The organism is Brevibacillus sp. RS1.1 (genome assembly GCF_013284365.1).
In the GTDB taxonomy this organism is placed as follows: Bacteria; Bacillota; Bacilli; order Brevibacillales; family Brevibacillaceae; genus Brevibacillus; species Brevibacillus brevis_D.
The window spans coordinates 1-57,671 of record NZ_JABSVA010000016.1; the positions used below are offsets into that span (position 1 = coordinate 1).

Annotated in this window: 59 protein-coding genes (1 of these 59 running past the window's edge); 10 read left to right on the forward strand and 49 right to left on the reverse strand. The window is 45.8% G+C overall.

The window, feature by feature from the left end; genetic code table 11:
• Positions 1-106: 106 nt before the first annotated feature.
• From HP570_RS27300 to HP570_RS27355, 12 genes are all read right to left on the reverse strand, one after another.
• On the reverse strand, positions 107-529 hold the full coding sequence (locus tag HP570_RS27300) for a tetratricopeptide repeat protein (RefSeq protein WP_173627755.1): 423 nt from the start codon (positions 527-529) through the stop codon (positions 107-109).
• 54 nt (positions 530-583) lie between these two features.
• The gene (locus HP570_RS27305; RefSeq protein ID WP_254495499.1) at positions 584-1,000 is read right to left on the reverse strand and encodes a hypothetical protein; all 417 of its coding nucleotides are present in this window, start codon (positions 998-1,000) and stop codon (positions 584-586) included.
• Between the two features lie 28 nt (positions 1,001-1,028).
• Complete coding sequence (locus HP570_RS27310; RefSeq protein ID WP_173627757.1) at positions 1,029-1,547, reverse strand: DUF4303 domain-containing protein; 519 nt, start codon at positions 1,545-1,547, stop codon at positions 1,029-1,031.
• A 124-nt stretch (positions 1,548-1,671) separates the two neighbouring features.
• On the reverse strand, positions 1,672-2,169 hold the full coding sequence (locus HP570_RS27315) for an imm68 putative immunity domain-containing protein (protein ID WP_173627758.1): 498 nt from the start codon (positions 2,167-2,169) through the stop codon (positions 1,672-1,674).
• A 96-nt stretch (positions 2,170-2,265) separates the two neighbouring features.
• Positions 2,266-3,945 carry a DUF6138 family protein gene (locus tag HP570_RS27320; RefSeq protein WP_173627759.1) on the reverse strand — a complete coding sequence of 560 codons (1,680 nt, stop codon included), beginning with the start codon at positions 3,943-3,945 and terminating at the stop codon, positions 2,266-2,268.
• A gap of 249 nt (positions 3,946-4,194) precedes the next feature.
• Positions 4,195-5,313: a TIR domain-containing protein gene (locus tag HP570_RS27325; protein WP_173627760.1), complete on the reverse strand. Its 1,119-nt coding sequence runs from the start codon at positions 5,311-5,313 to the stop codon at positions 4,195-4,197.
• A gap of 255 nt (positions 5,314-5,568) precedes the next feature.
• Positions 5,569-5,976 carry a (deoxy)nucleoside triphosphate pyrophosphohydrolase gene (locus tag HP570_RS27330; RefSeq protein ID WP_173627761.1) on the reverse strand — a complete coding sequence of 136 codons (408 nt, stop codon included), beginning with the start codon at positions 5,974-5,976 and terminating at the stop codon, positions 5,569-5,571.
• 16 nt (positions 5,977-5,992) lie between these two features.
• Positions 5,993-9,205: a DUF3427 domain-containing protein gene (locus HP570_RS27335; RefSeq protein WP_173627762.1), complete on the reverse strand. Its 3,213-nt coding sequence runs from the start codon at positions 9,203-9,205 to the stop codon at positions 5,993-5,995.
• A 672-nt stretch (positions 9,206-9,877) separates the two neighbouring features.
• Positions 9,878-10,711, reverse strand: a complete 834-nt coding sequence (locus HP570_RS27340) for an HNH endonuclease (RefSeq protein WP_173627763.1) — start codon at positions 10,709-10,711, stop codon at positions 9,878-9,880.
• 157 nt (positions 10,712-10,868) lie between these two features.
• Positions 10,869-11,348 carry a 23S rRNA (pseudouridine(1915)-N(3))-methyltransferase RlmH gene (gene rlmH / locus HP570_RS27345; protein WP_015894066.1) on the reverse strand — a complete coding sequence of 160 codons (480 nt, stop codon included), beginning with the start codon at positions 11,346-11,348 and terminating at the stop codon, positions 10,869-10,871.
• Between the two features lie 4 nt (positions 11,349-11,352).
• Positions 11,353-11,619: a CxxH/CxxC protein gene (locus HP570_RS27350; RefSeq protein ID WP_254495501.1), complete on the reverse strand. Its 267-nt coding sequence runs from the start codon at positions 11,617-11,619 to the stop codon at positions 11,353-11,355.
• A 550-nt stretch (positions 11,620-12,169) separates the two neighbouring features.
• Positions 12,170-13,405 (reverse strand): S1C family serine protease, encoded by a 1,236-nt coding sequence (locus tag HP570_RS27355; protein WP_173606407.1) that lies wholly within the window; start codon positions 13,403-13,405, stop codon positions 12,170-12,172.
• A 265-nt stretch (positions 13,406-13,670) separates the two neighbouring features.
• On the opposite strand from HP570_RS27355, the gene HP570_RS27360 reads away from it, so the two are divergent.
• Positions 13,671-13,907, forward strand: a complete 237-nt coding sequence (locus tag HP570_RS27360) for a hypothetical protein (protein WP_015894069.1) — start codon at positions 13,671-13,673, stop codon at positions 13,905-13,907.
• Here HP570_RS27360 and HP570_RS27365 read toward each other — a convergent pair.
• From HP570_RS27365 to HP570_RS27390, 6 genes are all read right to left on the reverse strand, one after another.
• Positions 13,902-14,690 (reverse strand): MBL fold metallo-hydrolase, encoded by a 789-nt coding sequence (locus HP570_RS27365; RefSeq protein WP_015894070.1) that lies wholly within the window; start codon positions 14,688-14,690, stop codon positions 13,902-13,904. The two genes, HP570_RS27360 and HP570_RS27365, sit on opposite strands and share 6 nt — an antisense overlap.
• A 43-nt stretch (positions 14,691-14,733) precedes the next feature.
• Entirely contained in the window at positions 14,734-15,507 is a 774-nt protein-coding gene (locus tag HP570_RS27370; protein WP_173627764.1) for a two-component system regulatory protein YycI, read from the reverse strand.
• Positions 15,494-16,876: a YycH family regulatory protein gene (locus HP570_RS27375; RefSeq protein WP_064202766.1), complete on the reverse strand. Its 1,383-nt coding sequence runs from the start codon at positions 16,874-16,876 to the stop codon at positions 15,494-15,496. The genes HP570_RS27370 and HP570_RS27375 overlap by 14 nt, the downstream gene beginning before the upstream one ends.
• Positions 16,873-18,696 carry a cell wall metabolism sensor histidine kinase WalK gene (walK, locus tag HP570_RS27380; protein ID WP_173627765.1) on the reverse strand — a complete coding sequence of 608 codons (1,824 nt, stop codon included), beginning with the start codon at positions 18,694-18,696 and terminating at the stop codon, positions 16,873-16,875. The genes HP570_RS27375 and walK overlap by 4 nt, the downstream gene beginning before the upstream one ends.
• Positions 18,693-19,403: a response regulator YycF gene (gene yycF, locus HP570_RS27385; RefSeq protein WP_007720203.1), complete on the reverse strand. Its 711-nt coding sequence runs from the start codon at positions 19,401-19,403 to the stop codon at positions 18,693-18,695. Before yycF ends, walK begins: the two co-directional genes overlap by 4 nt.
• A gap of 206 nt (positions 19,404-19,609) precedes the next feature.
• Positions 19,610-21,106: a LysM peptidoglycan-binding domain-containing M23 family metallopeptidase gene (locus tag HP570_RS27390; protein ID WP_173627766.1), complete on the reverse strand. Its 1,497-nt coding sequence runs from the start codon at positions 21,104-21,106 to the stop codon at positions 19,610-19,612.
• A gap of 173 nt (positions 21,107-21,279) precedes the next feature.
• Between HP570_RS27390 and HP570_RS27395 the strand changes: the two genes are divergently transcribed.
• Complete coding sequence (locus HP570_RS27395) at positions 21,280-21,735, forward strand: hypothetical protein (protein ID WP_173627767.1); 456 nt, start codon at positions 21,280-21,282, stop codon at positions 21,733-21,735.
• Positions 21,736-21,803: 68 nt separating this feature from the next.
• Here HP570_RS27395 and HP570_RS27400 read toward each other — a convergent pair whose 3' ends face one another.
• The 10 genes from HP570_RS27400 to ychF form a co-directional block, all read right to left on the reverse strand.
• Positions 21,804-22,019 carry a hypothetical protein gene (locus tag HP570_RS27400; RefSeq protein WP_007720197.1) on the reverse strand — a complete coding sequence of 72 codons (216 nt, stop codon included), beginning with the start codon at positions 22,017-22,019 and terminating at the stop codon, positions 21,804-21,806.
• Positions 22,020-22,150: 131 nt separating this feature from the next.
• The gene (locus HP570_RS27405) at positions 22,151-23,437 is read right to left on the reverse strand and encodes an adenylosuccinate synthase (protein ID WP_015894077.1); all 1,287 of its coding nucleotides are present in this window, start codon (positions 23,435-23,437) and stop codon (positions 22,151-22,153) included.
• 181 nt (positions 23,438-23,618) lie between these two features.
• Positions 23,619-24,968, reverse strand: a complete 1,350-nt coding sequence (gene dnaB / locus HP570_RS27410) for a replicative DNA helicase (RefSeq protein WP_015894078.1) — start codon at positions 24,966-24,968, stop codon at positions 23,619-23,621.
• Positions 24,969-24,992: 24 nt separating this feature from the next.
• Complete coding sequence (gene rplI, locus HP570_RS27415; protein WP_015894079.1) at positions 24,993-25,436, reverse strand: 50S ribosomal protein L9; 444 nt, start codon at positions 25,434-25,436, stop codon at positions 24,993-24,995.
• Between the two features lie 26 nt (positions 25,437-25,462).
• Entirely contained in the window at positions 25,463-27,400 is a 1,938-nt protein-coding gene (locus HP570_RS27420) for a DHH family phosphoesterase (protein ID WP_015894080.1), read from the reverse strand.
• 4 nt (positions 27,401-27,404) lie between these two features.
• On the reverse strand, positions 27,405-28,313 hold the full coding sequence (locus tag HP570_RS27425; protein WP_015894081.1) for a DUF2232 domain-containing protein: 909 nt from the start codon (positions 28,311-28,313) through the stop codon (positions 27,405-27,407).
• 101 nt (positions 28,314-28,414) lie between these two features.
• Positions 28,415-28,645 (reverse strand): 30S ribosomal protein S18, encoded by a 231-nt coding sequence (rpsR, locus tag HP570_RS27430; protein WP_007720187.1) that lies wholly within the window; start codon positions 28,643-28,645, stop codon positions 28,415-28,417.
• A 40-nt stretch (positions 28,646-28,685) separates the two neighbouring features.
• Positions 28,686-29,165 carry a single-stranded DNA-binding protein gene (locus HP570_RS27435; protein ID WP_015894082.1) on the reverse strand — a complete coding sequence of 160 codons (480 nt, stop codon included), beginning with the start codon at positions 29,163-29,165 and terminating at the stop codon, positions 28,686-28,688.
• A gap of 29 nt (positions 29,166-29,194) precedes the next feature.
• Positions 29,195-29,482: a 30S ribosomal protein S6 gene (gene rpsF, locus HP570_RS27440; protein ID WP_007720183.1), complete on the reverse strand. Its 288-nt coding sequence runs from the start codon at positions 29,480-29,482 to the stop codon at positions 29,195-29,197.
• Positions 29,483-29,625: 143 nt separating this feature from the next.
• Positions 29,626-30,726 carry a redox-regulated ATPase YchF gene (gene ychF, locus HP570_RS27445; RefSeq protein WP_015894083.1) on the reverse strand — a complete coding sequence of 367 codons (1,101 nt, stop codon included), beginning with the start codon at positions 30,724-30,726 and terminating at the stop codon, positions 29,626-29,628.
• Positions 30,727-30,942: 216 nt separating this feature from the next.
• On the opposite strand from ychF, the gene HP570_RS27450 reads away from it, so the two are divergent.
• A complete protein-coding gene (locus HP570_RS27450; RefSeq protein WP_173627768.1) occupies positions 30,943-31,566 on the forward strand; it encodes an NAD(P)-dependent oxidoreductase in 624 nt (207 codons plus the stop codon).
• A 64-nt stretch (positions 31,567-31,630) separates the two neighbouring features.
• Here the strand turns inward: HP570_RS27450 and pepF are convergent, their stop codons facing one another.
• Positions 31,631-33,541, reverse strand: coding sequence for an oligoendopeptidase F (gene pepF, locus HP570_RS27455; RefSeq protein WP_173627769.1), 1,911 nt, complete (start codon positions 33,539-33,541; stop codon positions 31,631-31,633).
• Between the two features lie 356 nt (positions 33,542-33,897).
• On the opposite strand from pepF, the gene HP570_RS29975 reads away from it, so the two are divergent.
• Positions 33,898-33,984, forward strand: a complete 87-nt coding sequence (locus tag HP570_RS29975) for a YjcZ family sporulation protein (protein ID WP_017246824.1) — start codon at positions 33,898-33,900, stop codon at positions 33,982-33,984.
• A gap of 221 nt (positions 33,985-34,205) precedes the next feature.
• Here the strand turns inward: HP570_RS29975 and HP570_RS27465 are convergent, their stop codons facing one another.
• The 4 genes from HP570_RS27465 to HP570_RS27480 form a co-directional block, all read right to left on the reverse strand.
• Positions 34,206-34,985: an Ig-like domain-containing domain gene (locus tag HP570_RS27465; protein WP_173627770.1), complete on the reverse strand. Its 780-nt coding sequence runs from the start codon at positions 34,983-34,985 to the stop codon at positions 34,206-34,208.
• 114 nt (positions 34,986-35,099) lie between these two features.
• Positions 35,100-35,309, reverse strand: coding sequence for a DUF951 domain-containing protein (locus HP570_RS27470; RefSeq protein ID WP_007720174.1), 210 nt, complete (start codon positions 35,307-35,309; stop codon positions 35,100-35,102).
• Between the two features lie 15 nt (positions 35,310-35,324).
• The gene (locus HP570_RS27475) at positions 35,325-36,200 is read right to left on the reverse strand and encodes a mechanosensitive ion channel family protein (RefSeq protein WP_015894087.1); all 876 of its coding nucleotides are present in this window, start codon (positions 36,198-36,200) and stop codon (positions 35,325-35,327) included.
• On the reverse strand, positions 36,197-36,478 hold the full coding sequence (locus HP570_RS27480; RefSeq protein WP_026133914.1) for a putative Se/S carrier protein: 282 nt from the start codon (positions 36,476-36,478) through the stop codon (positions 36,197-36,199). The genes HP570_RS27475 and HP570_RS27480 overlap by 4 nt, the downstream gene beginning before the upstream one ends.
• Before the next feature lie 214 nt (positions 36,479-36,692).
• On the opposite strand from HP570_RS27480, the gene yyaC reads away from it, so the two are divergent.
• A complete protein-coding gene (yyaC, locus tag HP570_RS27485) occupies positions 36,693-37,298 on the forward strand; it encodes a spore protease YyaC (RefSeq protein ID WP_173627771.1) in 606 nt (201 codons plus the stop codon).
• A gap of 254 nt (positions 37,299-37,552) precedes the next feature.
• On the opposite strand, the gene HP570_RS27490 is transcribed toward yyaC, so the two are convergent.
• The 16 genes from HP570_RS27490 to rpmH form a co-directional block, all read right to left on the reverse strand.
• On the reverse strand, positions 37,553-38,452 hold the full coding sequence (locus HP570_RS27490) for a diacylglycerol/lipid kinase family protein (protein WP_173627772.1): 900 nt from the start codon (positions 38,450-38,452) through the stop codon (positions 37,553-37,555).
• Positions 38,453-38,618: 166 nt separating this feature from the next.
• On the reverse strand, positions 38,619-39,332 hold the full coding sequence (locus HP570_RS27495) for a DUF554 domain-containing protein (RefSeq protein WP_015894091.1): 714 nt from the start codon (positions 39,330-39,332) through the stop codon (positions 38,619-38,621).
• A 30-nt stretch (positions 39,333-39,362) separates the two neighbouring features.
• On the reverse strand, positions 39,363-40,517 hold the full coding sequence (locus tag HP570_RS27500; protein ID WP_173627773.1) for an aminotransferase class V-fold PLP-dependent enzyme: 1,155 nt from the start codon (positions 40,515-40,517) through the stop codon (positions 39,363-39,365).
• 15 nt (positions 40,518-40,532) lie between these two features.
• Positions 40,533-41,378 (reverse strand): ParB/RepB/Spo0J family partition protein, encoded by an 846-nt coding sequence (locus HP570_RS27505; protein ID WP_015894093.1) that lies wholly within the window; start codon positions 41,376-41,378, stop codon positions 40,533-40,535.
• The gene (locus HP570_RS27510) at positions 41,375-42,133 is read right to left on the reverse strand and encodes a ParA family protein (protein WP_015894094.1); all 759 of its coding nucleotides are present in this window, start codon (positions 42,131-42,133) and stop codon (positions 41,375-41,377) included. Before HP570_RS27510 ends, HP570_RS27505 begins: the two co-directional genes overlap by 4 nt.
• A gap of 502 nt (positions 42,134-42,635) precedes the next feature.
• Positions 42,636-43,493 (reverse strand): nucleoid occlusion protein, encoded by an 858-nt coding sequence (noc, locus tag HP570_RS27515; RefSeq protein ID WP_015894095.1) that lies wholly within the window; start codon positions 43,491-43,493, stop codon positions 42,636-42,638.
• 1,126 nt (positions 43,494-44,619) lie between these two features.
• A complete protein-coding gene (locus HP570_RS27520; RefSeq protein ID WP_256436282.1) occupies positions 44,620-44,775 on the reverse strand; it encodes an MgtC/SapB family protein in 156 nt (51 codons plus the stop codon).
• Positions 44,776-44,986: 211 nt separating this feature from the next.
• The gene (gene rsmG / locus HP570_RS27525; RefSeq protein WP_015894097.1) at positions 44,987-45,703 is read right to left on the reverse strand and encodes a 16S rRNA (guanine(527)-N(7))-methyltransferase RsmG; all 717 of its coding nucleotides are present in this window, start codon (positions 45,701-45,703) and stop codon (positions 44,987-44,989) included.
• 11 nt (positions 45,704-45,714) lie between these two features.
• On the reverse strand, positions 45,715-47,613 hold the full coding sequence (mnmG, locus tag HP570_RS27530; RefSeq protein WP_015894098.1) for a tRNA uridine-5-carboxymethylaminomethyl(34) synthesis enzyme MnmG: 1,899 nt from the start codon (positions 47,611-47,613) through the stop codon (positions 45,715-45,717).
• A gap of 15 nt (positions 47,614-47,628) precedes the next feature.
• A complete protein-coding gene (mnmE, locus tag HP570_RS27535) occupies positions 47,629-49,005 on the reverse strand; it encodes a tRNA uridine-5-carboxymethylaminomethyl(34) synthesis GTPase MnmE (RefSeq protein ID WP_015894099.1) in 1,377 nt (458 codons plus the stop codon).
• A gap of 286 nt (positions 49,006-49,291) precedes the next feature.
• Entirely contained in the window at positions 49,292-49,921 is a 630-nt protein-coding gene (gene jag, locus HP570_RS27540) for an RNA-binding cell elongation regulator Jag/EloR (RefSeq protein WP_015894101.1), read from the reverse strand.
• Positions 49,918-50,676, reverse strand: coding sequence for a membrane protein insertase YidC (gene yidC / locus HP570_RS27545; RefSeq protein ID WP_173627774.1), 759 nt, complete (start codon positions 50,674-50,676; stop codon positions 49,918-49,920). The genes jag and yidC overlap by 4 nt, the downstream gene beginning before the upstream one ends.
• A 39-nt stretch (positions 50,677-50,715) precedes the next feature.
• Positions 50,716-50,940 (reverse strand): membrane protein insertion efficiency factor YidD, encoded by a 225-nt coding sequence (yidD, locus tag HP570_RS27550; RefSeq protein WP_205669431.1) that lies wholly within the window; start codon positions 50,938-50,940, stop codon positions 50,716-50,718.
• A gap of 4 nt (positions 50,941-50,944) precedes the next feature.
• Positions 50,945-51,337, reverse strand: a complete 393-nt coding sequence (gene rnpA / locus HP570_RS27555; protein WP_064202750.1) for a ribonuclease P protein component — start codon at positions 51,335-51,337, stop codon at positions 50,945-50,947.
• Positions 51,338-51,477: 140 nt separating this feature from the next.
• Positions 51,478-52,443: a nucleotidyltransferase family protein gene (locus HP570_RS27560; protein ID WP_173627775.1), complete on the reverse strand. Its 966-nt coding sequence runs from the start codon at positions 52,441-52,443 to the stop codon at positions 51,478-51,480.
• A 161-nt stretch (positions 52,444-52,604) separates the two neighbouring features.
• Entirely contained in the window at positions 52,605-52,739 is a 135-nt protein-coding gene (rpmH, locus tag HP570_RS27565) for a 50S ribosomal protein L34 (protein WP_007720125.1), read from the reverse strand.
• A 559-nt stretch (positions 52,740-53,298) separates the two neighbouring features.
• On the opposite strand from rpmH, the gene dnaA reads away from it, so the two are divergent.
• From dnaA to remB, 5 genes are all read left to right on the forward strand, one after another.
• Positions 53,299-54,684 carry a chromosomal replication initiator protein DnaA gene (gene dnaA / locus HP570_RS27570; RefSeq protein ID WP_173627776.1) on the forward strand — a complete coding sequence of 462 codons (1,386 nt, stop codon included), beginning with the start codon at positions 53,299-53,301 and terminating at the stop codon, positions 54,682-54,684.
• Positions 54,685-54,891: 207 nt separating this feature from the next.
• The gene (gene dnaN / locus HP570_RS27575; protein ID WP_012683785.1) at positions 54,892-56,031 is read left to right on the forward strand and encodes a DNA polymerase III subunit beta; all 1,140 of its coding nucleotides are present in this window, start codon (positions 54,892-54,894) and stop codon (positions 56,029-56,031) included.
• A gap of 32 nt (positions 56,032-56,063) precedes the next feature.
• A complete protein-coding gene (gene yaaA, locus HP570_RS27580) occupies positions 56,064-56,279 on the forward strand; it encodes a S4 domain-containing protein YaaA (protein ID WP_012683786.1) in 216 nt (71 codons plus the stop codon).
• 16 nt (positions 56,280-56,295) lie between these two features.
• The gene (recF, locus tag HP570_RS27585; RefSeq protein ID WP_012683787.1) at positions 56,296-57,414 is read left to right on the forward strand and encodes a DNA replication/repair protein RecF; all 1,119 of its coding nucleotides are present in this window, start codon (positions 56,296-56,298) and stop codon (positions 57,412-57,414) included.
• 11 nt (positions 57,415-57,425) lie between these two features.
• Positions 57,426-57,671, forward strand: the 5' portion of a protein-coding gene (gene remB, locus HP570_RS27590; protein WP_007720118.1) for an extracellular matrix regulator RemB. 42 nt of this gene lie beyond the right edge of the window; the window shows 246 of its 288 coding nt (coding positions 1-246); its start codon is at positions 57,426-57,428; the stop codon falls past the right edge of the window.

Consider the following 57,671-nt stretch of genomic DNA (forward strand, 5'->3'; position numbering starts at 1 on the left):
TATAAGTGCCAGCTTTTTCATATCTAGGAGTCCCCTCCAGCTTGGACTTCTGCCTGGTAATTGGTGCTCTTTCCTGTACCAATAGTGTTTTTCTAATCCTGAAACTTCAAATCTCTATTTTTGTCTCCAAAAACTCAAGGTATTTTGGGTCATCTTCCATAAAGATCGCAATCCCGGCACCCATGTAAGCCCGGGTCAGCTCGTCTGCCGCTTTTTCAAGGTTTTCCTGTTCGTAATACACTTGCCCTAACCGAAGATGGATGTAAGGATTCCCCAGCCCCTCCGGACACTGTACAGCATTAAAGAAACACTTGAATGCCTTATCGTAATTCTTCATTTGAAAATGGACATCCCCAATAGCCACATATATCCACGTTGCGGCCTCCCATTCTCGATGATTTTCCGGCAATAATCGGAGAGCCGCGACGTACTTATTCTTGCCCTCCTCAAGATTGCCTGCTCTCACCAAATCATCGCCTTGTTTACACAGCACGGTAATTTCGGCATGGGTGGAATCTGAAAGTTGCATTGTCGATCTCTCCTATCCTTCTGCGATTTGACGCCGCCGTAGGTATTCGCCTCTTTACCAGCCACGCACTATTGTTTTTTGACTTTCATCAAAAATGATTGCGCTTGGTATTTCCGCCAAATAGTCTATCGCCCAAATGATATGATTCGTGAATTCCCGTCCTTCATCAGGCGAGAATACGAAACGAATGCGTTCGGCACAGTCTTTGATTTCAGGCGGACAATCCTTGGTGACGCTCGCAATGTAATTTACATCTTCAGCTACACTACGGCCAGTTTCAAAATGAGCTGTAAAATTCCATCCCGGCCAACGGAGAATCAAGTATTTCTCTTTCGTAAACGGATTTGCTGATGCTCCCATTTCCAGTCCATTCTTTGTTTCAAAATCAAAGTAGGCGCTTAACTCAGAAGCAAGACGCTCATGGGAGTAAGGATTGGACGACTTCGCAAGGTAGGCATGTATTACGAACATAATATCTCCCCAATCGTACTGGATTTTCTCAACCGCCAATCCAATTCTGAAATTCTTGAGCAAGTTCATTTCGGTTCAATCGGGCAATCCAATCACATTCCAGTGCATTTGTGTCATCCGATACAGTAAAGACCAATACTCCCGATTCGCTCATATCGGAGAAAAAACCTTCCTTTTTCAGTACTTCAAGTGCAGCCACGCAACACTCATAAACCTTCTCTTTATAGTCCCTGTGTCTTTCCGCCGACTGCATACTCATCACTTCGTTATACAATAGATTGGATATATCTTTAAAACATTCAGCACCTTCAAATTCATGATCCCATTCCCCTGGACTCCAGCGATAATAAATCGCATCATCAGGGTCTTCAGCAATCATTTTATTCAAGTGATCGGTCGAGTTTACCGCCGGACATACGGTGATTGCATCCAAGTCGGAATACAAGGCGTAACCGCAAAAGCTTTGTCCTGCATATTTGTTTCTTACTTGCTCGAATGCAGCCCTCGCAGCCGCCTCGATTTTTAATTGCAGCACTTGAAAATCCATGTTCTCTCCTTTGTCCTACTTTAGTCGAGCCTGTAACGACAGGATTGGAGGAGACTTCCCCCCTCCGGCTTCGAGGCAATTCTCGCGGTTAAAGCCAAAAATTTCGCCGTTACTGTGGTATGGTTTAGCCTAACGGTGCCAGCTCATCTGCGATCATTTTTGCCTTTTCCGCAAGCTCTCTCATATCATCGGCCGGAACAAGCTCGGCTAATTCGTAAGCCAGCGGATCACGGGAAAACTTGTACAACTCATCCCGAAGCAGGTTTCTTTTTTCTTCGGAGGCATCTATATAAAGTTTGCGCGACTCCTTATCCTCATCCAAATCATGCAAATCGACATAGCCTGATTTTTGAGATTCCAACACAATAGCTGAAAGATCGATAAGAGCTGAGCAGGCAATATCAAGTTCTGCTCGAAACGTACCGTTAGCATTTTTGATATCAAATCCAATACTTCCGCCGCTTTTCAAGTCTCCCTCGGAAAGCAGAACATCCAGACCCAAGTCCTTTAAAATCTGATCTAGCGTCACATTCGTTGAGCCCAATTGTTCCAAATAGTCGACTAATGCCAGCGAATCATCGGAACCGCCAATTAAATCTCCCCACCATTTGCTTATGTACATGTTCTTCTCCCACTTTCTTTTCAGCATGGTAATTATGCAAATAAGATCGTTTCACTCAAAACCGTACTTATCATTGCCGCTTTCACCGAACCACCGTCAGGCTATCCCCGCCCCCGCCGCCTTTAGCAGACGAATGATCAGCTCCTTGTGCGGTCCCTGCGCCTTGCGAGCCAATACAGCCAGCTTCTCCACCTTGCCCCAGATCGGGTACAGTACCCGATCGGCCTCGTCATCTGACAGAGTCTCGATTTGCTGTACGAATAACGACAGCTTGTCTTCGCTTTCCAGCTCCGGCTGAATCTTCAGCTTTAGCGAATCGTGGGAGCGCAGTAGGCAGGCGATCAAGGTGGGAGTCGAGCGCTCCGTTATGCCATAGGTTTCGGCGAAAACGGCTGTGAACTTGTCATGGACCAGCTGATGCTCATCATCCACTAGGTCCATGTACGCTTCAACAAGCGGAAAATATCGCTCGGACGAAAGCCCCAGCCCGAACACAGCATAGCTGCCCGGCATTACGCTTTTTTCGCTTTCCGTATCCTCGTACCATTCAAACTCTTCCATCGCCTCACGAGCGTATTCCTCCAATAAAGGATGCAGCTCGGGATAAGCTAGAGCATTTGCAAAAAAACGGTGCGTGTCCGATTTGGCTAACCCCTTGATGGGCAAATACTCCTTCACGCTAGATTTCAACTTGATTTTGTAGCTTTTCGGGAAGTCTTTTCGGAGCAGGGAGAGAATAAACGAAATCGCCCGCTCGTACGCCCCGGCTTCTTCCTTGCGAATAACGATTGTGAAAAGGGAAAAAACATCATTAGCCTTGCATTCGACCAATTCATGGCGCAAAAGGACGTCTTCTTTCGAGAAGCTGTCACTGCCATCCTTTAGCATACGCGCGGCTTTACCGCTGCCAAGCTGCTTCGCCAGCTCCAGAAAAGTCTGACCCTTGTTTTTGTTGAAGTCCGGCTCGTAACGAATAATCATTACCGCTCCGTACAACAAAAGGTCGATAGGCTGATTCGGCTCATCCTTATCCTCAAAAACAGCATCCGGCTTGATCACATACTCATTGTTCCTGTATTCAGAACGGGTGACATCATAGTAACGCGGCAAAAATACATTCTCGACCCAGTCGGTCAAAGCCCTAATGATATCTCTTCGATGCTCCGCGAGAGCCTCAACCTTTTCTTTATTCAACTCCTGAATCCGGTCAAATAAAGCTATCGTCTTTGCGGCTTGCAGTTCGGGGAACAAATGCGGATCAAGCAAATGACGCGCCAAAAAGAAGGTTTCCAGCCTGTTTGTCGGGTTAGAGCCCTTCTCCAGTTTTTCCTCCATATAGGACTGAATTCGCTCCAGAAGCTGCCGCTTTTTCTCTTCATACACAGTATCCAGCACCGTTAATTCCACAAGCCCGTCCGTCGTTGCGAAGGTTCCTTGGAAGGTAAAACGGTAGTTGATCAACGGCGACGTTTCCAGCTTGTCCAGCCTCTCCCTTACGATTTCCACCAGCAGGGGCTGAACCTCATGCAATATCTGCTCCCGTGTAAAGGGTGAAGCTTTCATCGATTTTTTGCCTGCGGCACTTCCCGTAGATTTCGAGGTTTCAATCCTAGTCCTGCCCGGTCGATAATCCAGTGTGACAAAGTTAAAGATGCCTACTTGCAGCGTGGTGCGTAAGACTACTTCTTCTGTGTCCTTTCGATTCTCCTGTTCGTCAAACCATTTATGTATCGCCGTTTTCATCTCTTCCAGCGCTTCTTTTTGTAGTTCGTTCATTGTCTCCCGCCTTTTCGCGTGTTCCATCTTAGCTCAATATAATCATACTATGGAAATGGGAAAGGTTGTTGGAATTGTATACGCCTTCCTGGCGTTGACTACAGCTTAATCCTTAGTCCGTTCCTTTATTAAATAAATCTAATTTAAACAATATTCTATATTTTAAACGAATACGATTATCTAATCTTTATTCACAACCAATTATCATTTTAAAAATGGGCAGAGGAAATATCTCCTCTGCCCAATCGGTTATTGTTTAAATTGGTTAAATGCTTTGAGTAATTTCATTGTTGCCTCATAATCTAATTTTTCTCCCTCATACTCACATCTATAAAGCCCTTGAAGATTAGAGGGGAGCTTTACACCCTTTTGGACTAACAAAATAAAGTTTTGCCCATAAAAAGCCATTGCTGCGCCAATTTCAATAAGAACATTGTCATTTATCTTAATATGTTTACTACCTTGAGAATCAAGAAACTCTCCCTCACTGTGAACATTAATAATCCCAGCAAAACAAGAGCGCATGTCATCAAGTACTTTATCCGGTACTGGTTTAGATAGAGTTTCATTTTCAACTGACACGACAGGATCATACTTTCCAAATTTAATAATTTCTTTAAGTTGTTCAACAACATCTTTATTTTTTCCATGGGATATAAAGACCTTGGTATTTAATGCTTTCGTCGCATCTTCTTTCGTGGTTTGAACAACAGGCGTAGAAACCTTTCTAGCAAATTGCTCATATAATAACTCTTCTGACGGTTCTTCTCGTACAACTAAAGAGTCATCATGCGATGCTACTTCTTTTGAGATTCTTTTACTATCTCCAAGGTTTGGGGTCAAATTAATATAAGTACCTACTTTTGTTTCCTGAAAGCACCCAGCAAATTTCCCATTTTCAATTATTAATTCATAGGTATTACTTGCTTTTTCTTTTGGTACCCCCATGCCAACAAGTACATTTTCAGCTATTGATTTTAGAGGTAATTTTGCATTATTGTACTTTTCAAAAAAGGCACTCAAATACTTAGGCTGTACAACAGCCTCCAAAAGTGCCGACTCAGTCTCTCCTTCATCCTCAGGTGCAACAATAGATTTGCCAAGGGGAGTAAGTTTAATTTCTTTAGCGTTATATCCACCTTCTGTCAATCCATATGCTACAGAAGCTCCTGAGAGATACTTCCAGTTACTACTTGTTGGTGATAATTCAAGAGCCAAAGCCACTTGTAACGGCTGAGCACTTTTCCCAGCAAATTGATCCCACAATACATTTGCAACTTGGAGGGCCTTCTCTAACCCACACCAAGGTAGATCTTTTTGAGGAATAATAGTTCTTTTTTCTGCAGCATTTCCTTCCTTCAAACTCACTTAACATACGCCCCTTTTTCAGATTATAGATTCAAAAAAAGATTGAACCACCTCATCTGTAGATTTAACAGGGGTGCTATTATCTCATGTGAGGATTACTAAATATTATATCACAACAGAATATAATATATGATTACAAAGGAAACATAGAATTCGTTGCCGTTACTTATGATAAGGCTCACCGAAACGTATCTAACGGTCAATATTCAAAAAAAGTGGTCAATATCATGACCACTTTTTTATCTGGTATATTAACTATCTTGCATTTTTAATTGAATCCTTCATCAACTTACTTATCGTTGGTAAATCAGCAGGAGCCCATTCCAACTTCATCAAATCTTCCTTGCCAACCCACTCCAGCTTTTCATGCTCTTTGGGGACCGGAGTACCTGTGATTACTTTAGCGAAATAAGTAATCAATCGAACCCCTACCGTCGGGTATTCATAGACGTCATCCGTGATAAACTCTCCTACCTCAATATCACATTCGAGTTCTTCACGAATCTCACGAACAAGTGTCTCTTCCGGGGTTTCCCCTTGTTCAATTTTCCCCCCAGGAAACTCCCACATACCAGGTAGGGACATTTGTTGCGAACGAAGCGCGCAAAGTATTTTCCCTTCCTCATTCGTAATAACCGCTCCTACAACATCTACTTGCTTCATGATGGTCTCCTTTCTATTACCGAACAAAATCGAGAAAAATATCGTACGGTAGTTGTTGCTCCAGTTTCCATGTGATGTTCATTGGATTATCGCCATGGCTTTTCACATATTCTAATTCACCTACATACATAAAGGGCAACGTTTTTCCGTGCATGCTTTCAAATTTACGGACAAATAAATGAATATGAATGCCTCTTTCACGATGGTGCATATAATCTTTTCCACGCTCTGATGCATGAGAGGTTTGATTCGCGCTTTGCCAGTGAAAGTGATTCTGATCAATAAAGTAATCGTGATAGTTGAGATGCTCCTCAGTATCTTCGTCTTTATCTAGCGTGACAAAGTACAAATAGTGGTTGTTCACTTTACTAATCCCCTCACGCCATGACCCTTCCTTAGCAGGAGACTGGAAAAGATACATCAGTTCATTTCTCGTATAGTTTTGGTATAACTGGACTTGGTGATTCGAATGGAAGTAAGACTGGACTTGGAACGTTCTACGGAATTCAGTTAGACCGTATTCCACTCGATTATTTATGTACTCTTTGTAGCAATCCTGTAGCCAGGTACTTTTAATTAACTCGTCCATGACAAAGGTATCGTTTCGTAAAGAGCCAAAAGACCATTTCTGCTTCTTATATGGTTCCGTTAGTTTTTGCATAGAACGGCATATATACCCTTGATGTTTAAGTGGATCTAACGTCGTTCCGAATTTTTCCCCAAGGAATGAAATAACTTCTGGAATCCCCACTTCTTCATGCGTTATCGCTAATGACAGGACAGCTAGTTCGTATGGCCATTTTACAGGAAACATTTGCTCTAAACGTTGCACAATTTCTAATTCTAAAGGGTTTGGAAGTAGAGCCTCGTCCCATTCATTACAATCATCGAATTTCTTTTTTGTTTCCACCCATGAACCATATTTCTGAATAAAGAAATGGAGACCAGGTGCCACAGATGAATAAAGGAAATCATCGATTTCAGGCGATCTCCCTAATTCCTTTTTAAACTCTGTATATAGATTTGCCAGCATTTGATTTTGATCCATTCGTATACTCAGGATTTTCTCCAATATCTGCTGACGTGTAATTTCTTCTAAATCAACAAAGCATCCATCTGGGAGATTGGCAAACTCTGTTTGAATGGCTACCCTCAAAGAATCCCTATCAAATGCCCGATGATTTGTTTGTCCTGCCAATGCAAGTGGAATGATAAATGATTTTTGGTAATTCCCGATGAAGTCTAGAATCGTAACATATTCTTTTCCTTCCCATTTCCGCAACCCTCGCCCCAATTGCTGGATAAAGATTGTGGGGGATTCTGTAGGTCTTAAGAAAAGCACCAGATTAAGGGAAGGGATATCGATGCCCTCGTTGAAGATGTTGACGGTAAAGATAAATTCGAGCGAATCCTGATCTTCTTCTAATCGGCGAATCATTTCTCTTCGGAATGTAGGGTCGTCTTCTCCTGTAAGAAACGTTGCTGAATACCCTCTTAGGTTAAACTCTTCTGCCATAAATCTCGCATGTTCAATCGAAGCACAGAATCCAAGCGCTCGTCGTTTTCCCCCATCATGACCAAACTTCTCGATCATTTCCAGTACATAGTCTACCCGTTCATGAGTCTTCAAAGCACTTACCAGTGATTCCTCTACAAATTGCCCATTTCTCGTATTTACATTTTCATAATCGACAGTATTGTCAAATAGCCCAAAATAATGGAATGGTGCTAATAGCTCCTCTACTAGAGCCTGATGAAGACGAATTTCATAGACTACATTTTGGTCACACAAGGCAAGTACATCCTTGCCATCCATACGTTCTGGTGTCGCGGTCAGTCCTAATAGAAACTTTGGCTTAAAATACTCAATGATCTTTTTGTATGTATCTGCTTCTGCATGATGGAACTCGTCAACAATAACATAGTCAAAATAAGTCGGAGAAAATTTCGTAAGCACTTCTTCTCGATGCAATGATTGTACAGTGCTGAACAGAAAAGGTTTATCCCACTCTTTCATTGTCCCTGTGACTTTTCCCATAAAGTCGTCCGATCCAAATACTCTAGCAAATGTACTTTTTGCATTCTCAAGAAGTTCGTCTCTATGAGCAAGAAATAATAAGGTGCTGGCTTGTGATTGGTGCACATCAAAAGCTGAAAGATATGTTTTCCCCGTTCCTGTTGCTGCAATCACGATTCCTTTTGTATTTCCGCTTACTCTCGTTTCCTGTAGAGCTTCCAATGCTTTTATTTGCATAGCATTCGGATTCAACCTAGTGTACCTTGTAACCGAGTATGAAGAGTGTATATCTGCAACTTTCCATAGTTTTGATTGCTCGCTCTCCATTTGATATGGTTGTGGGCTTACTGGTTGGATATTAGCTGAACGAGTTTGCTGATAGATTTCTTCATATTGATTAATAAACTCCTCTGTCAGCGGAATTGCTCGTGAATCGTTCCACAAGTCTTCAAAGAGCTGTTTCGCATGCTGATAGATTGGTGTATGAGGTGCATCTGGTAATTTTACATTCCACTCGTAACCAGAGCTGATCGCCGCTTTAGAGAGATTCGAGGAACCTATCAGCACTGTATTTAGACTAGAAAGCCTTGAGAATAAGTAAGCTTTTGTATGAAATGAAGTTTTACCCGATTGGAACATTCGTACCTCGACATGCTCCATTTCCATTAACCTACGTAATGCTTTTGGTTCTGTGATTGACATGTAAGCGGATGTAATGATTCGAACTTTTTTGCCATTCTTGAGTAGCTCATCAAACGGGCGTAACAACAATTGTAATCCTGACCAGCGGATAAAGCTGACCATGAAGTCTGCTTGATCGGCCGTATTCAGCTCTGTTTTCAACGTCTTGAAAAAATTATTTGTTCCTTTTCCCTGATTCGTAATCAGTAGAGGGTTGGTGAAAAAAAGCTCTGGGTATATGTTGGGAAGCACACGTTCATCAGACCGATAATGAATGGTTGATAAAGGTGAGTGCAGGTTTATTTGAGAGTTAGTGTTAATTTTTTGATCAATCTCTTGGACAAGATTGATCATTTCCATGTAATTTTCGTTACTTGCAAGATCGTGAAGTGCTTGTCCGATCCGTCGTGCCATTAGTTGTGTTAAGGCATTGGCGTAATTTCTTGGATGGATCGGGGTTACTCGGTTATTTTCCGGGTACTCTTTGTTATTTCGGTATAGTTCTTCGAAAAAACCTTCTAGAAATGACATAAGAGGTGCTCCTTTTGTTGAGATCACCTCTTAGTTTACAACTTTTGGGGGATATTTTGGGTATTATTTATGAGACCGTTCAATGTATTTAGCACTTCATAAACCATCTCATTAGTTTAATGATTGAAATGGACCAAATATTGATAAATCATTGTTTTTCCTTGCCATTAGTCACTTAAAACTACCCAAGATTCATACAACCTGCCCCACAAAATATGACAACTATAGGTATTGGTACGTTGTGCAATATTGGTCTCCCTCAAAAAAACTTTCCATCACTTATGACAAGGCTCAGCTTAACGGGTCTATCGGCGAAATTAGTTACTATTACATTCTTCGGAAATTACAACAAACCCCAAATCAACAGCAGTTTCAAATCCTGTACAATAAATATTCAATTGCTTCCAATTTTAAACCAGCGTTGTCTATAACGGTCACGGCGATCCTTTGCGGACGGCACTTTCATTGAAAAAAAAGCGTTTCATCAGCTCTTTATCTGTCAACATCTTATTTATATCATTAATGCGGTCTAAGAGCTCAAAATTCCTCAACTCTCTCATAATATCTACTTGAACCAAGGGTGTGTAATCTTGCTCTTCTACCCAATCCAAAAACGCCTCACGAGACTTCGAGTTCGGAGCCCGGTCATGACAGTTCTTACACAGAATTAGATTACAATCTTGGAGAATCATATAACATAGCATTACCAGGAACATCTTGAAAAATAAAGCCAAATTTTTGTTGAGTCCAGATGAGAAATAGTCCTTTGCCTTGCCCACATTCAGGACAACTAATTGAGCTACTATCATGTTTATCTTTGTCCCAAGTGCAAATAATAAAATGCAAACTACAATTTAAGCATTTTATTTTCTTTTGAGTGTACGTTGATGTCGTTTGAACTAATTCACCTACTAGTCTCGACCCAGCGGTTGTTATTTCCAATTCATCTCCCTTGGATTCAATTAGTCCTTGTGATAATAATTCGATGATTGGTTTTGGGTATTGTCCTACAAATTTATCTTCTGGTGTAAAATGCTGATTTCCTATAATGATAATCGATGATCTCTCTGAAACTTTATTTATCTTTATACTCGATTCTTCACAAAGAGTAGCAGATAATAACTTAAGCGCTTCATCACTTAAGTCTTCTTTGTTGCTCGAGGTTCTTAAGGTTTCAGCCAGGATTGAAGAGACCGTTTCCAATTCATTTCTTGTCATTGATCTAGTTGCAGGGAGCTTTCCAACTGAAACCATTTCATATACATTATCTCTACACTTTATTAGCTCTTTTGTTGTGAACTTCCTTGTCATGTGAGGAATAGTATGAATATAGCCATGACATTGAATACACACTGGAATTAGATTATCAAAATCATCCGTTCCGCCATCACTTTTCTCTATAATATGATGAACTTGTATACTTAGGGGTAAAAACTGTCTACAAATACAACAATGTCTTGCTGATCTAGTTAATACCTCTACAATAACATCTTCATTAATTGACAAGTTGGGTACCCTCCTAGAAATCTAAACTAATTACCTATTCCTCATCATATCACGACATGGGAAATAAGAACTAAAAACCCTTGAAAATAAAGGTCTTAGATGCTCTGCATTCCACAAACTCACTCCCCCGCCATACCTACAACCCAATTTTCCGCCATCACTTATGATATGGCTCCCCCCGACTAATCCGAAACGCCCGATAAACCTGCTCAAGCAGTACCAACCGCACCAACTGATGCGGAAACGTCATCTTCGAAAACGACAACAACGCATCCGCCCGCTTCAACACCTGATCAGCCAACCCCAACGATCCGCCAATCACAAACGCCACCTGACTGCGTCCATGCAAAGCTAGCTTGTCCATCTCCGCAGACAGCTTCTCCGACGACCACATTTGCCCATCAATTGCCAGCGCAATCACATACTGATCCTGCTTGATCTGCGCCAGGATGCGCTCGCCTTCCTTGCGCTTCACCTGCTCCATCTCCGCCGCGCTCATCTCTTCCGGCGCCTTTTCATCATTGACCTCGATCACTTGCAGCTTGCAGTAAGCAGACAGACGCTTGCTATATTCATCAATGCCCTCACGCAAATATTTCTCCTTCAGCTTCCCTACTGTAATAATCGAAATCTGCATGATCCTACATTCCCTTCTCTTTCAAAAGCGCAATCTGCCCAGGCTCTCCACATTCCCGGCAACGCTTGTCTACTCCATCGCCCTCAATCGCCTTTGCCGCATACGTATCCGGCGCCGCCTCAAAATCATTTACGTAATCATCCAACTCCTGCTCCAAATGCTCCATGCAAGCAAACCGCACCGGATATTCCGCCAACAGCTCAACTTCTTTACCTTCTATTTGCAAGCTTTTCATCTTCATGTCCATATCAAATGCCTCTTTTCCGTTCATAATTGTCGCTTCCTATTCTACCCCAGAACCGCAACAAAACAAATGAATCAGGCAAAAAGACGTCGATTGAGTTTGCAATCATACTCCTTTATATTTTATAGACTTTGTTTTGAAAACCTCGACGGACAACTAAAGCTGTAGAGAGAAAAAAGAAGAAAACGGCGAAAGTCTTTGGGATACCATCCGAAGCGCAATGGAAAAAGGGAAACCTGCCTTTAGCGTCCACCTCTGAGACACTCCGTAGCTGCGCGACTTTGGACGCGGGTTTCACTTTTTCCATGGAGCTGGGCAGAACCGCCTCCCGGCAGGTATCCCAAGAACTTGAGCGTTTTCTTCTTTTTTCTCTCCTCCACCGAAAGCTCGACCGACCAACAAAAAAAGAGAGCACCGTATCAGCTCGGCGCTCTTAAGAAGGGATCTATTTAAAATAGATAGAGGGGGGAACTTAGATACTGCATATATGCAAACGGGACAAAATGCATCCCGGAATTGCCCGTCAACGTTTAATTCCTTCACATACCTGCCCGCAAAATGGCTTGGTCAGTACTTTTTACTGCTGTGGCGGAGCAGTCAGCTTCACTTTGGCAGTCTTCTGGATACCGTCACGATAGTACGTAACGTCCATCGTATCGCCCGGCTTTTTGTTCATCGTCAAATATTTCCGCAGCTGAGCACTGGTGGAAATGTTCTTGTCATCCAGCTTGATAATGACGTCGAATTGTCTCAAGCCCGCTTGACCCGCAGGAGAGAATTTGCCTACCTCCGTTTGGACGACAACGCCACTTTGCACTTGATCAGGCAGATTCAAGGTTTCTTTCCATTCGTAGCGTGGCACATTGGCCAAGTCGAGTGGCTGCACACCGAGGTAAGAACGTTGCAGCGTGCCTTTTTCCATCAGCTGGTCCACGATTACTTTGACATCATTGATCGGGAGGGCAAAACCTAACCCTTCGACACCTGTTTTGGAAATCTTCAAGGTGTTAATCCCGATGACCTGACCCTCGATGTTTACGAGGGCACCACCGCTGTTACCAGGGTTGATTGCTGCGTCTGTTTGAATGACGTCCAGCTCCCAGTCGTCCTGGCCATCTTCGTTAAAGTCCATGGGCATGGAGCGTTCTTTGGAACTGATGATACCTTGTGTAACGGTCCGGGAGAACTGCATACCCAATGGGTTCCCGATAGCAATGGCCGGTTCGCCCACCTGTAAGGTAGAGGAATCCCCAAACTCAGCTACGTCCGTAACCTTGGAGGCGTCGATTTCCAGTACAGCCAGATCGGCGTAACCATCGGCACCGACTACTTTCGCCGATACTTTTTCACCTGTTGGCAGGGCGACTTCCAGCTTTTGCGCTTTATCGATTACGTGGTAGTTGGTAACGATGTAGGCTTTTCCGCCTTTTTTCTGAAAGATGACACCAGAGCCTTGGCCCTGCTCTACATCCATCGAGTTCTGCATCCAACTGTTTCTGCGCTGACCAATGTTGATTACACCAACGATCGCATTTTCTACTTGTTTCACCGCCTCTACTGTACCCGATCCTACACTCACAGATACTGGCTTAGCAAACAGGCTAGAGGCGGAGGAGGCATTGCTGCTTATCGCATTTTCTGTTCCAGGCTTAACCATATTAATATATCCCGCATTGGAGAGAGTCGGCAGCGTGAGCAGGACGACCATCCCCCCAATTACCGCGGACGTTACCGACGTCACGACCATACGTCCAATGTTAGAACCGCGTTGTTTTTTTCGCTCCACGTGAGTGAAATCATCATAGAAACCCATGATTCATACCTCTCCTTTCTATCTTCTACCATTACTAGCTTTGCAGGTTTTTCATGCTCGTATACACAATGACATGCGCCGTATTTGGTTTGCATGGTTGATTCCGTTGATGTCTGTTCCTTTTGACACCCTTAGTATACGACCCGCTTTCGGCAAAATGGCGTGAGAATTATGGAAAGGTTGTGGAATACAAAAAAGCTCCCGGAATATTTCTCCGAGAGCACGGATATGATAGATTAAAAGCTTTTAGAAAGGATTGATAGACTTGAAAGAAGTCCACCTCATCGCCAAACTGGCTGATCTTCAGGAAGTAGACTACCACAATACGCTTGTCCTGCATGCCCTAATCGAGCTGCTCGTAGCCAAAGGACTGCTGACACATGACGAGCTGACTGCCAAAGTGAATGAGCTCGATACACAATTAACTTTCCATATCGATACGTATGCGGAGCTCACAGAGCGCATCGCCAGTCGTCAAGCAGGGATCAAACCGATCTTATAGCTCTTCCAGCTTGGTAGGTCGATCCGGGTACGTATCGCGCAGATGCACATCGTTACCAACAGACAGCCCCCGCTCCTCCAAGATGTTTTTGACCGTCAGTCGGGCCAGATCAATCATGTTGTTTTCCTTACTCAAGTGAGCGAGGTATACACGCTCTGCTCCACCTGTTAGACAATCGAGCAAAGCATCGCCCGCCGCTTCATTGGACAAGTGTCCGACATCACTCAAGATACGTCGCTTGATGCTCCATGGATACTGGGACATGCGCAGCAGCTCAACGTCATGATTGGACTCGAACACATACGCATCTGCTCCACGAATCGTCTCCTTGATTCGATCGCTGACATACCCCAGATCTGTTGCGACACTGAGCTTTTTCTTGCCATCATAAAAACAGAAGCCCATGGGCTCGGCGGCATCATGCGAGATTCCGAATGACTCGATGCCCAAATCCTCCAACTCTTTCTTTTCCCCCACAGAAAAGAAGCGTCGCTGATCTTCCTTGATCGTCCCGATTTGCCCATCCAGCTCCGACCATGTCTTTTCATTGGCGTAAATCGGCAATCCATATCGCCGCGCCATGACGCCGACTCCTTTAATATGGTCGACGTGCTCATGGGTAACGAGAATGGCGCTGAGCTCTGCTGGATTGACACCAATGGTCTCCAGTGCCGCTTCTGCTTGCTTTCCAGTAATCCCTACATCGATCAATACGGAAACACGGTCTGTTGCCACATAAATGGCGTTACCCGTACTCCCGCTTGCTAACACACTAAATCTCACCGAACATCCCTCTTCCCGTATCTATCCCAGGTTGTCTATCTATTCAGCGCTGCGTGACCATCGGACGCTCCAGAGCCCCTGTAATCGCGTTGACAAAATGCCATTTGCCATCGTGAACCACACGCCATACAGGCACCAGCGTCTGAATATCTGCATCGTAAGAACCGTAATAACCCAAGCTCACATTTTCAATCCGTTCCCCTGGTGTAATGATTTGCTTGTCCACCAGAGAGCGTAGGGCCGCATAACCAGAGATCACCTGTCGTTCCCCCTGTTGCTTGCGAAGGTGGAAAAAGGTCTGCCTGTAGCCAAGTACCGTTCCGTTGTCCAAATACATTTCTAACGGTGCAACGAATACTGGCATTTTATCATAGACCTGCCAATACAAAAGCCGCGCTTGATTCGATTGATACGGATCGGCTACGTATTGATCGGAATAAATCAACCTCGGCCCAATTTGACGCAAGAGCTCCTGAGGATTCAACTGACCACGAATCTGCATCGGTGGGTTCAGCTTGGCAGCTAACGCCATCTTTTCTACTGTTGCCTGAAGCTCTGATATCTCATGCAAGGAAATCGGATTAATCCCGACATACTCCGCATCCAAATTGGACATTGCTGGTGTATCCTGCGGCACTTCTGTATCCAATGTGATATTTTGCTGATTCAAGTACAGCTCTGTATTCCATTTCTCACTTTGTGCGACTTCCTTATCATTCCACAGGCTAATGCGCGTCACATACACCTGATACAGGAGAAACAAATCGAGGAGAAGAAAGGCCCAGATCAGAATCGTCTTGGTTCTACTCCAATCCATGCGCCTTCCCTCCTCCCTGCTTGGTGTGCGCAGAAATATACAGGCTCGCCTGATTCGCCAATTCCACAACCCAGATTGGCATCAAGTCCACGTTTCCCTCGCCTACTTTGGTATGGTAAGCCAAATAAGCGTTCGTGATTTTTTCTGTGTCCGCCAGTTTTTTGTCACGAATATATTGATACAGCTCCGGACCAGACATGATCGTCCACTCTTTATTGTCGATATACTTGTCCAAATCCAGCAGCGATCGGCTCATCGTCACAACCTGGCCTGCCTCCGAGGTCATTTGGATTGTATCGATTTGCTTGGCCTCCCCCTCACTAATCAAGGGATACGCCCCCACGTACTGGCGGAATGTGATCAAGTCTTTTTCATTGTAGCTCTTCTTGATTCGTTCAAAATGATACTCATCAAGCCAACCCAAGTGTTTATTCATGAAAGTAACGGCACTCTGCACTTTTTCTTCATCAGACAGCTGCTGATCACGCTGTTGATACGCCGGATCAGTAAACGTGAACGCCTGCTGTTCCGACCTCAATTGAATCGATCTGCTGCCATCTGTAAAAATAACCGTTTTGTCACGCTCCATAATCTGTCTGACGAGCGATTGATCGATAAAGTAAGACTCGATTAGTCTATCATTCGTAACAGGTACGTAGCTGTAGCGGAATTGCTGCATGCGCATCTGATTCTTGGGCAAATAGTAAGTGCTCCACATCAGCGCCGATCCTTCCAAATCTACGAAGCTTCGCTCTGGTTTGACGATTTTCATGATTTGCTCAGGCATTAAATCACCAGAAGCCAAATACGATTCTCGCAAATCCTTAGGGCTGATCGATGTTCGAGAACGCATCATGCGACCTTCCTCAGTCGACAAAAACAACGCGTAGACGACATCCTCGTCCTTCTCGTAATACAACCACAATCGGTCAATCCCTTTCATTCGGTTGTCAAACTCATCCCGAAAGGTTACCAGCCGACCTACAATTGACAAGGGAACCGTGCTCCGAAAGCGCACTTCCAACCCCATCTTTTCCCGGGCAATATCTTCCCATTTCTCATTGGAGATGGTGAGCGGAGAAAAATCGAGGAAGATCCATTTCGACATTTCTCGCACGATCAAACTGTAAGGAGCATCGGTTGCGGATGCTTTCGTATGGCGATCTTCCCCATAGTGAAAAACAACGGATTCCGGCGTAACGAGCTGTTCGAGTTGTTTTTCCTGAACAGGCTTAGACTGCGTGTACTCTGCCGGTTCAATAAATTGAAGGTTGGGTTGATTCGACCACAACATCGCTGTCAAAACAAAGCTGGCTAGCACTAGCAGATTGAGTAAGACGGTCTTGGCAGGCTCTAGCATCCGCTTCATCCCGTTTTTCCTCCTTGGGCAAATGGCACCCAGAACGTGACTGTCGTTCCCACGTTCCATTCACTCGTAATCTCGATATCTGCACCGTGTGCCTGTACTAATTCGCGGGCAATCGCCAATCCCAGACCTGTTCCACCCTGACCGCGCGAACGCGCCTTGTCTACGCGGTAGAAGCGCTCAAAGATTCGCTTCAGATCGCGGCTCGGAATGCCAATTCCTGTGTCGGTGATAGAGATTTGAACCCGCCTTTGCTTGTGGTTCTCTTTTGCCATGAGAACCACAGTGCCTCCTTGAGGCGTATATTTAATCGCATTGGACAAAAGATTATCCAATACTTGATTGATCGCATCCAGATCAATGTAAACCAGCGGAAGATTGCTCGGCATATCCAGACTGAGCTGAACCTCCTGTTGCTCACTGAACATGGAAAAACGATCAGCAGCGTAGTGAAGCAATCGATTGAGGTCCGCTTCCTTGCAATGCAGACGGACCCCTTGCGAATCAAAACGCGATAGCTGCAACAAATCGTTTACCAAGCGAATCATGCGCTCTGTCTCCGACGACGTAACCTTCAAGAAGCGTTGGGACAGCTCCGGCTCTTCTACTGCACCATCCAGGAGCGCTTCCACGTAGCTTTTAATGGTCGTCAGTGGTGTCCGCAGCTCATGCGATACATTCGCCACAAATTCACGGCGCTGCTGCTCCAGTCGCTGCTGATCCGTCACATCGGCTACGACAGCAATAATCCCGCCCATTTTTTTGCTATCGTGCTGCAAGGGCGTAAACGTCACACGCAGGATGACTTCTTCCTTATTCGGCAGCGTCATCTCAATGATAAGCGGTTCTTCCTGCGCGTAGAGCGACATCTCATCTTCTGGCGGCAGACCCAACAGATCGTACAAGGTGCGTCTCTTGAGAAGGACGTCAGCCATCGTCACCTGCAACATATCCTCTGCGGCTCGATTAAACAGGATGATCTGTCCATTTCGGTTAGCGGCAATAACACCGTCCGTCATGTTGCTCAAAATTCCTGCGAGCTTCTCACGCTCTTCCTCTTGCTGCAAGATGGCTTCCTGCAAACGCAAGGTCATATGATTAAAGGCCATACCGAGTTGGCCAATTTCATCATCGCTATAGATACGTACACTACTGTTAAAATCCCCGTCTGCCACCAATCGCGCCTGACGGGTCATCTCCTTCACAGGCTTGGTGATGGTGCGGGCCAATACGACCCCAAGCACCGCCGTAATGACCATCGCGATCATCGTACCTGTCCCCAAGATGCCGTTCATTTTACCAATCGTCGCATAAGTGCCTTCCATCGAAGCGACCATGTAGACCGCACCGTATACAATCTGATCGCCCTTAACAGGTAATGCCAATACTTTCACCCGCGCCCCCGTCTTCGGGTCGATCCGCATCGATTCACTGCGCGTCCCGAGCAAGGCAACCGTCACCTCAGGCTGCGAGGTTCGCTGTCCAATTGTACTTTTGTCCTCTGTCGTCGCAACCACCGTTCTTGTCTGATCGATGACCTGCACATTGGCTCCATTGATTTTTACCAGGTTGTTGATTAGGTTGTCGATGTACTGACGATTTTGTTCGGTGTTGGATTCCTTCCCGTCATGCGGGCGCAAATCGCTTTCCAGCAAACTCGCTAACAAACTGGCTTGTCCATTCAAGGCCTCGGAAAAGTTGTTGATGTAGTAACTCTCGACTTCCCGGGCAAAATACGCGCTAATAAATTGCATCGCAAGCAAAATCAACAGCATGTAAATGATGACCATTTTCCACTGAACAGTTTTGAACAGCCGCCTCATCCAGGCTGGCCTCCCATGCCGGGATTACGTAATGTATAGCCCAAACCACGCCGCGTGATAATGTACTTCGGCTGACTTGGATCATCCTCGATTTTTTCACGCAAACGACGGATGGTCACATCTACTGTCCGCACATCGCCAAAATAGTCAAATCCCCAGACCGACTGCAGGAGATGCTCTCTCGTCAATACTTGTCCTTGATGGCGAGCGAGGTACACCAGCAGCTCAAATTCACGGTGCGTCAGCTCTAATGCTTCTCCCACCTTTTCGACGGTATACGAGTTCAAATCTATTTCCAGCTCATGCACGCGTAGTACATGCTGGCTATCCTTCTCTTCCACTTTCGAGCGGTTACGGCGTAAATGGGCCTTTACACGGGCTACCAGCTCACGTGTACTAAATGGCTTCGTCACGTAATCGTCCGCGCCCAATTCCAGCCCGAGTACTTTATCCAATTCAGAGTCTTTGGCAGTCAGCATGATGATCGGAACATCATACGTTTGGCGAACGGTTCGGCATACGTCCATTCCGTCTCTGCCCGGAAGCATAACATCTAATAAAATCAGATCCGGTCGCTCATCCTTGACCACAACAAGTGCCTCATCACCATCGTAGGCACATACGACCTGATATCCTTCTTTTTCAAACGTGAATTTCAAAATATCTGCAATCGGTTTTTCATCGTCAACTACGAGGAGTTTAGCCATCCTGCGCCCTCCTTTTTCTGTAAGTACGTGTTCAACAGTCTTTTGTTTCCTCTCAAACTGCCTCTTCAAGGATTCCACTTCGATCGTCACTATTCCTCTACAATACACCATGTATGCCACGTAAAGAAGGGCTTGGCATTCAATCCCTGCCAGCAAAAAAAGGGCCCCTCCTAAGAGTTGCCCTTTCCTATCCATAAATTACTAGTCTATTTTAAGTAACGAATCGGGTTTTGATTTCGTCCATTCTGTAGAACCTCAAAATGCAGGTGGACGCCGGTCGATTGCCCAGTAGAACCCTTTACGCCGATTTTCTTTCCTTGGCTAACAACATCGCCGGCCTTCACATTAATAACACTCATGTGACCGTACAATGTCTTCATTCCATTGCCGTGGTCGATGATAACCGATTTTCCATAGTCACCATTCCAACCAGCGAATGTGACACGTCCATTGTCTGCCGCCATGACAGAACCAGCACCGGCAATATCAATCCCTTTATGCATGCTTCCCCAGCGTTGTCCGAAGCCGCTGCTGATATAACCGCTAGCAGGCCAGCTCAAACGACCTGTACCGCGCGATGGGATAACTTTTGTACCGCGCTCCATAATTTGGGTTACAGGCTGCACAGTTACATCTTGTTTGACGACTTTGCGATTAACGACTTGTCCATTTTCTTTCACAACTTCGTACTTAACTGTTTTACTGCCGTTTTTACCTTCTTGTACGACCTTCGTTTCGCCTTTAGGAACCTTGTCATTGTTTTTAATTTGGGTATTAAAAGCAATAACCTCTTGCTGATCTACTTCTTCTTTGACTTGTACAGTAACCAGTGGACGCACTGCGGTTACATTGATTTCTTGTCCTAATTTAAGGACGGTATTTTCCGTAACACCTGGGTTGTTCGCGTAAATATCTTTTGATGTAATGCCGTATTTCTTCGCGATGCAACCGATGCAATCGCCTTCTACGACCGTGTGCTTCATGTCCTTGAAGGTGCCTTTTACCAGCAACTCCTCGAGTTTTTCGGCAGACAAAATTTGAGATGCATCAACTGTTTCGGTTTGCATCTCTACGTTTTCTTTAAATGCGACTTCTTTTACCGGATTTGGTTTGACTGGGACCGTGGATGCTGCTGCTACAACAGCCTTATTCCCTGTCGTTGCAGGAACTCCGGAGTATTTTTGCTTCACTTCAGCGAGTACTTGATCAGCCGATTGCTGATCGGGCATGTAACCTACCACTTTGCCGTCAATCGTCAGCTTAACGCCCTGAACCTTGATATCCGCTACGGATGCCAGAGCTTGTACAGCAGCATCGTTATTGAACGGTGCCTTGAACTCACGCTCTTCTTCGAATGTGATGTAGTCAGCCAATTGCAAGTTGAGACCTGTTTTTGCCTTTTCCTCTTCCAGCTTTGCTACTGTCCAGTTATGTATCACATTTGGATCATTTACCACGCCAATCTCTTTGCCGTTTACACTGACATGGTAGACAGAATTGACATTGCTTGTGTAATAGTATTGTGCAGATGCTCCAGCAGCAATCGTCAAAACTAGACCTGCCGCAATTGAAAGCGACTGTTTTTTATGTGACTGGATGTAAGAGCTTGTACGTTTCATTGTACGTTTCGCCAGATCACTGCAATCCCGAACGATTCGTGATGACCGTTCCTGCAGCTTGGCCTTCCATTCCGACCAATGCATAACTTGTCCCTCCTGAAAACAGATACAACTTGCTCGTTCCATTTCCTGAAAATTTTTAATTTATCGACTAGGTCGTAAATCCCAAAATTTAGTTTCCATTTATCTGCCAAATTGCCTAAAGAAACCAACTATGTCGACTTTACCATAAGATTAACGACAACATCAAGTGTAAATTGCTGTCGAATAAAAAAATAGACATAGAGTCACTATATGTACAAACAATTGGTAGTATTTATCATATCTGGAGGCTGATATACGTGAAGGAACGTAACATTCTTGCAGGATTTCACACCGAAGATGATGCCCAAAAGGCAGAAAAAGCACTTCGACAAGCTGGTTTTTCCACCATTCAGATCGACAGAATCGGACAATTCCCTGGAGACGGAAATGAACAGATCCTGAATCCCATATCCGGAAATTTTCCCAGCTTGGGCAACCTTACACTGGCAGCTGACTTCCCAAGTGGCAGGGATGCAAGTGTCATGGCCGCAGTAGATCCAGACGCCAGCGGCATGGCTGATCGAGGCGATGACAATTTGAATCGCAGTGTCTTGTTAACGGCAGTCGTACCAGAGGAACAAGGTGATCTTGCGACTGAGATCATCCGATCATATGGAGGCATGATCTAAAATAAATATAGCCATCTTCCCTTAACTGACTAGGAAAGATGGCTTATTTCGTTATGAACATCTGTGACTCACACCTCTTGCATCGAGGTAACGTCTTTTAACGCAAGTCTGCGTATTTTTGTTTTCTCGGCGTCATTTGGTTGTTTGTATGTGGTGATAAAGCATAAGTAACCATTATTGAAATGAGTCATGGTTCCCTTGATGACGACGCCATTGATCATCTTTACCTGTACATTTTTGCCCAGCAGCTTCATGGCCTTTTGGTCAAATCCAAAACCCATCATCATGATCACCTCTCCATTTCTCCCTATGTCTAACCATATGCCCAGAGGGTGCCGTTTCGTGTCTGTCCCTTGCAAAAAAAGAAAGCTGCCGAATACTCGACAGCTTTCTCTTCTATTATATAGCCGATAGCTTATCCGTAAATGCCACGAACAACGACTGTTTGTTCACGATCTGGTCCTACGGAGAAGATCGACATTGGAATACCAGTCAGTTGCGTAATGCGCTCGATGTAGTGACGAGCGTTTTCTGGCAAGTCGTTCAGATTGCGAATGCCTGTGATATCCTCTGTCCAACCTGGCAGTTCCTCATAAACTGGCTCGCATTTCGCCAGCAGGTTGAGGTTCGCCGGGAACGACTCGATGATTTCTCCATTGTATTTGTACGCTGTGCAAATACGCAATGTCTCAATACCAGACAATGTATCCAGCTTGGTGATCGCCAAACCGGTGATACCGCTGACACGACGAGCATGACGAACGACAACACTGTCAAACCAGCCTACGCGGCGTGGACGACCTGTTGTTGTACCATATTCGAAACCAACCTCACGAATATGATCGCCGGTTGCATCATTCAGCTCAGTCAGGAACGGACCGTCACCTACACGCGTCGTGTAAGCTTTTGCCACCCCGATTACTTGGTGAATCTTGGTTGGTCCTACACCAGAACCGATAGTCACGCCACCCGCAATTGGGTTGGAGGACGTTACGTAAGGATACGTACCTTGGTCAATATCGAGCAATACGCCTTGTGCACCTTCAAACAATACGCGGTTGCCGCTATCAATGGAATCATTGAGGACAACAGATGTATCGGTTACGTAAGGACGAATGATTTCTGCCAGAGCCAAGTATTCATCCAAAATTTCTTTAAGCTCAAAGCCAGTTGTGTTGTACAGCTTCTCCAGCAGCATGTTTTTCTCTGCCAGGTTGCGCTCGAGCTTGCGAGCAAACTCATCGCGATCCAACAAATCAGCGATACGAATACCGATACGCGCAGCTTTATCCATGTAAGCAGGTCCGATACCTTTACGGGTCGTACCAATTTTGTTAGCACCGCGGCTATCTTCCTCTACGCCATCCAGCTTGATGTGGTATGGCAGGATCACATGCGCGCGATCACTGATTTTCAAATTGCTTGTAGAAAAACCGAAGCTGTGAATGTACTCCAGCTCTTTTACCAATGCTTTCGGATCGATTACCATACCGTTTCCGATTACGCAGGTCTTGTCACTATAAAAAATTCCGGATGGAATCAAATGCAGCTTATACTTGTTACCATCAAAAATAATGGTATGGCCTGCGTTGTTACCGCCTTGATAACGAGCCACTACCTCTGCACTTTCAGCTAGATAGTCTGTAATTTTACCTTTACCTTCATCGCCCCACTGGGTTCCGACGACAACGACTGTTGACATCGAAAAACACCTCCTGATATTATCATGTCTTTTCGGGCCTGAAACAATCTAAGTTTACTAAACGAGACTTCCTATGTCAACGCTAAATACGAACATTCATATAGTTAATTCTTAATATGTTCGGCAATTCAATATAGAAAAAAAAGCCGGAATTTCTCCGACTTTTTTTCCATTCCAACTATTAACCTGCTTGATTTCGAAAGCGATGATCCAAGTTAACGAATTTGTTGAATTCCTTCAGAAACGCCAACTCTACCGTTCCGGTCGGGCCGTTACGCTGTTTGGCGATAATGACTTCGATGACATTCTTGTTTTCTGATTCCTTGTCATAGTAGTCATCACGGTACAAGAAGGCAACGATATCGGCGTCCTGCTCAATCGACCCCGACTCACGGATATCGGACATCATCGGTCGCTTGTCCTGCCGTTGCTCTACACCACGGCTCAACTGCGACAGGGCGATAACCGGCACGTTCAGCTCACGCGCGATCCCTTTAAGCGTACGCGAGATCTCAGATACTTCCTGCTGACGGTTATCTCCTTTGCCTCGTCCATGAATCAGCTGAAGGTAATCAATCAGGATCAGGCCCAAGCCTCTCTCTGTCTGAAGTCGACGGCATTTTGCCCGGATGTCCTGTACAGTAACCCCTGGTGAATCATCGATGTAAATCGGCGCTTTCGCCAGCGTACCGATTGCCATCGTCAGCTTTTGCCAATCGTCTTCCTCCAGTGTACCGGAACGCATCCGGGACGCATCCAGATTGCCCTCCGCACAAATCATACGCTGAACCAGCTGAGAAGCACCCATCTCCAAGGAGAAGATGGCTACGGTCTCACCTGCACGGGCTGCTACGTTTTGCGCGAGATTCAAGGCAAAAGCCGTCTTCCCTACGGAAGGACGGGCCGCCAAGATAATCAGGTCACTGCGTTGCAATCCTGCTGTCATCTTGTCCAAATCAGTATATCCCGTAGAAATCCCGGTAATATCACCGCGTCGCTGACTCAAAAACTCAATCCGCTCATACGTTTCCAGAAGAGCATCCCGAATCGGTGTAAAACCGCCACTGTTGCGATTTTGGCCGATCTCCATGATGTACTTCTCCGCATCCGCGATGATCTGCGTGACATCATCCTCACGGGAGTAGCCGTCATTGGCAATCTTGGTAGCTGTATGAATCAATCGACGAAGCAGTGATTTTTCTTCTACAATTTTTGCGTAGTATTCGATGTTGGCAGCCGTTGGAACTGAACTGGCGATTTCCGTGAGATACGTAACCCCGCCGACTTCATCCAGCAGCTTGTGATCCTGTAGATCAGCTGTAACCGTAACCAGATCGACAGGTTCGCCTTTTTCATACAGGTCCACCATCGTTTGAAAGATGCGCTGATGCGCTGTCTTGTAAAAATCCTCCGGACGGAGAATCTCAATGGCCGTGATTAAAGCTTCCTTAGACAAGAACACGGCACCCAGTACCGATTGTTCCGCTTCCTTGTTCTGTGGCGGCACACGATCCAAAAACAGGTCGCTCACGTCACACCCCCCACAATTGAGACATTATTCTTCCACAACGTGTACTTTCAGAGTCACCGTTACTTCGTTGTGCAGTTTTACTTTGATTTGCGTCACGCCCAAAGCACGGATTGCATCCATTTCGAGCTTACGCTTGTCTACTTTGATTTTATACTGATCTTCAAGCGCTTGCGCTACTTGTTTGCTGGAAATTGCACCGAACAAGCGACCACCTTCGCCTGCTTTTCCTGTTACTTTCACTGTCAACTCTTCCAGCTTTTTGCCCAGCTCCTGAGCATCCAGCTTTTCTTGCTCCTTGCGCTTATCTTCGCTGCGCTTTTGAGCGTCGAGCGTTTTCACGTTGCTATCTGTCGCTTCTTTTACCAGCTTCTTTGGCAACAAGAAGTTGCGTACATAGCCCTCTGACAAATCCTTAACTTCGCCTTTTTTCCCTTGGCCTTTTACATCTTGAAGAAAAATGACTTTCATCATCGTTTCCCCCTTTATATTTTGGCCTATACGACCGAGTCAATCGCTTCTTTCAAACGACGTGTTGCTTCTTTAATTGATATGCCTTGAATTTGTGTCGCAGCACCAGTGAGGTGACCGCCTCCACCCAGCAGTTCCATGATGGACTGAACATTGATGTCGCCCAGAGAACGTCCACTGATCAAGATCGTATCGTCGGATCGCTCTGCAACAACAAACGACGCCTGGATACCTGACAAGGTGAGTAGCTGCTCAGCAGCTTGCGCCACCTGTACCTGCGTGTAATCCTCAGACGGATCGCCTATGGCAATCGCCATGTTGTCACGGTACGTTTCCGTATTCATAATGATTTTTGCTCGCTTGACATACTGTCCCAGATCTTCCTTCAACAGACGCTGGACAGCCGCGGTATCAGCCCCGTTACGGCGAAGGAAAGACGCCGCTTCGAAGGTCCGCGAACCTGTGCGGAAGGCAAAGCTTTTGGTATCCACCACAATCCCTGCTAACAGTGCCGTTGCAATCAGATTGTCGATATTCAATCGCTCGCTCTGATATTGCAAGAGCTCCGTAACAAGCTCGGCCGTCGAAGAAGCATACGGTTCCAGATACAAGAGTACTGGCTCAATGAACTCCTCCGAACGTCGATGGTGGTCGATCACCACAATTCGGCTGGTTTCCGTCAACAGCTTCGGCTCAATCACCAGCGATGGTCGATGCGTATCGACGACTACCAGCAATGTGCGACCGGAGATGAGTCGGATTGCCTGTTCTGGCGTAATAAAGGTCTCAGCCAACTCTTCATTGGCATAAATCTCTTTCATCAGACGCTCTACAGAATGATTGCCTTCATCCATGACAATATAAGCCGTTTTGTTGTGCAACTGCACAGCTTTCAATACACCAAGTGATGCCCCGATCGAATCCATGTCAGGCTGTTTATGCCCCATGACAATGACGTGCTCCGCCTCATGAATGAGGTCACGCAAAGCATGTGCAATAACACGAGCCCGGACACGTGTCCGCTTTTCCACCGCATTCGATTTCCCACCGTAGAAAGTGAGTTTGTTGCCAATCTTGACAGCGCACTGGTCGCCACCGCGCCCTAATGCGATATCCAAGCTTGATTGCGCCATTTGTCCCAGCTCAATGTAAGTGGTAGCGGCCGCTCCAACCCCGATACTGAGCGTAATCGGAATCTTGTTGTCAGCCGTCATCTCCCGTACTACATCGAGAATGTCAAATCGCGATTCTTCCAATTTATCAAGTGCTTCCCGTTCCATCAGAGCCAAAAACTTGTCGGCTGTGATTCGGCGAAGATATATGCCATGTTTGTTGGCCCACTCTGTAATCACACCAGCCACGCTTGTAGAGAGCAGCGTACGGCTCTGATCATCCATGACTTGTCCAACCTCGTCCAAATTGTCGAGGTGAATGATGGCAAGTGCAGCCTTTTCTCGATGGTAACGAGTCGTCAATTCTTTGAAATCCGTAATGTCCTTGAAATACAAAAGGCGCTCATCGGACCGAACAATGACTTCGTATACCCGCTCGTTATAAGTAAACTCCAGCCGTTTTTGCTCCGGCTTCCAAACCAGTTGGGGGAATACCTCTTGAAGGCTTTTCCCGATCATGGTTTCATCCCCGGACATATGCGTCATATACGGGTTTACCCACTCAATTGCCTTTTCCTCGTTGTATAAAAGAATTCCGATCGGCAGTTCCTGGATAACGCCTTCTCCCGCCTTCTTCACGCGATGGGTGACCGTCGCCAAGTAAAGGCGCAAGTCTCGTTGGAACCCCTTTTCTGCTTGAAGAGCGTAAAGAACCAAGCCAATCAAGCACACCATGCCGATCGCCCCGTACATCCAATGGAACAAGGTCAAAATCCCCAACAACAGCAAGCTAAAGCTGAGTGCCAGGACCATGTGCATCCCGTACCAACGCTTTAACAGGAACTTGGGCATTTCCTCAGCCCCTCTTCACTCTTGTTTCCAGTTTTTCACGCAAACGAATTCCTAGGTCAAATATCCCTACTAGACTAAGTATAGTACTTAGGGGTGGAAAAATAAATAGACAGACAACGAGCACAGGAGTCAGCCTCTTCCAGCCGTATAAATAGGCTGCAAACAGACAAAAACTCAAGCCCTGCAAAACAAAAATCGCATCCAGCATGACTTTCAGGTTCATCAAGGCGATTTCCCAAAACGTTCCCTGCATGCTTTCGGCAAACAACAAAAGACTGATCATCGCAATGAAGTAGTAATAAAGCAATGATCGTGGGAAGCTCCATTCCCGAATTGGCTTCAATGCTGGAATCGGTCTGCGCAGACGTCGTCCAATCAGACTCGCCAATCCATGAATAATGGCGGTCGATAAAAAGCTGAACATGACAAGACTCGTAGGCAAGACGATTTTGCCCAGTTCAAGAAGCTGATCAAACTGCTCTTTTGGCACCATTGCTGGACGTAGCTTAGCAACTTCTTGCGTGATGGCATTAAAATCAACGTTCATCCCGAATGCCATAAATGCCATCATGGAAACGACACCTAAAAAGGCAACGCCTGCCCCTGCCACAATCGCCGGAAGAGCCGTTCCTTTTCTCGCATAAAAAATCCCCATGACTGAACCCCAAACCGCACTTGAAAAAGCAAGTGTAGCCGCAAACGGACCCGTAATGATCCAGCCCAGAAACGTAAAGGCAAGGGAAATCCATACCATGTTACGTACTGTTCGATTTACTGCCAAAAGGATAAAAGGCAGAGGTATCAGGAAACTGACGAGTCCTCCCAGTATGGTATATGTACCGAGAAACAGCAGCACCAGTGCGATACCCAGCATAAGGGCATTTTCAGCCAAGTGTTTCGTTTTGGACGGCATGTCAGCACCTCATTATTCATGTCTCATGTACACTTTCCATAGAAAACTATGGAAAAAAGAGGGCCACGCAATTGTGCCCCCCTTTTTATAGCTTTTGCAACTTATTCAGCAGTGTAAGGCAACAGTGCTACTTGACGGGATCGCTTGATTGCGATTGTCAGTGCACGTTGATACTTCGCAGAAGTACCAGTTACACGACGTGGCAAGATTTTGCCGCGCTCGCTGATGAACTTTTTCAGCAAATCAATATCTTTATAATCGATGTGCTTGATTTTGTTCACTTTAAAGAAGCATACTTTACGACGCTTATTAGGACGTCCTTTGCGTGCCATGAGAGTCCCTCCCTCTTAGGAATGTGAAAGTTATACGATACTAGAACGGCAAGTCATCATCTGAAATGTTGATCGGCTTGCCTGCACTCGCGAAAGGATCACCAAACGGATCGTAGTCATTATTTCGTTGACCGGATGGTTTGTTACCGCCACCCATGCCTGGTCCTGGATCGTATCCTGGATTGTCTCCGCCGGATTCATTGCCTCGACCGCCCAAAAATTGAACGTTCTCCGCAACGACTTCCGTCACGTATACCTTTTTACCTTCTTTATTATCATAGGAGCGTGTTTGCATACGTCCTTCGATGGCTGCTTGTCTACCTTTACGCAAATAGCTTGCGCACAGGTCGGCAAGTTTTTGCCAAGCGACAATGTTAATGAAGTCCGTTTCTCTCTCTCCCGCTTGATTGGTGCGGGGACGATTAACGGCCACAGTAAAAGTGGCAACGGCAACGCCATTTGGCGTGTAGCGAAGTTCAGGATCTTTCGTCAGGTTGCCGATGAGAATGACTTTATTCATCTTGGTTCCCCCTCTGATCGCGACAATGATTACTTCTCATCACGAACAAACATAAAGCGGATTACATCGTCATTGATTTTCATCAGACGCTCAGCTTCCGCAACAGCATCGGAGTTCGCTTTGAAGTTCATCAAAACGTAGTAACCTTCACGGAACTTGTTGATCTCGTACGCAAGACGACGTTTACCCATTTCTTGAAGCTTAGAGATTTCGCCACCATAGTTAGTTACAACATCGCTGTAACGAGCTACATTGGATTTTACTTTCTCTTCTTCAAGGTCTGGACGCAATACATACATTACTTCGTATTGGCGCATACCTTTTCACCTCCTTATGGACTTTAGCGGCCCTGTTCGGGCAAGGAGCGAGTGCTAAAACGAAACGCACAAAACATGCACTCCATAAATACTCGCATTATCGTATTATAACAAACCGCCTAGTTCGAATCAAGAATTTCGTACTAAACATTGAAACGGAAATGCATAACATCTCCATCTGCCACTACGTACTCTTTCCCTTCAAGACGGTACTTCCCACGTTCTCTCGCTACTGCCACGGAACCAGCATCTACCAGATGATCATAAGCAATCACTTCCGCACGAATGAAGCCGCGCTCGAAATCGGTATGAATCACACCTGCCGCTCCTGGAGCCTTTGTACCCTGACGGATGGTCCATGCGCGAACTTCTTGTACACCTGCAGTGAAATAAGTTACTAATCCCAACAGTTTGTAAGCAGCACGAATCAAGCGATCGAGACCGGACTCAGTAAGACCGAGCTCTTCCAAGAACATCTCTTTGTCTTCACCCTCGAGTTCAGCGATTTCCGCCTCTACTTTCGCGCTGATGACAACCACTTCTGCACCTTCACTCGCTGCATGTTGGCGTACTGTCTGCACATGCGGGTTGTTGTCTGCATCGTTAATGCCGTCTTCCGCTACGTTGCACACGTACAGCATTGGCTTGATTGTCAGCAGATGCAAATCGCGAATCCATTTGCGCTCTTCGTCATCGAGTTCAACACTGCGAGCAGATTGACCCTCTTCAAATGCTGCTTTCAATTTTTCCAGCACGTCCAGCTCTTGCTTGGATTCTTTGTCGCCGGATTTCACTTTGCGTGCAATACGATCAATACGACGATCAACAGAGTCCAGGTCAGCAAAAATCAGCTCCAGGTTGATTGTCTCGATATCGCTCAAAGGATCGACACGACCTGCTACGTGCGTGATGTTCTCATCTTCAAAGCAACGAACAACATGGGCAATCGCGTCCACTTCACGGATGTGACCCAGGAACTGGTTGCCAAGTCCTTCACCTCTGCTCGCGCCTTTTACCAAGCCCGCAATGTCTACGAATTCAAACGCAGTTGGAACTACCTTGTTCGGTACAACGATTTGTGTCAGCTTTTCCAGACGCTCGTCTGGCACCTCCACGATCCCTACGTTCGGGTCAATCGTACAGAACGGGTAGTTAGCTGATTCAGCGCCCGCTTGTGTAATGGCATTAAACAATGTCGATTTTCCTACGTTAGGAAGACCTACAATCCCGCATGATGCACCCATCTATATACACTCCCTTATCATCATCCTGATATCCTTTTAAGTATATAGATTTGGTTTTCAGATTACAATTGTCTCCTTGTGGAAGCTTTTTTTTTACTTGCCTCATCCTGTCTCTTAATCATAGCTCCATGTGGTGGGACAAAAAAAGAAATGATAGACTAGACAAACAGAATCTGTTTGCTACGGTAAAAGGAAAGGTAACGAGGTGACTAAAAAATGAAGCTCTTACTCCTTGGTGCCACTGGTCGCGTAGGAAGCCATATCCTCGACTATGCATTAAAAGATGGGCATGAAATAACTGCTCTCGTTCGGTCCGCAGACAAGCTTCTTCATCTGGCTGCTGAAAATCTTCGTGTTCTGACTGGAAACGTCCTTGATCAAAAGGATGTTGCATCAGCCATGCGTGGAGTTGACGCGGTCATTAGCGCGCTCGGGACAGACAAGGCAACGACGTTATCCGAAGGAACTCCCTATATTATTGAAGCAATGAGGCGAGAAGGCGTTTCACGCATTATTACGGTGGGCACCGCCGGCATCTTGCAAAGCAGAGTTTCTCCTGACCTGCTCCGCTATCAATCCAGTGAGTCCAGACAAAAATTAACCCGTGCTGCCGAGGAACATCACAAGGCATACTCGCTCTTGGAACAGTCCGAGCTCGATTGGACTATTGTTTGCCCGACCTATTTGCCTGATGGCGAGTATACAGGCGCTTACCGGGTCGAGGCTCACCAGTTGCCTGTAGATGGGATGCAGATTTCCGTACCAGATACGGCGGAGTTTACGTATCAGCAGCTCTCTCGTTCCGAATACATTTGGGCGCGAGTAGGCATTGCCTATTGATACATACAAAAAAACAGGCTCCTCTCCGTAATGGAAGGGAGCCTGTTTTGCTTCTATTGCTTTTTTACTTCTCGTTTACCAGCTTTTCCAGCTCATTCAATGTCTCTTCAAAGATTTCCATCGCTTGCTCGATTGGCTGGGACGTGGACATGTCCACACCTGCTGCTTTCAGCACCTCGATAGGCGGAGCAGAGTTACCCGCTTCGAGGAAGTTTTTACGAACTCGATCCACAGCTGGCTGACCTTCATCCATGATTTGCTTCGCTAATGCTTGTGCAGCGGCAAAGCTCGTCGAGTATTGATAGACGTAGTATTTATAGTTGTAGAAATGGCTCACACGTGCCCATTCCATACCGATTTCCTCATCGGAAACCATGTCTTTTCCGTAGTACTTCTTGTTGATGTCGAGGTAGATCTTCTTGATCGCTTCCGCATTCAGAGATTCTCCCGCTTGCTCCTTCTCGTGAATCGCTCTCTCAAACTCCGCGAACTGCGTCTGACGGAACAACGTGGAACGGAAGTTTTCCAGATAGTGATTCAAGAGATACATCTTCTCTTCTTTCGTCTTCGCCTTCGCGTACATGCTCTTGAACAGCAGAGTTTCATTCATGGTAGAAGCCACTTCTGCCGTGAAGGTTGGGTAGTTAGACGAAATATAAGGTTGATTTTTGTTCGTATAATACGACTGCATGGCGTGTCCCATCTCATGAGCGATGGTGTACACATCATCGAGCGTACCTTGGTGGTTCAACAGTACATATGGATGGGTATCATAAGCACCCCATTGGTAGGCACCCGTGCGCTTGTCATCGGTGGAATAGACATCTACCCATCCGCCATCCAGGCCGTCAGACATTGCCTTCACATAGTCATCACCCATTACTCCCAAACCATTAACGACGATTTTCTTTCCTTCGTCGAAGGAAATATATTTGTCATCAGATGGAACGATCGGCACGTAAATGTCGTACATGTGCAATTCCTTCACGCCAAGCATTTTCTTTTTCAAAGAAATGTAGCGATGCAGCAATGGCAGATTATCATTCACCGTGTCAATCAGCTCATCATACACCTTCGTTGGTACGTTGTTCGGTGTTAGGCTTGCTTCCAGCGCAGAATCGTAATTGCGTACCGCTGCGTAGAAATTATCGCCCTTTACTTTGGCAGCCAATGTTGATGCAAACGAGTCTTGGAAATCGATCAGAGCCCCATAATAGGCCTTGAACGCTTCTCTGCGCACATTTTGATCTTTGCTTTCCATATAGGAAATGAAATTGGCACGAGTTAACTGAACTTCCTTGCCTGTCTCATCTTTGATTTTAGGGAACCTCACGTCTTTGGACAGCATGCTGTAAATGTTGGTCGGTGCACCTCCCAAAGGAGACGATTTCGCCAAGAGCTGCTCCATATCCGCAGAGAGTGAGTACGGCTTCGTTCTTAGCATGTCCTCGATAAACAGTTTGTAAGGCTCAAGCTCCTTTTTAGACAGCAAGCTCTTTATTTTACCATCGGGAATCGCAACGATTTCAGGCTGTACCCATGAAGTTTTTTCTGTGACAAGCGTGTTCATTTTCTCAGCGCGGTCTCCCAGCTTTTGCAGATCAGGATTCGCGGAGTTTACATCGAGAGACATGTTTGCGTACACGTATGCTTTGTCATTTAAGCGCATCAACTCAACATAGTCATCGAATGCTGCCTGCATCGCACCAGACGATGTACCCAGCTTGCCTTTGTGTTTTGTGAAAGCGCTTGCCAAAGATTCAACCTTTGCAACATCCTTTTCCCATTCCTTAACAGTCGGATAAATATCATCCAGCTTCCACTTGTACGCATCTGGAATCTCAGCGCGAGTTTGATAAGAAGGCTTTTCAGCAGCAAGAGCTACCGCCTGCGTGCTGTAAGGAATAAATGGTACGGATACTGTCGACAATGCAATGGCCAAAGCCGTAACTGATGCAAATACTTGCTTCTTCAAATCTCAATCGCCCCTTTTCTTCTATCTATTTTTGCCAAAATTATAAGTGTGTAATTATATTTTCACCTGCCAAATTCCTTCTTACTAATAAAAATTTTTAAAATATTCAATAATAACCGTCGATTTATCCAGAGAAAATCCCCTTTTGTGGATAAGTCTGTGGATAAGTATTTACTAACAACTTTTTGTCTCCTACATCGTTTGCAGACACTCCTTTTCTTCGTGAAAAGTTGTCCACATTTTCTGTGGATATGCTGTGCATAACTTATTTTTTTGGAACCAGGGCATCCGCCTATACCCCGTTGTGGGTTTCTACATAGCATGAGTATTGAAACTACGGTAGGAGGTGTTAGCAAGTGGGTATCTTTAACGGTTTCGACGATTTCGCGCTGATCTTGGTTCTGTTCATCCTTCTCGTTATCGTAGGTTGTGACTGCGACTAACCTACTCCGCTGCCATCCAGCCTATCTGAAGGTAAGCTTGCATCCTCAGCAGCCTTACCTTCTCTAATTCCCACATAGATCATAGCCAAGGCAATGCAGCCTAGGGATAATGATCAGTCATAACCTACGTACCATCACCGGGAGATACATTTGATCGTACAAAAGGAAAAAGGATGCGCCTCTAAATTGGCTGCATCCTTTTTTTTACCCACATGCTTGAATTACTTCGATCCGGTCTGAAAAGTTATCCACTGGGCTTGATTTAAATTACCTGCTGTATCCTTAACCAAGCCCGCAATGAGACTTACCTGATATCTCGTATGTGGCTGCCATTTTCCTTTTGGCTTCACAGACAACATCCGCTTACTTTTGTTCCATGTAATTGTGTGCGGAACGACAGTCCCTTTTTCATCTGTTACACGAACTAATGGCCCGGCCGTTTTGCTGGACAGGGCTCCACCATCAACCAAAATAATCTCTTCTGCAAACTGGAGTGTCACTTTATCCTGGAGCTTTACATTTTTAGCTCCGTGACCGGGCAATATGACTGCTTGTGGAGCGATATTATCCACAGGTTTTTTCGTTTGAAACGTGCTAGCCAGCTCTGGATTCAAATTGCCTCGCTGATCCTTCACTTTTTTGGCCAGCAAGCTAACTCGATAGGACGCCCCTGCTTCCAGATTTCCTTCCGGATCAATTGTCATGCTTCGATCTGTTTTGTTCCATTTCGCCGTAAAACGAACCTTCTTTTTTTTCGCGTCCGTGAGTGAAATAATCGAGAGACCAGACTTGTCGGAGAGCTCTTGCCCATTTTTTAACGAAACCGGCCCCGAAAACGTCAGTGTAATGATTTGATTCGGGTCTATTTCCGCCGATTTGTCAGCCGGGGATATTCTCACTCCCCATTCGTTTGCCGACTTTGCCCACACTCCCTGTGATGGAAGTAGGAAAAGCGCAAGCACTACTACCCATTGCAACCACCGAACACTCATCTTTTTCATCGAACCCCTCCCGTCTAAAACGACAAAGCCGCTCCGTGAAGCATATAAGTGCGTCGCTTCATCGTTTACAGGCATTGTAGAAAAAGACAGAGGGGTTGATCAAAGAAATATGGTTTATGCTTGCGGTTCTTCCTCCGCTCGAATCAGTATCTTTTTCAGCTTGCGTTCAAATTCTAGTCGTCCAATCATCACACTATGATCGCAACCCGTACATTTGATTCGCACATCCATGCCCATGCGTATGACCTTCCACGCATTCGTGCCACATGGATGCGGCTTTTTCATCTGTACGACATCCCCCAGTCCAAATTGCTTGCGTTCCATATCTCTTTCTCCTCTCTACACTGTTCCCTTTCCAGACACCGCGACGATTTTTGGATACGGAATTTGAATGCCTCGGTTGGTTAATTCCGTTCTGATCTTCGCACGCAAATTTCGATTGACTCCGTGATGTGTGTTCGGCTTACACTCAGCCGTAACCCGGATGATGACTTCAGAAGGCCCCAGTGCATGTACTCCCAAAATCTGTGGCTCAGCTACGATATCCGTCAATTCTGTCTGAGCCGATGCCAATACTTCTTTGAGCACAGACTCAACTTGATTCAGATCTTCTTCATATGCTACAGATACGTCGACAACCGCTAACGTATTTTGCAATGAAAAGTTGGTCACTTGATTAATCGTGCCGTTTGGAAAGATGTGTACCTCCCCCGTCCAGCTTCGCACCTTTGTAATGCGCAGACCAATCTCCTGCACCGTGCCTGTCAAGTTGTTGATCGTTACAACGTCTCCTACAGCAAATTGATCCTCAAAAATAATGAAAAATCCCGTAATAATATCACGCACGAGACTTTGCGCCCCGAAGCCAACTGCCAGCCCCAGTACCCCTGCGCTTACCAAAACGGGACGCAAATCAATGCCCAACAGCTGCAAGATCATGAGAATCGCCAAAAAGTAAATGCCGTACTGAACGATATGGTTGACGAGCACCCGCATTGTGTCCACTCGGCGTTGATCCATTTGAATCTTGCTTCCGTGGCGATGCTGGAACACTTTATTTACGCCCGATTGCACAACAGAAACGACGATTCGCGATAACAGGATGATCGCGACTATTTTCAGTACAGCCATCCCTATATTTACCCACATATCTGCATCTGTCATATACGCATGTACCTGGGCATAAATCCTTTCAAAGAAACCAGCTTGCTTCATTCCTCCCGCTCCTTCTGCTCCCCGCTTTCGTCCACCTCGCTATACTGGCCGAAAAACTGACGGAAGTATCCTCGTATTACCACCTGCTGTTCCATCATGATCGCTTTCGCTCGTAAGTAATCCGACAGTGGGAACTCAATGGAAAGGGCACAGCCTGCCGTTATTTCTTTTGGCGTTGGTCTTGTATCGATCTCAATATCTTCGTACTCCAGCAGCATTTCTGCCCGCAAGGCTTGCTGCGTGGAATCAAATGCGATCAGCACTGTCTCTCCTCCCATTTCACTCCCCCTCATCTCTTTCACACAAACTGCTATAGGCTCCTCTTATTTTACCTGTTCGCTTTCATGCATGCCAGCCTCGCTGAGTTTTCAAAACCTACGTAACTTTCCCATTAGCAGGTATAAAAATGTCATATCGGTACGATACTGTGAATACTTTTATATAACCTTTTACAGGTTGGTTTAAGCCAAGTCGGCAAGAGTGGGGGTTTTCATGAGCACATCCGATAATCGCAAGGATTATTCTTTGCCACCTTTTAAAGTGGAATACCGCAGTGAAAACGCAGACGAGCATCTTGCCGATCACCTTGCCCAGCGCTTTCGCTTAAATCGGTTCGATGACGACCTTGTCATTGTATGTATTGGGACAGACCGTTCAACTGGTGATGCTCTAGGCCCATTAGTAGGAACCAAGCTCATCGCGCAGTCACCTCGTTTTTTGCAAGTGTACGGAACGCTTGAGGATCCTGTACACGCCATGAATCTTAAGGAAAAGTTAGAGCTCATCCAGGCGAATCATCCGACAGCTACACTTATTGCCGTCGATGCCTGTTTAGGTCAATTTAGCCACGTCGGAAACATCAATGTGATGAATGGTCCACTAAAACCAGGGGCTGGTGTTAAAAAAGAGCTGCCTCCTGTTGGTTCCTTCCACATTACCGGGATTGTCAACGTAGGAGGATTCATGGAGTATTTTGTCCTTCAAAATACCCGCCTCTCCATCGTCATGAACATGGCAGATACCATAGCTTCCGGACTGGCAAAAGCCGTAACACTGGCTTCTACGCCTAGTCGATTCGATAGTGTCTTATATGATTGACCGTTTCTTTCTGCAAAAGGTTCCATCCCTCTTTAGAAAACTTGCTTTTTGATCTGTTCTCTCCCTCAACGGATGACAGGTCTATTTTTTTTTACGTGTAGGAAAATTTAAGTACTTCACCTTGTAAAGGCGACCATGAATTTTCTGGAACGCATAACAAGGTGCCTCAGCGTCAGCATCCGGCATTCCCGTCGGTATAACCTTCTACTAAAACGCGGTCGCTCCTCAATGAGATGACCTCGATACAGGTTATTTTACACACAAATCGTCAGGCACTTTTCGATCACTTGGGCACTGATCGGTGTTGGCGATACGCTTTCCCCATCTGCATGGACAGGTAGCTGTCCCGCTGTATGTATCGTTACATGCTTTCCCCTATAAAAGCGGACACCCGGATGATGACGGTGAGCTCCTGTGAATATTTTCGGAAAAGCAGCTAACAATCCGAGCCGACTCATACCACTTACTACGCAAATATCCGCAATTCCATCGTCCGCTATAGCATCGGGACAAATAAGCATTCCGCCTCCGTAATTCGGAATATTGGCAGCGACAACTAGCCAGACAGCCTCTAAACCAACCTCATGACCATCAACGTTCAGTACGATGTCACGTGGCTGATACGTACATACGACGCGAATCACCGATATAATGTAGGCGATTGCTCCTAACTTGCACCAATTCAGCCAAGCTTTGTACACAGCTTGATCCGTTACCTTTGCTACCTGTGCATCGAATCCTGCCCCGATTGAATTCGCAGCTACTTCCCCATTCAATAAAATCAAATCGATTCGCTTTTCCCCTTTTTCCGACAGAATTCGCTCTAATGCCTGTAACGGTTTCATCGGAATTCCATGTCCGCGAGCGAAATCATTCCCGGAACCAGCCGGCACCAATCCAAATCGACAATCTTGTTTCGAATCGTATATCCCATTTATCACGCCTCGGACAGTTCCATCCCCTCCGACAGCAATGATTGTTTTTACTCCCTCTTTTTGAATCAGCTCTTTTGATAATTTTTTGTCGTCCCCCTCTCCTGATGTCAACCTGACATGAAAAGGCGCTCCCAGACGTCGTAGCGTCGGCTCAATTTGCCTCCATACTTTCAACCCTGTGCCATTACCTGATACAGGATTGACGATAACACCCAACATAATCATTCTCTCCCCAACATGCTGCCGTACTCTACTGTCACGTCCCAATTATCCATCCTTGCTCGCAAATCAAGTTTTTGTATCATATTATCGCATGCTATTTTTATCGATGATAGTTGATTTTTCATAAAAAAGACTCCTCCCGAAGGAAGAGCCTCTGTGCCAACTATGAAAACAGCTTTGAAACCCAATCGATAAAGGGAACACCGACTGCTGCGATCACTAATGCTGGCATCATGTTGGCTACCCTGATCTGTTTGATCTCTAAAACGTTTAACCCAATGGCAATAATCATCAAGCCACCTACCGCCGTTACTTCTACCAGGATCGCATTCAGCATCGTTTCGCTCACCACACTGTAAATGCTTGTAGATAATAACGCAATCATGCCTTGATATAAAAACACGGGTACTGCCGAAAAGATGACACCGATTCCTAACGTTGATGCGAAAATGATCGCAGAGAATCCGTCTAGCATTGCTTTCATAAATAGTACTTCGTGGTTGTTACGCAAACCACTGTCCAATGAACCGAGTACAGCCATGGCTCCAATACAGTACACCAGCGTCCCCGTGATAAAACCAGTGGCGATACTGCCTTGACTCCCCCCAACTTTCCTCTCCAGCCAATGCCCCAGATTGTTTAAGCCTTTTTCAATCCCAATCCATTCACCTATTACTGTTCCTAGCACAATACTGATAATCACGAGTAAAAAGTTATCCGATCCCAGGCACATTTTAATACCCAATATGAATACGGCCAGAGCAATTCCTTGCATGACGGTTTGTCGCATCGACTCCGGAATTCGCTTCAACATTCTGCCTAACAATGCTCCTAAGATGATTGCTCCGGCGTTGACCAATGTTCCCAGCAAGATCACTTGCGCTGTCCCCCTACAGATGCCTTACCCTTACACAAACGCTGCTGCTATTTCCCGAACAGCGTTATGAAGCGCTTCTACATCTTTCTCTGAGTTGAAAATTCCAAAGCTAGCTCGAACAGCTCCACGTTGTTCTGTACCGGCAGTCTGGTGACCCAATGGCGTGCAATGAAAACCCGATCTGGTCGCAATCCCGTATTGTTGATCCAGGATAAACGATACCTCCGCTGCATCCACCTCTCCGATATTAAAAGCAACCACGCCCACACGTTCGATCTCAATCCCCGGTCCGTAGACATGTATACCCTCGATTTGCTGCAATCCAAGGATCGTTTGTTTCACCAATTCCCATTCGTGCTGACGAATGTTGTCCACACCTTTTTCCATGACAAAATCAACGCCTGCTTGCAGCCCTGCCAAACCAACCGTATTGAGTGTCCCGCTTTCGTATCGGTCTGGACGAGTTGTCGGTTGATCAATGGCTTCAGACTGACTGCCTGTCCCCCCATGAATCAAGGGCTCGAGATCAATATCACTACTTACGTACAAACCACCTGTACCTTGTGGACCGTAAAGCCCTTTGTGCCCAGGAAAAGCAAGCATATGAATATTCATTGCCTCTACATCGATAGGCAAAACACCAGCAGACTGAGAAGCATCCACCAAAAACGTAATTCCGTGCTCTTTTGCCAGTTTCCCCAGTTCGGCAACAGGCAGGATGACACCTGTCAGATTGGAAGCATGGCTCACAACGATTAACCGCGTTGAGGGCGTAATTGCCTTGGCAAAATCCTCTACATAGAATTGATGGTCTTCTCTTGGCTCTACAAAAGTAGCTTCTACTTGGTTGTTTTTGCGCATGAACTCGATGGGACGTCTTACCGAATTATGCTCTACAGACGAAGAAATAACATGATCGCCTGCTTGTAAGAACCCTTTTATCGCCTGATTAAGCGCTTGAGTGGCATTGAGATAAAAAAAGAGGTTATTCGGGTTTTGAATCCCAAACAACCGCGACACTTGCACCCGTGTCCGAAACACAGCTTTACTCGCTTTCATCGCCAGTGCATGTCCACCTCGGCCAGGATTTGCAGCAAAATCCTCGATGACCTCCGCCATCATTTCTTTGACTGCTGGTGGCTTCGGCCATGTAGAAGCTGCGTTATCCAAATAGATGATCGCCATGACTACCTCCTGGACTTACTTCTCTATATTCAACATTTCGATGATTCGCTCCAAGTCTTCCTGTGAATAGAAGTCAATTTCGATCTTGCCGCGCTTTGACCCTTTTTTAATCTTGACCGATGTCCCAAAACGGCTGCGTAGCCGTTCCTCCATCTCGATCAAAACTGGCTCGTTTTTCGCTGACTTTTTCTTTTTTGTTTCACGTGAAACATTGAGCTGCTTCACGATCTCTTCCAGCTGACGAACACTCAATCCTTTTTCCACCACGTCATTTGCAAGCTGTTGTTGTACTTTCTTATCCGTTACCCCAAGCAAAGCACGTGAATGCCCCATGGATAGTTCGGCTGCCGATACCATTTTTCGGATCTTCTCTGGCAGTTGCAGCAAACGAAGCATGTTGGCTACATGCGGTCGACTCTTCCCTATCTTTTGTGCAAGCTGTTCTTGCGTATAATCATGGTGGGAAATCAGCTTGTCATACGCCTCTGCCTCTTCGAGTGGATTCAGATTTTCCCGTTGTAAGTTCTCGATCAGGGCAATCTCCATTAATTGCTGATCTGTGTACGCTTTTACTACTACCGGAACCTCTTTTAACCCTGCTAGCTTTGCAGCGCGCAATCTTCTTTCACCAGCTACCAGCTCGTAACCTTTGATGCTTTTCCGAACAATTAGTGGTTGGATGATTCCATGCTCTTTGATCGACTGTGCCAGTTCCTCAATAGCTGATTGCTCGAATTCTTTCCGGGGCTGATAAGGGTTAGGACGAATCTCATTGATGGAAACCTCTTTTACCTGTTCCCCTTCTTCGATGAGATTGGAAGTAATAAGCGCATTCAGCCCTTTTCCCAATCCTCTACTCATACCCCTACCACTTCCTTCGCCAAATCAGTATAGACTTCCGCTCCTCGTGAGCGTGGATCGTACGTAATGATGGCTTGTCCGTGTGATGGTGCTTCACTCAAGCGTACATTTCGAGGAATAATTGTCTTGTATACTTTATCCTGAAAATATTTTTTCACTTCTTCAATCACTTGCAGACCGAGATTCGTACGTGCATCGAGCATCGTCAGCACGACGCCTTCGATGGCAAGCTGCGAATTCAAGTGTTTTTGGACCAAACGAATGGTGTTCAATAGTTGGCTTAATCCTTCTAGCGCATAGTATTCACACTGGATTGGAATCAAGACCGAATCAGATGCTGTCAAAGAATTTACGGTCAAAATCCCTAAGGATGGCGGGCAATCGATGATGACGTAATCGTACTTGTCCTTGACAACTTCCAGCGCCTTTTTCAGACGAACCTCACGAGAAATCGTAGGAACCAGCTCGATTTCCGCACCTGCCAGTTGAATGGTGGCAGGAATGATCATTAATCCTTCAATTTCAGTTGGCAAAGTCGCATCGACAGGGTTGATATCATTGATCAGGACATCATAAATGCAGTACTTAACATCTGCCTTATTTACCCCGATCCCACTGGTTGCATTTCCTTGGGGATCAATATCAACCAGCAGCACCTTTTTCCCCAATGCGGCCAAACAAGCGCTTAGATTGACGGACGTAGTCGTTTTCCCGACGCCGCCTTTCTGGTTCGCAACCGCAATGATTTTTCCCAACTTCTCCACCTCTTTTTTGTCGTGTAGGAAAGTTTGTGGCTCGACCAGTACACTCTCCAGTACGTCTTTCAAAGTCATCTTCTGTATCCTCATCTAGTTAGTCATTCGAGTCTATTTACGATTTGCTCGTATTCTTGTAAAACGATGATCTTTTATACAAATTCCTTCGTCCGTTGCCATTCAGTAACCTTTACATCGCCTGTACATGATAAGACGAAAAAAGCCCCTGCAAAGTCATCCTCATTGATTATCGAGTAAACCTGCAAGTATGCACAGGTTGGTACTCTCCATGTTATCAGATTTGCTGCTTGGTCGTACGCTGTTTTTTTTAGATAGTGAGACAAAAAAGCCTGATTTTTGCCCCGAAAATGCAGATTTACCTAGCCTTTTTGCAGGAAATTCATATTTCTGGAAATCAAATAGTACTAAAAGCCTCATTTTCCTATAAATAATCAGCATTTGCCCAAAAAGAAAGGCGACCTTGTCGCCATGTTTGTTACGATCATTTATTTCCTGTTTCCTTGTTTTTTGGAATGCGAATCGTGAATTGATAGAATTCATCATGATCTTCTTCTGCTGTTTCTACAGGTAGGCCTGTCTGGATCACCATATCGATCGATTGACGAACAGTATTAATCGCAATCCGCGTATCTCTTGAGAATGCTTTCCAGCGTGGCTTCGCATCTTTTTCCGATTTAGGGTTCTCGGCCAGTTCTAGAAGCTGCTTCACGCGCACTTCTGTCTGTTTCACATTCCATTCCCGCTCCAAAATCTCCAACAGGACTTTATTTTGTAATTCTGGATCTTTTAACGGAATCAGAGCCCTTGCATGACGCTCTGTTACTTGTCTGGACAACAAGGCATCTTGAATTCCTTGTGGTAAATGGAGCAAGCGCAGTTTGTTTGCGATCGTCGATTGTCCTTTACCCAAACGTTGAGCAAGACTCTCTTGCGTCAAATTGTGCAAATCAATCAGCTTTTGATATGCGACTGCCTCTTCAATAGCTGTCAAACCTTCTCGTTGCAAATTCTCAATCAATGCGATAGAGGCTGTTTGCGAGTCATTAAACTCTTTGACAATCGCAGGAATCCTCTCCATGCCCAATTTTCTAGTTGCGCGCAAACGTCGTTCCCCAGCAATCAATTCATAACGACCGTCGCGAACTCGCACGACAATCGGTTGAATGAGCCCATGAGTTCGTATCGTTTGACACAACTCATCAATTTTCTCGTCATCAAATACAGTACGAGGTTGATATGGATTCGGCACAATCTCCTCGACTGGTATTTGTTTGATTTCTTCGTTATCTGTCTTGTCCGTCAAGCCAAAAATCCGAGAAAATGAATCTTTAACTGCCATAGAAAAATCCCCCACTTCTACCCGTTCCATCCGTGCTATTTTAAAGTCTTTGAAGAGGTGTTCAAAAAGTCATTTTTGATCACGAAGTAATCCTGAAAGATTGCGCAAAAATGATACAAGCGTTCACTCTCGAAAGTCAGGTGCTCATGTAGCTCCCCTACATCCCGCGCCTCCTTCTTCAGCTTCTCGCCGCTTTCTTCGTGCTGAAAAGACAACTTTTTGAATACGTCCTAGAAACTGAAAAAGGTCCTGTCCAATCAACGACAGAATCTTCCTAGAAACATTTTGTTATCCCCTGCCAATCCATTGTCCGGATATGACAGATTGAATATGTTCTTTGATTGTTGCTGCTAAGGAAAAATGGCATATTGGCGTCGTAAGTGAGTTCAGTCCTACTCTTTTAACATAGGTCCTCCTCTTACATCGTTAAGGACAGCATGCATCTTCTTTTAAAAAAGCTTCACAAGCCCTATAGTACATACTGCTTAACAGACTCTTCTTGCCCATCCGATCGGTTTGTAAAATTGCCTTTGACCTAATCTTCTTTCCCTATACGCTTTCTTCAGGTTCATTTATATATATGTAATTCTGCAAGATTCGCCCAATTCCTGCTAACGAAAAACGTTTCACGTGAAACATCAATCGTGATCTTCCACATAAAAATCGTGATCGTCACGGTGCTTTGGCCTCTCATCACTTCCAATGCTCTCATCAGTAGGATGTGAAATCTTGGTGACAGAAAACATTCGAGGAAAAAGACTATGAAAGTCTAACGTCAGGTACGAAAAAATCGCAGCAACGATCACAGCGACAGCCATCCCTGCACTGAACCAAACCAATGATTGAAACAACCCACATCCCAGCTGCCGTCGTAAGGCCTTTTACCGTACCATTGAATTTAATAATAGCTCCAGCCCCAAAATCCCATTCCCGCTACGACTTGTGCAGTTACCCTCCCCGGATCACGATTTATGCCACTCGAAGAAAAACCGTAAAAAAACTTCTATCGAAGCCTATTCATAGAGGAGCGACCGCGTTTTTGCGGAATGTTTTACCGAGGTTATGCCAGATGCGGACGCTGAGGTACCTTGTTATGCGCTCCAGAAAGTTTAAACTTTCTTTCACGTTAAATAGAGGCTAGTCCAAAAAGAAACGAACCAAAACAAACGAGACTATACGCTCGAAAACCAGCACATCTTTGCCTACTCACATCCTTTATAAATCTCTCTCGCTCCCACCCCATGATGGCACCTGCTAGAAAAGCAAGAAAGAGCCGAAGCAATATGGTCGGGAGTTTCTTGCATAGTCAAATCCCCCTCTCACACGATGTCATTCTTTCGGAGGAGCTAGTACGAGTTGTAGACTCCATGATCCAAGAAACCTGAGCGACTACATACCTTCCATTTCATCAAAAACGAGCAATTTGATTTAAACACCTTTCCATACGAAAAAAGGCCGCAGCACGTGGCTACGACCTCACTTATGATTGACTCCTACACTAACGGCTTTTTCGCAGGAACTCCTGCCTTACGCGGATAGCTTTTCGGCGTCGCTTCTATTTTTTCCATGATGACGATATTGCGTTCTCCCGCTTCCTCTAGAAGCTGGAATGTCTCGACCTTTCTCGTCTTTCCACCAAGCGTCTTGATTGCCTTTTTCGCTTCAGCAAGCTCTGGAGTAATCTCCGCTCCCTTGAGAGCGACGAAGTGTCCTCCGACTTTTGCAAAAGGAAGGCAGAACTCCGATAACAGATTGAGTCTCGCAACAGCACGTGCGACTACGAGATCAAATTTCTCCCGATACATCGCTTCTTGCCCACGATCCTCGGCACGTCCATGTACGGGATTTACGTTCTCCAAGCCCAGTTCCTTTGCTACATGCTGCAAAAAGCTCATTCGCTTGTTCAAGGAATCAATGATCGTCATTTTCAGATGTGGGAAGCAAATTTTCAAAGGAATGCTTGGAAAGCCTGCGCCCCCACCGATATCTACAACTGATTGCACCTGGTCAAATGGAAAGTAAAAAGCCGGGGTAATCGAATCATAAAAATGCTTGTTGTACACTTGCCCCTCTTCGGTAATCCCGGTCAGGTTCATCTTCTCATTCCATTCCACCAGCAGGCGGAAAAAATGATCAAACTGCTCCTTCTGACGATCCGTCAAAGAAATCCCCTGGGCTGCAAGTACCTCGGCAAACTGTTCTTTCGTCATAGCTTTTCTCCTTACTCGGCTACTCCCACGCGTTTGTACTCCAAATATACCATCAACACGGAAATGTCTGCTGGAGTAACCCCTGCGATACGAGCCGCCTGCCCGATGTTCAACGGACGGATTTTGGTCATATTGTCGCGGGATTCCTTGGACAAACCGGAGATTTGGTGGTAATCAATATCCGTTGGGATGCGGCGCTCCTCCATTTTTTTCATCCGTTCAACCTGTTGCAATGACTTTTTGATGTAGCCATCGTATTTAATCTGGATTTCAACTTGTTCGGTCACATCCTCTGGAAGTGCTTCCGGTGCCGGGACCATTTGAGCAATGTGGCTGTAGTTGATTTCCGGACGACGTAGCAATTGAGCCAGCTCGATGACATCTGTCAGCTCAGGAGAGCCTGCGTTGCGCAAAACCTCTTGAACATGTGCCATTTCAGGACGTACGCGCGTGTTGGCCACACGTTCTTTTTCTTGCTCGATCAGCTCGCGTTTTTGGTTAAATCGATGGTAGCGCTCCTCGCTAATCAGACCAATTTCATGGCCGATATCGGTTAGGCGCAAGTCCGCATTGTCATGACGCAGCAGCAAGCGATATTCTGCGCGAGAAGTAAGCAAACGATAGGGCTCATGCGTTCCCTTCGTAACCAGATCGTCTATCAAGACACCGATGTACGCCTCATCCCGTCCCAAAATAACGGGCGGTTTCCCTTGAACGCGGCGTGCTGCGTTAATCCCTGCCATGAGACCTTGACCCGCTGCTTCTTCATAGCCAGAGGTACCATTGATTTGTCCTGCTGTGAACAAGCCAGGCAAGGTTTTGGTTTCCAAAGAAGGCCAGAGCTGCGTCGGCACGATCGAATCATACTCAATCGCATAGCCAGGGCGCATCATTTTGACTTCTTCCATTCCAGCCATGGAACGCAGCATGGAAAGCTGAACATCTTCCGGCAAGCTGGTCGACAAGCCTTGTACATACATTTCTTCGGTATTGCGCCCTTCTGGCTCCAAGAAAATTTGGTGACGCGGCTTATCGTTAAAACGGACTACTTTATCTTCAATTGAAGGGCAATAACGCGGGCCCGTTCCTTCGATCATTCCCGAATACATAGGGGCACGATGCAGATTACTATTGATGAGTCCATGCGTTTCTTCATTTGTATAGGTCAGCCAGCAAGGGAGCTGGTCCATGATAAATTCCGTTGTTTCATAAGAAAAAGCACGTGGAACCGGATCACCAGGCTGAATCTCCATTTTGGAGAAATCCACACTGCTGCTGTGAACACGCGGTGGCGTCCCCGTCTTGAAACGAGTCATTTCAAAACCGAGTTCCTTCAAATGATGTGCCAGACGAATAGACGGACGCATGTTGTTCGGTCCACTTTCGTATTGAAGATCCCCGAGGATGATCTTTCCGCGCAAATAGGTTCCGGTCGTCAATACAACGGATTTGGCCATGTATCGCGCCCCAGTTTGCGTGATAACCCCTTCACAAACTCCATCGTTCACGATCAGCTCTTCCACCATCGCTTGACGCAGGATCAAATTCGGAGTATTTTCAATCGTTTTCTTCATTTCATGCTGATACGCAAATTTGTCTGCTTGCGCCCGCAAGGCATGCACAGCAGGTCCTTTCCCTGTATTCAGCATACGCATTTGGATATGGGTTTTGTCGGTATTGCGTCCCATCTCTCCACCAAGCGCGTCCAATTCGCGTACAACGTGGCCTTTTGCAGGACCACCTACGGAAGGATTACATGGCATGTACGCCACAGCATCCAGGTTGATCGTCAACAGCAATGTACTACAGCCCATACGTGCAGCCGCCAATGCCGCTTCCGCACCGGCATGACCCGCACCAATGACAATGACGTCAAAAGAGCCCGCTTCATATGCAGGTACAACGTTCATTTTTTGCCCTCCTAATCACTTACCCAGACAGAACTGGGAGAAAATCTGGTCAATCAAATCTTCGCCGACGCTTTCACCGATGACTTCACCAAGTAGCTCCCACGACTTTTTAATGTCGATCTGAATCATGTCTACTGGCATCAACTCATCGATTCCACCCAGCGCTTCATCCATGGCTCGTTCTGCCTGACGAAGCAGTTGAATATGTCTGGCGTTACTCACGTAGGTCAAGTCATCCTGCTGCACACGGCCACTGAAGAAAATCTCCCCAATAGCCTGCTCCAGAAGATCGATCCCCGTCTCCTCACGCGCGGACGTCATAATTAACGGCTGCTGAGGGAAATGACGCTTGATCTCTTCCAAATCCACTTTTTGCGGCAGGTCGAATTTATTGACAATCACAATCACATGGAACCCTTTTGCTGCTTCAAAAATCGCGTAATCATCAGCGGAGAGAGGCTCGTTGTAGTTGATCACGAGCAACACGAGGTCAGCCTTTTGCAGCAGCTGTCTGGACTTCTCTACCCCGATTTTCTCCACGATGTCCTCTGTATCGCGAATTCCTGCGGTATCGATAAGTCGCAAAGGAACCCCTCGCACATTGACATACTCTTCGATGACATCGCGTGTCGTTCCCGCAACGTCAGTTACAATCGCCTTTTCCTCTTGAACCAGACTATTTAATAGAGAGGATTTCCCTACATTCGGACGTCCAATAATCGCGGTCGACAAGCCTTCACGCAAAATTTTTCCTTGCTGTGCGGTCTGCAACAATCGTTGGATTTCCCCTTTAACCTCCAGGCACTTTCCTCGCAAGAAATTTTGTGTAAACTCCTCAACGTCATGCTCTGGATAGTCCAGTGTTACTTCTATATGGGCCATCGCTTCAATCAAGTTTTGGCGCAGCTGCCGAATGAGCCTGGACAGCTTCCCTTCTACTTGATTCAATGCGACCTTCATCGCTCTGTCTGTTTTGGCCCGAATCAAATCAATGACGGCCTCAGCCTGAGACAAATCGACACGTCCGTTTAAGAACGCGCGCTTCGTGAACTCCCCCGGCTCCGCCAATCTTGCTCCATTATCCAAGATTAACTCCAGAACCTTTTCAACGGAAACAATTCCTCCGTGACAGTTGACCTCCACTACATCCTCCCTCGTAAATGTACGGGGAGCCTTCATTACGGAAACCAGTACCTCTTCCACTCGTTCACCTGTGTTTGGCTCATACAAGTGCCCATAATGGATCGTATGGCTGTCCACAGTGGACAACCGCTGCTTTCCTTTATATATCTTATCCACAACTTCGATCGCTTCCGTACCGCTTACCCGGATCACGGCAATACCGCCTTCACCCATCGGTGTTGCGACCGCCGCTATTGTATCGAATTTCATGCTGTTCACCTCAAGCTTTCCACTCTTACAAGTCAGCCACTAACTTACTAGCATAACAGATCGTCTAGAAAAATTCCAAAAGAAAGTGCAGCCAATCCATCTACTAAACACGCAATAGGAAAAAGCAACCCTAGCTCCAAGGTTGCTGTCCATTTTGGTTATCCACAGTATAATCATTTTCGCAAATCCTCAACCATTTGGTCAATTATCCACAGTGGACAACTTTTTGACGAGATTGTTCAAAATGTCGTCGCTTGCTCATTTGAATTAGGCAAAAAAAAGAAGCCTAGCGAGAGGCTTCTTTCGGTGCAATCACGATATAACGATTTGGCTCGTCTCCTTCACTGAAGGTAACCACATCCGCTCTCTTTTGCAAGAACGCGTGGATTACTTTCCGTTCAGCAGCAGACATTGGTTCCAGACGTACATCCCGTTTGGTCGATAACGCTTTTTTCGACACACGATCTGCGAGCTGCTCCAATGTTTCCTTGCGACGAAGCCTGTAATTTTCGGCATCCAGAGTGATACGTACATGTTTGTCCGCATGACGGTTCGCTACGACGTTTACGAGATACTGTAATGAATCAAGAGTTTGTCCCCTGCGGCCAATAATGATTCCCAGATTGGTTCCCTGGATGTCAAACAGCATGCCCTCTTCATTTGTACGCGTCTCCACTTTGGCATTCACCTTCATGTTCGACAAAACGTCTTGAAGAAAGTCACGTCCCTGTGCAACCGGATCAAAGTGAAATTCTACTTGCACTTTAGCGTCCTTTGCCCCAATCAGTCCAAACAATCCTCTGCTTGGTTCCTCTAGAACTTGGATCGTTGCCCGCTCACGCGGCACTCCCAATTCCAGTAAAGCTTTTTGCACAGCATCGTCGATCGTTTTTGCCGTAGCTACCACCTTTTTCACTTGGAGGCTCCCCCTTTAGGAGTAGGCATTTTCCCTTTATCACGATACAGGAAGTAGGTTTGTACAATGGTAAACAGGTTACCGTATACCCAGTACAGAGACAGCGCTGATGGCAATGTGACAGCAATCGCCAAAATCATCAGCGGCATCATGATGATCATCATTTGCATTTGTGGATTTCCCTGATTTGCTTGACCCATCATCTTGGACTGCAAGTAGGTCGTAATCGCAGCAATGATTGGCAAGATGTAGTACGGGTCCTTTTGTCCCAGCGTCAGCCACATGAACGTTTGCGAGTTAATCTCGGACGTACGAATGATCGCATGGTAGAACGCGATCAAAATCGGCATTTGTACCAACATTGGCAAGCATCCAGCCAACGGATTGACACCGCTCTTCTGGAACATAGCCATTGTTTCCGCTTGCGCTTTTTGTGGATCATTTTTGTACTTTTCACGGATCTTTTGCATCTCCGGTTGAATCTCTTGCATTTTCTTGGAGCTCTTGATTTGTTTGATCATCAATGGAAGCACAATGATTCGAATGATGATCGTTGCAACTAGGATACCCAGACCGTAGTTGTTTCCGAGTATCAATGCGCTCTCTTTAATTAGCCAGGACAGTGGATAGACAAAATACTTGTCCCAAATGCCGGTTGCGTCAGGGCCAATTGGTGCTGCTGCTTGGGGGTTACAGCCCGACAAAACTAGAACCAGCATAGTCAGCATAAGAATGCTGAGTGTACGTCTACTCAAGGGTGATCCTCCTTTTCCCCGCTTCAATATGAGGTAATCTTATTTGTGCTGATCCGGGACTGGATCATACCCGCCCGGGTGGAACGGATGGCATTTCAAGATGCGACGAAGGGCCAACCAGCCTCCCCTCCACGCTCCAAATCGACGAATCGACTCGATTGCGTAATGGGAACAGGTGGGCGCGAATCTGCATGAAGGTGGTTTATACGGAGAAATCATCAGTTGGTATCCCCGAATCAACCAAACCATGATCTTCACCATCATCGTTTCACCCTCTTTTTCCATCTCTTTTTCCATCTCTTTTTCCATTATGTACGGGTGCCTGTTTGATCACTTTGGCTCGCTTCATCACATGTAACAGAGATTGCTCAATGGCTTCAAGCGTCATCGCTTCCACACCCGGACGGGCGATGATGACGAGATCGAGACCGACTGGGATATCAGACTCCATTCGAGCTACTGCTTCGCGTATAAGCCGCTTGACTCTATTGCGGACAACAGCATTGCCAATTTTTTTACTGACGGAAATCCCAGCGCGGAAAGCCGCTTGTCCCTCTTGCTTTGCTGAATACAAGACAAACTGCTTATTAGCCGCAGAACTTCCTCGTTGAAACACAGCTTGGAATTGCTCATTTTTTTTGAGCCGGTGTGAACGATGCAAGGTAAACAACCCCTAACATCACAATTATAGTAGAAAACGTAAACAGCATCTACCAGTATATCCTTGTTTCGTTCACTTTTTTCCCTAAGTATACTCGGTTTAGAACAAAATCTAAAATTCAGCGGAAAAAATATAGACGATCAGCCAATTTCCGCGATGATTTCTGCACTGGCATGGCACAAGTGAGCGAGCAATTGTCCATCTGCTTGGAAAAATCCCAATTTTTGAAGAGACAAGGAAAGCTTGGCAGGCAGATCCGCCCAATGATTCTCCAGCCATTCATCAAGACCCACACTATGATATAACCAGATCGCTTCTGAAAATATTAAAAACCCGGCCATATCAAGCTGATTTCTCTCCTGCAATCTTTGTACCTTCCTCTTTACTAACCAATCATTTTCAGCCGCCAACGCAAACTCGATCCCCTTATTTATTGACCGTAGATAAGTCCGGTAGTCGGCCAATAGCATAAGTGCATCCTGTACATCCTGATTACTCCGGTATGTCTCCAGAAAAAAGCCATCCATTCCGTCCGAACGTCCTTCTTTCTGTAACAGCTGATACAACTGAGCATCACTCAATGAATGCCCATGGAAAAAGGCACTCATTTGTAGCGCACCGATCCATCCTGCCCATGAAGCCAAATAAGCGGAGTAAGGAAAGCCTTCCATTAAGGCAGCCTGCGCCTCTTCGTGGAACGATTCTACCTCTGCTTTTGCCTGTGCGAACATTTTCGCTTTCCCAGCCGGGGAATCCATATACGCGCATATGTCATTCATCCAGGAAATGAAACGATCCTCTGGGTCCAGAATAATCTTTGCTTCCTTTAGGTAACGCCATGCCCACGGATTCTCATATACTTCATCCGTAGGAGCAGATTGAACCTGCAACTGTATCATATGCCCTTTAAACAGACGATTTTCACAGGAAGGATCATCTTCTCCCTCCACAAAGATGTGTAAATCGAGGTCGCTGTAGGTATCCGCTTCTCCCCTCCCGACAGATCCACCAGCATAGGCACATACCATGTTGGCTACAGGCCATTCATCAAGAAACTCGCGCGCCAACGATACAAAAAAGTCGGTTACGTCCTTCCTCTCCTCCATCGGCCCCCTCCTATCTCTTCAATAAATAGTAGGATTTTCGGTAGCTAGGTAATGATTATCCCCCAAAAGGTTTCCACATCGGAGAAAGCCTTCCTCTTTTCATGACAACAAAGAATTTTCAGACATATATAGGCAAACAAAAAGGCCACTAAAAGTGTGGCCTAAGCGGAAAGAACTTTTCTACCTCTTTGACGACGAGCAGCCAAAATTTTACGGCCATTTTTTGTGCTCATGCGCTTACGGAATCCATGATCCTTTTTGCGCTTGCGGTTGTTAGGATTGAAAGATGGTTTCATTACGTATACACCTCCGTCTTGCAAAGACATTCCTTTGCATTATAAGAACATATGCCTAAAAAGTCAAGCAACAGTGGAATTTCATTACCAAGGCAAATATCCCCATAAAACTATTTCCCGGGTCTGTGGATATCATTTTATCCACAAAAACAGATTTCGACAAGTTTATCTACAGCTTGTACACAAAATATAGGGATGTGAATATGTGGCAAGTACCAGAAGTTGTGTTTGTGGATAAGTATGAAAAAACCATTGATACCACGCTTTATATCTGTTATCATGTTTTTGTTTTGAAGCGTGAATAACTCCGATACGTGAATCGGTTTTTCCACAGGGTGTGGATAAGTTTGTGGACAGATTCTTTCCTATGTGTATGTCGTTACTCACAGGATTGAGGATAACAGTCTGCTTTTTTTCACTTCTACGAGCGGAATCCCTATATTTCGACTTTTTTTATCCACAGTCGCTCTAAACGGCTGTGTTGACAATTAGGTCACAACATAGTAGGTTTTTGCACTTTTTCTCGATCATGATGGATCGGTCTTCATCAATTTTTCGGATGGCCCAGAGGGAGGGATTCTGGTTGGATGCAGCGATTAGCGAACTATGGCGCAAAGTACTCGCCAAGATAGAAAAATCGCTAAGCAAACCCAGTTTTGATACCTGGCTGAAGGCGACAAAGGCAACTACATTAGAAGAGGATGCACTGATCGTCGTCGCACCAAACGACTTTGCTCGTGATTGGCTAGAAACCAGGTACGCACAACTGATTACCGATACACTATATGAAGTGACGGGTATCAATATGAAAGTAAAGTTCGTCGCGCTGCAAAATCCTGATGCGGCTTTTGCTGACGAACAACCTGTCCCACGGGTGAAAATGAGTGAACCGCCAACAGTCGCGGATGACCAGCCACCCAGCATCTTAAATCCCAAATACACCTTTGACACGTTCGTCATCGGCTCAGGGAATCGATTCGCTCACGCCGCATCGCTTGCGGTTGCTGAAGCTCCTGCAAAAGCTTACAATCCCCTCTTCATTTACGGAGGAGTCGGACTTGGCAAAACCCACTTAATGCATGCAATTGGCCATTATGTCATTCAGCACAACCCATCGGCGAAAGTGGTCTATTTGTCGTCTGAGAAATTCACCAATGAATTCATCAACTCTATTCGTGACAACAAAGCCGTCGAATTCCGCAATAAATACCGGAGTGTTGACGTTCTTTTAATTGATGACATTCAGTTTTTGGCAGGCAAAGAATCGACACAAGAAGAGTTTTTCCATACGTTCAATGCCTTGCATGAAGAAAGCAAACAAATCATCATCTCCTCCGATCGGCCTCCTAAGGAGATCCCGACACTGGAGGATCGCCTTCGCTCACGCTTCGAATGGGGACTGATTACTGATATTCAGCCGCCAGACCTCGAAACACGGATTGCGATTTTGCGCAAAAAGGCGAAAGCAGAAAATCTTGATATTCCTAATGAGGTAATGGCGTACATCGCCAACCAGATCGACAGCAACATCCGCGAGTTGGAAGGCGCATTGATTCGTGTTGTTGCCTACTCCTCCTTGATTAATCGCGATATCGACACGCAGCTGGCAGCGGAAGCACTGAAAGACATTATCCCTTCCTCCCGCCCACGCGTGATTACTATTATGGACATCCAACGAACGGTCGGAGAAGCGTTCAGCCTGAAACTTGAAGATTTCAAGGCGAAAAAACGGACAAAAACCGTCGCTTTCCCCCGTCAGATTGCAATGTATCTCTCCAGAGAGCTGACGGATGCCTCTTTGCCGAAAATCGGTGATGAATTTGGTGGTCGTGACCATACGACAGTCATTCATGCCCATGAGAAAATCTCTCGTGCGCTGGCAAATGACCCTCATATGCAAACAACCATTCAGTCGCTCATTGAAAAGTTAAAAGCAAACCATTGAACCTGTGCATAACGCAAAAAGCCTATACACAACTTACCCACATGTGTATAGGCTCTCTTTTACGTAATGAACCCACATATCCACAAATCCACAGGCCCTATTACTACTTCTGTTAAAAAGATCTATCCTAATAAGTTATGATAAAGGCGCAGCTATTATGCAGATTCCAACCAAAAATAATGGCGCCGGAGAGGGAGGCTCACGTCGATGCATATTACCGTTCAGCGTGAAAAGCTATCGAACGCCGTATCGCATGTTAGCAAAGCAGTTTCTAGCAGAACTACGATTCCAATTTTGACCGGGATTAAAATCAAAACGGATGACGAAGGCTTGACACTAACAGCAAGCGATTCTGATGTGTCTATTGAAGTTCAGATCCCGATGGAAGAAGCCGGAGAATGGGGAGTAACCGTACATCAACCTGGTAGCATTGTGTTGACTGCACGTATTTTCAGCGAAATCGTGCGCAAGCTGCCAAGCAATGAAATCGATATTCAAGTGGATGATCGTCTCGCAACCAAAATTCGTTCCGGACAAGCTGAGTTCACCATTAACGGAATGGATGCCAACGAGTATCCACAATTGCCGCATCTGGAAGAAGATAAAGTCTTCAGTGTTCCCTGTGATTTACTGAAAGCAATGATTCGCCAGACGGTTTTTGGTGTTTCCACTTCCGAAATGCGCCCGATCTTGACCGGTTTAATGTGGTCGCTTGATCAAGGCAAATTGCGTTTTGTGGCAACTGACAGCCATCGCTTAGCTAGCCGTACCGCAATGGTTGAATGCCCAGAAGATCTTTCTTTCCACAACGTGGTAGTTCCGGGTAAAAGCTGCAATGAATTGGTAAAAATATTAGATGACGACCAAAATCTCGCGGATATCGTTGTTGCGGACAACCAAATTCTTGTGAAGTCCAAGCATATCCTGTTCTATTCCCGTCTCTTAGAAGGAACCTATCCGGACACGACCAGAATTATTCCACAAGGCAGCAAAACGGAGATCACTGTGAGCACCAAGGAGTTTTTGCAATCCATCGAGCGCGCTTCCTTGCTGAGCCGCGAAGGCAAATCGAACGTAGTCAAGCTCGTTACGATGCCTGATGGAACCGTCGAAATTACGTCCAATGCACCTGAGATCGGGAAAGTAACCGACATTTTGATGCCAAAAGCAATGAATGGCGAAGAATTGAAAATTTCCTTCAACGCAAAATACATGATTGATGCGCTGCGTGCAATCGATAGCGCAGAAATCAAAGCGAGCTTCAGCGGCCCGATGAGTCCGTTTGTGATTCGTCCGACCGATCATGACTGGATGCTCCATCTGATTTTGCCGGTTCGTACGTACTAAAATGTTTTTACGTAAAAGAAAGGAGCCAAGCCATGCGTGAGGTTTCCATTAGCACAGACTATATTGCTCTCGGCCAATTTTTGAAGCTGGCTGAAATCATTGACACGGGGGGAATGGCCAAAGCTTTTTTGGCTGAGGTTCCGATCCAAATTAATGGAGAGCTGGACAACAGACGTGGACGCAAGCTATATCCTGGCGATGAAGTGGCGATTGAAGGCTATGGTCGCTATCAAGTGGTACGCCCCTGAGAGGAGAGCGTGATTCTTGTTTCTCAAGAACCTGTCGCTAACCAACTATCGCAACTACGAAACGATGTCCCTGTCGTTTGACGGCCCCATTCAGTTATTTATTGGCAACAACGCTCAAGGGAAAACGAATGCTCTCGAATCGATCTATGTTTTGGCACTCGCCAAATCCCACCGAACGCCTCGTGACAAGGAGCTCATTTCCTGGGATGCCGATTATGCCACGATCCGTAGCGATGTTCTTCGTCGCTACGGTTCTGTTCGTTTAGAGCTGCAGTTGACAACCAAGGGAAAGCGGGCCAAAATCAACGGAATGGAACAGCAGAAGCTGAGCGCCTATGTGGGGGCATTGAATGTCGTCATGTTTGCACCCGAGGATCTTTCCATTGTCAAAGGCGCACCTGCCCAGCGCAGACGCTTCATCGATATGGAAATCGGTCAGGTTTCACCTACGTATCTTTATTATTTGAGCAATTACAACAAAGTGCTGGCCCAGCGAAATCAGCTTTTAAAGGATTTGGCCATGAAAAAAAGTAACTCGCTGGAAATGCTGGCAATTTGGAATACCCAATTAGCCGATTTAGCGGTAAAATTGTTACGAAAGCGTTTTGAGTTCATTCGGAAGCTGGAGACGTGGGCACAGGAAATCCACACTGGCATCACCGATGGCAGGGAAAGACTTTCTTTGCATTACGTTAACTCATCGCCCGTTACAGAAGAGATGACGATAGATCAGGCTGTAGATAAAATGCTTGCTGCCTACGAAGAGGTTCGCGACCGGGAAATCATGCGGGGGAGCACCCTTATTGGGCCACACCGTGATGATTTTTCACTTAAAGTGAACAACATGGATGTGCAAACGTATGGTTCCCAGGGACAGCAACGCACCAGTGCGCTGTCCATTAAATTGGCCGAAATTGAGCTGATTAAAGAAGAAGTGGGAGAATACCCCGTTCTGTTGTTGGATGATGTCTTGTCAGAGTTGGATGAACATCGGCAAACATTGCTGCTCGAAACCATTCAGGATCGAGTACAGACGTTTGTAAGTACCACAGGTGTGGAAGGCTTAAAGCATCAGGTTCTCCAGCAAGCCTCTCGTTTTTACGTGAGGGAAGGGAAAATCTCCGGAGAAAGGTAGGGGGTACAGGGATGTTTATTCACATTGGTGGAGATACTGTGGTGAGCACGAAGGAAGTTATTTCCATCCTCGATCATCAGACTGTGAAATCCTCAAAAATCAATAAAGCGTTCTTACTCGAAAAAAGTAAGACAGTTGTTGACCATAGCGAGGAAGAAACGAAGTCTTATGTAATCACCCAGAATGCCATTTACTGTTCACCTATTTCTTCTCTGACGCTGAAGCGACGCGCTCAGTTCGTGGACAGCTTGGATCAG

Excerpts from the sequence above, each read along its gene's own strand:
- yyaC (WP_173627771.1), top strand. The coding sequence starts at position 36,693 with ATGAGCACATCCGATAATCGCAAGGATTATTCTTTGCCACCTTTTAAA.
- HP570_RS27375 (WP_064202766.1), bottom strand. The coding sequence starts at position 16,876 with ATGAAGCGGATGCTAGAGCCTGCCAAGACCGTCTTACTCAATCTGCTA.
- mnmE (WP_015894099.1), bottom strand. The coding sequence starts at position 49,005 with ATGAAATTCGATACAATAGCGGCGGTCGCAACACCGATGGGTGAAGGC.
- HP570_RS27400 (WP_007720197.1), bottom strand. The coding sequence starts at position 22,019 with ATGATGGGTTTTGGATTTGACCAAAAGGCCATGAAGCTGCTGGGCAAA.
- rpsF (WP_007720183.1), bottom strand. The coding sequence starts at position 29,482 with ATGCGCCAATACGAAGTAATGTATGTATTGCGTCCAGACCTTGAAGAA.
- HP570_RS27315 (WP_173627758.1), bottom strand. The coding sequence starts at position 2,169 with ATGTACATAAGCAAATGGTGGGGAGATTTAATTGGCGGTTCCGATGAT.
- walK (WP_173627765.1), bottom strand. The coding sequence starts at position 18,696 with ATGAGGCGGCTGTTCAAAACTGTTCAGTGGAAAATGGTCATCATTTAC.
- HP570_RS27350 (WP_254495501.1), bottom strand. The coding sequence starts at position 11,619 with ATGAACGGAAAAGAGGCATTTGATATGGACATGAAGATGAAAAGCTTG.
- HP570_RS27390 (WP_173627766.1), bottom strand. The coding sequence starts at position 21,106 with ATGCATTGGTCGGAATGGAAGGCCAAGCTGCAGGAACGGTCATCACGA.
- HP570_RS27450 (WP_173627768.1), top strand. The coding sequence starts at position 30,943 with ATGAAGCTCTTACTCCTTGGTGCCACTGGTCGCGTAGGAAGCCATATC.
- HP570_RS27560 (WP_173627775.1), bottom strand. The coding sequence starts at position 52,443 with ATGGAGGAGAGGAAGGACGTAACCGACTTTTTTGTATCGTTGGCGCGC.
- rpmH (WP_007720125.1), bottom strand. The coding sequence starts at position 52,739 with ATGAAACCATCTTTCAATCCTAACAACCGCAAGCGCAAAAAGGATCAT.
- ychF (WP_015894083.1), bottom strand. The coding sequence starts at position 30,726 with ATGGGTGCATCATGCGGGATTGTAGGTCTTCCTAACGTAGGAAAATCG.
- yaaA (WP_012683786.1), top strand. The coding sequence starts at position 56,064 with ATGCGTGAGGTTTCCATTAGCACAGACTATATTGCTCTCGGCCAATTT.
- HP570_RS27335 (WP_173627762.1), bottom strand. The coding sequence starts at position 9,205 with ATGTCATTTCTAGAAGGTTTTTTCGAAGAACTATACCGAAATAACAAA.
- yycF (WP_007720203.1), bottom strand. The coding sequence starts at position 19,403 with ATGGCTAAACTCCTCGTAGTTGACGATGAAAAACCGATTGCAGATATT.
- rsmG (WP_015894097.1), bottom strand. The coding sequence starts at position 45,703 with ATGACGAAAGAACAGTTTGCCGAGGTACTTGCAGCCCAGGGGATTTCT.
- HP570_RS27425 (WP_015894081.1), bottom strand. The coding sequence starts at position 28,313 with ATGCCGTCCAAAACGAAACACTTGGCTGAAAATGCCCTTATGCTGGGT.
- HP570_RS27305 (WP_254495499.1), bottom strand. The coding sequence starts at position 1,000 with ATGTTCGTAATACATGCCTACCTTGCGAAGTCGTCCAATCCTTACTCC.
- rplI (WP_015894079.1), bottom strand. The coding sequence starts at position 25,436 with ATGAAAGTCATTTTTCTTCAAGATGTAAAAGGCCAAGGGAAAAAAGGC.
- HP570_RS27300 (WP_173627755.1), bottom strand. The coding sequence starts at position 529 with ATGCAACTTTCAGATTCCACCCATGCCGAAATTACCGTGCTGTGTAAA.
- HP570_RS27405 (WP_015894077.1), bottom strand. The coding sequence starts at position 23,437 with ATGTCAACAGTCGTTGTCGTCGGAACCCAGTGGGGCGATGAAGGTAAA.
- rlmH (WP_015894066.1), bottom strand. The coding sequence starts at position 11,348 with ATGCAGATTTCGATTATTACAGTAGGGAAGCTGAAGGAGAAATATTTG.
- HP570_RS27320 (WP_173627759.1), bottom strand. The coding sequence starts at position 3,945 with ATGAACGAACTACAAAAAGAAGCGCTGGAAGAGATGAAAACGGCGATA.
- HP570_RS27330 (WP_173627761.1), bottom strand. The coding sequence starts at position 5,976 with ATGAAGCAAGTAGATGTTGTAGGAGCGGTTATTACGAATGAGGAAGGG.
- HP570_RS27420 (WP_015894080.1), bottom strand. The coding sequence starts at position 27,400 with ATGCCCAAGTTCCTGTTAAAGCGTTGGTACGGGATGCACATGGTCCTG.
- HP570_RS27370 (WP_173627764.1), bottom strand. The coding sequence starts at position 15,507 with ATGGATTGGAGTAGAACCAAGACGATTCTGATCTGGGCCTTTCTTCTC.
- HP570_RS27490 (WP_173627772.1), bottom strand. The coding sequence starts at position 38,452 with ATGTTGGGTGTTATCGTCAATCCTGTATCAGGTAATGGCACAGGGTTG.
- HP570_RS27435 (WP_015894082.1), bottom strand. The coding sequence starts at position 29,165 with ATGAATAAAGTCATTCTCATCGGCAACCTGACGAAAGATCCTGAACTT.
- HP570_RS27500 (WP_173627773.1), bottom strand. The coding sequence starts at position 40,517 with ATGGCGATCATCTATTTGGATAACGCAGCTTCTACATGGCCGAAGCCA.
- noc (WP_015894095.1), bottom strand. The coding sequence starts at position 43,493 with ATGGCAGTTAAAGATTCATTTTCTCGGATTTTTGGCTTGACGGACAAG.
- HP570_RS27475 (WP_015894087.1), bottom strand. The coding sequence starts at position 36,200 with ATGAAGCAAGCTGGTTTCTTTGAAAGGATTTATGCCCAGGTACATGCG.
- HP570_RS27355 (WP_173606407.1), bottom strand. The coding sequence starts at position 13,405 with ATGGGTTTCTATGATGATTTCACTCACGTGGAGCGAAAAAAACAACGC.
- rpsR (WP_007720187.1), bottom strand. The coding sequence starts at position 28,645 with ATGGCACGCAAAGGACGTCCTAATAAGCGTCGTAAAGTATGCTTCTTT.
- HP570_RS27310 (WP_173627757.1), bottom strand. The coding sequence starts at position 1,547 with ATGGATTTTCAAGTGCTGCAATTAAAAATCGAGGCGGCTGCGAGGGCT.
- dnaA (WP_173627776.1), top strand. The coding sequence starts at position 53,299 with ATGGCCCAGAGGGAGGGATTCTGGTTGGATGCAGCGATTAGCGAACTA.
- HP570_RS27470 (WP_007720174.1), bottom strand. The coding sequence starts at position 35,309 with ATGGAACGCAAGCAATTTGGACTGGGGGATGTCGTACAGATGAAAAAG.
- HP570_RS27505 (WP_015894093.1), bottom strand. The coding sequence starts at position 41,378 with ATGAGTAGAGGATTGGGAAAAGGGCTGAATGCGCTTATTACTTCCAAT.
- yidD (WP_205669431.1), bottom strand. The coding sequence starts at position 50,940 with ATGATGGTGAAGATCATGGTTTGGTTGATTCGGGGATACCAACTGATG.
- mnmG (WP_015894098.1), bottom strand. The coding sequence starts at position 47,613 with ATGAACGTTGTACCTGCATATGAAGCGGGCTCTTTTGACGTCATTGTC.
- dnaN (WP_012683785.1), top strand. The coding sequence starts at position 54,892 with ATGCATATTACCGTTCAGCGTGAAAAGCTATCGAACGCCGTATCGCAT.
- HP570_RS27480 (WP_026133914.1), bottom strand. The coding sequence starts at position 36,478 with ATGGGAGGAGAGACAGTGCTGATCGCATTTGATTCCACGCAGCAAGCC.
- HP570_RS27465 (WP_173627770.1), bottom strand. The coding sequence starts at position 34,985 with ATGAAAAAGATGAGTGTTCGGTGGTTGCAATGGGTAGTAGTGCTTGCG.